Here is a 56340-nt window from a genome sequence, read left to right on the forward strand (position 1 = left end):
GTGAAATCGCGATGAGCGGGACCTCCAGCTCCTTGGCCAGCAGCTTGAGCTGGCGGGAGAACTCGGAGACCTCCTGCTGGCGGGACTCCACCTTCTTGCCCGAGCTCATGAGCTGGAGGTAGTCCAGGACAATGAGGTCCAGGCCGTACTGTTGCTTGATACGCCGGGACTTGGAGCGGATCTCCATCATGGTCATGTTGGGGGAGTCGTCGATGAACAGCGGCGCGTCCTGGATCTGCCCCAGCCGGTCAGTGATCTTCTCCCAATCCGTGGACTCCAGCTTTCCGGCGCGCATGTCCGACAGCTTGACCTCCGTCTCCGCGGAGAGCATACGCATGACGATCTCCGAGGAGCTCATCTCCAGCGAGAAGATCACGGAGGTTTTGCCGTGGGTGATGGAGCACGAGCGGATGAAGTCGAGCGCCAGGGTGGACTTACCGACGCCGGGACGGGCGGCGACGATAATCATCTGGCCGGCCCGCAACCCGTTGATGAGGTTATCGAGATCGATAAACCCGGTGGGCACGCCCGTCTCCAGTCCGCCCTGTTGCAGGGCCACCATCTCGTCGAGGGTGGGGGTGAGCAGGTCTTTGAGCACCCGGTAGTCTTCGGCGCTGCGGTCGTCGCCGATGGCGAAGACTTCCTGCTGGGCGCGGTCGATGAGCGACTCGATCTCCTCGTCGCCGTCGCCACCCTCATAGCCCATGCTCGCCACGCGGGTGCCGGCGTCGACGAGGCGTCGCAACACCGCCTTCTCGGCGACAATCTTGGCGTAGTAGCGCGCGTTCGCCGCCGTCGGCACGGAAGACATGAGCGTGTGCAGGTACGACGCGCCGCCGGCGCGCTCTAGCTCATTGCGGCGGTCCAGGCGGCCGGAGACGATGAGGGGGTCGATGTCCGTGCCGTCGGAGTAGAGCGCGAGCATCGCCTCGTAAATGAGCTGATGTGCCGGGAAGTAGAAATCTCCGGGGGAGAGCCCATCGATGACCTCCAGCACCGTGTGGGGGCTGAGCAGCATCGCGCCGAGCACGCCCATTTCAGCGTCGCGGTCGTGGGGCGGCTGGCGGAAGTCGTCATAACGAGGCCGGGCCGGCCCGTTGCCGTAGAAGCGACCCCCACGGTCGGATTCGTCCACATCCGCCGGCGGTTCCGGCGGCGCGACGAAGGCGGCGTAGTCGTCGTCAAAGCTATGAGCTTCCGACTCCGTAGAGCTCATGGGTCCTCCTTGTTCCAACCGGGTAACTGGTGCCACCGAAAGTCTAGAGCACGCCGCGACGCCCGCCGAGGACCGCGTTTCGGTGGAGGAAAAATCGACGTTTCCACAGCCTGGCTGTGGATAACTTTCGTTGTGGCAGCGTAACGGGCCTAAAGGGCTTCCGTGCTATCAGCACGGGCTGTGGAGAAGCGCGGGAGATTTATGCCGCAGCTGATTATAATTCCAGCTCAGAAGCACTTTCGAGACTGTGGACAACCGTGGAGAATCCGTGGAGAAGGCGTTTGTGCAGGTCGCTTCTCAGGTGGCAGCGCCGTCACCTGGGGTTATCCTCATGCAACGCTTAGGTGTATCACAGGTTACCAACCCGGGAGTTATCCACAGCCCTGCCCGTGCCCCGATTCCGTACATAAGACGCGGCCCCGCGAGTCTTCCGCAAGGGAAGCGCGGGGCCGCGTCGGTGCTGTTGTCGTTGGGCTTTCGCCGAGAGGACGAAAGCCGCCGTGGTGAGCCTAGGAAACTAGGCGGCCACGACCGAGAAGTTAACCTTGCCGAGAACCTCGGGGTGCAGCTTAACCATGACCTGGTAGTTACCGGTCTTCTTGATCATCGCCTTCGGCAGGTCGATGGAGCGCTTGTCGATGACCGGGCCGCCAGCGGCACGGATGCCATCGGCGATGTCGCCGACGGTCACGGAGCCGAAGAGCTTGCCGGTATCCGAGGTGCGAACCTTAACCTCGACCTTCTCCAGGGAGTCAAGCTTCTGACGAAGCTCGTGGGCGTGCTCGACGTCGCGCACGGCGCGGGCGTCCTGGGCACGCTTAATTTCGTGAATCTGCTTCTCAGCGGCGCGGGTGGCAACGATGGCCAGACCACGGGGAAGCAGGTAGTTACGTCCGTAACCGTCCTTCACCTCGACGATGTCGCCGGGGACACCGAGGTTGGAAACGGCAGCGGTGAGGATCAGCTTCATGATCCCTGCCTTTCGTTGGTCAGTTGATGTGTGGGAACCAGGTAAGAGTGGTGTCTAGAACGGCGGGTTATCGATGCCGTCAGGCGCGCTGCCGGCCTCGGGGGCGGAGTTCCACGGGTCCTGCGGCGGCTGGTGGGACTGCTGCCCACCCTGGAATTGGTTGCCGCCGAATCCGCCGTAGTTGTTTCCGCCGCCGGAGTTACCCCCGCCGAAATTGTTCTGGTAGCCGCCGGAGTTACCCCCGCCGTAGTTGTTTCCGCCGCCGGAGTTGCCGCCACCATAGTTGCCACCGCCGTAGTTACCGCTACCGCCCTCACGCGGGTTGCGGTTGACCTGGGCGGAGGCGAACTTCAGGGACGGGCCCACCTCGTCGACCTCAACCTCGAAGACCGTGCGCTTGTTGCCGTCGCGATCGTCCCAGCTGCGCTGGCGCAGCTTACCGGTCACGATGACGCGCATGCCCTTCTTCAGCGACTCAGCGACGTTTTCGGCCGCCTGCCGCCACACATTGCAGGTGAGAAACAGCGCCTCGCCGTCCTCCCACTGGTTCGTCTGGGAGTTGAAGCGACGCGGGGTAGAGGCGACGCGGAAATTAGCGACCGCCGCACCCCCTTGGGTGAAACGAAGTTCCGGATCAGCAACCACATTGCCGACGATGGTGATCGGAGTGTCGCCCTGTGCCATGGCGTGTTCCCTTCCTACTGGAGAGCCGGTTTGTTAGCTACCAGTATCCACTCAATTACTTATCGGTGCGGAGGACCTTGGTGCGCAGAACGGTCTCGCTCAGGTTCAGAACGCGGTCGAGCTCCAGGGCGCTGTGGGACTCACAGGTGAGATCCACGACGACGTAGATGCCTTCCTCGTTCTTGTTGATCGGGTAGGCAAGACGACGCTTGCCCCACACATCAACCTTGTCCACCGAGCCGCCATCCTTGCGGATGGTGTCCAGGTACTTATCCAGGGACGGGGCTGCGGTGCGCTCATCCTGGCTGGGGTGCAGGATAATCATTACTTCGTAGTGACGCACGGACCTCATCACCTCCTATGGTCTAGTTCGAGTTGTTCGGCCATACCCCGAGTGGGTATGACAGGAGGGTCGTTGCGTCAAGCAACTTAGCCAGGGTACCGTACTTTGACCTCGGGGAGAAATCACTTTTCGCACGCCAGGGCCCGAAGCCGCCTCGACGCGGCCGAGAAACAAAGCCGACGCGACCCCGGCGGCGTGCCAGGTGCGCCGTGCTCCGTGCCCCCGTACTAGGTTCCGTTGGTCTGCGCCGCCCAGAACACCGCCAAGGTGACGGGGATGAGGGTGAGGCAGAGCAAACCAATGAGGCCGAACGTCCACGCCCGGCGGGCCGGCTTCTTCTTCATGACGCTGAGATAGGACATCGCGAAGGAAAACAGCCCAATGGCGATCGAAACGATGCCGATAGTGGTGACGATCATGACCTCTAAGGGTAGCGCTCCCGACGCCGCCACACCCAGCCATCGCGCTGCCCGAACGGGCCGGCCAGGGGGTCGAGCCCGTGGTGGGCGTCGCGGACCGGATCCCGTCGCCGGCCCACCATCTGCGCCAGGATGAGCACGCCGATGGCGACGATGCAGCCGTCGCGCCCGGCGATAGCCACGTCGAGTAGCCAACCCGGCGCGCCGTGGTTGTCTGCGCCCATCATGTGCCACATGAGGATCGGCCACAGACACATGTCCGCAACTCCCCACCAGATAATGAGCCGCCAGTGGGGAAGCGCCAGCACCGCCGGCACCAGAAGCCACAGCGAATACTGCGGCGACCACACCTTATTAACAAGCAGGAAGGCGATAATAATGAGCGCCACCAGCTCGGCGACCCGGGGGCGTCGGCGCGCCCGCATCCCCAGCACCGCGATGGCGAGACAGGCGGCTGCGAACAGTGAGAAGGTCACGGCGTTGAGAATCTCGGGCACCGCCCCGGGGGCGTCGAAGCCCGCCCAGCCCAGGCGTCGGCTGAGCACCGCCCAGATCGTGGTCCACTCCCAGCCGCGCTCGGAGTTGAGCCGGGTGAACTCGGCCCACGCCCGGGGGTAGGCGACGATGATGGGCAGGTTGACGATCACCCAGGAGGCCACCGCCGTCGCGAGCATCCGCAGCCACGGCTGCCAGTGGCGCGAGCGGGCAGCCAGGACGAGGTAGGCCCCTAGCAAAAACAGCGGCCACAGTTTGAACGCCGTGCCCAAGCCGATGAGGACCCCGGCCAGTCCGGGCCGACGGTGCGCCACCGCCGCCATCGCCCCCACCGCGAAGGCCACGGCAGGGATGTCCCAGTTGGTGAAGGCGTGGACGATGAAGAGGGGACTGGCGGCCACCAGGACGGTGTCCCACACGCGGTTTCCGGTCAACTCCGCCACCAGCCGAACGACGACGAGCCACAGCACTCCCATGACCGCGGCGGTGACGGTGAAGTACCACGAGGAGGCGGGAAGTACGGCGACGACGGCCCGGGCCAGCGGGTAGGTGGCATTGGCGATGAGCCCCATTAATCCTTGAAAGAGGCCCGCCAGCACCGGGTACTCCATGTACCGAGTCTGGCCGTTATCCCGCCAGGAGTAGGCGTAGGGGAAGGCGTTGCGGGACATCCCGCGGCCGTCGTAGAGCGGGATGAGGTCGCTGTAGCAGGCGGCGGTGTACTGCCGGTTGCCCGCCCAATTCAGGCCCACGGTGCCGTCACTGCCGACGACGCCTCCCAGGCACGCGGCTTTCTGCGCGTAGGCGAGGGACAGGAAAATGAGGGCGAGGAGGATGAGTACCCGCAGCGGGGTCCACCAGCGGGCGCGTCCGACGAGGCCATGGCGCCCGATGGGGCCGCCAATGGCGTCGATGACCCCGCGCACCGCCGGTTCCGACAGTGCGGGGGAAACCCGCTGCGAAGGGTGCCGATGAGACAGCATCGTCGCCCTGAGGCGTTAGAACGTCTCGGCTAAGGCGGCCTCGGGTGCCGGCGCGGGGTCCGGAGCCGGGGCGGGCGCGGGTGCAGGTGCAGGCGCCGGGGCGGGCGCGGGAGCAGGCGGGGCGGGGACGTTGCCGCCGGTGTTCGACGGCGGGGTGTCGGGCTGCGGTTCGCTGCCACCCGGGGTGGGCTCGCCGGGGTTCGGGGAGTTCGGATCCGCCGAGGTGCCGGCGCTCGTCGTCGCGGAGGAGGACTCGGACGTCGAGGACTCGGAGGTCGTGGTCTGCTCCGTGGAATTGGGGCTGAACACGTCCCGGCCCCGGGCGTAGGCACGACGCCCGCCGTAGCCACCGTAGGTCACCGGTTCGGCGGGGTGGAACTCCTCAAAGTCCCGGCCCTCCAAGGCGCCGTCGAGGGTCATCTTCCAGATGTCCGCCGGGGTGTTGGCGCCGTACATGTTGCCGCCGTAGGCGTTGAAGATCGGGGTGGTGTTGTCCGCCGTGCCGATCCACACGGACGTCATGAGCTGCGGCGTGCCGCCCACCATCCAGGCGTCCTTGTTGTAGCCGGTGTTGCCCAGCTGGGCGGTGCCGGTCTTGGCGGCCGAGGGCCGCCCGCCGGCCAGGGGGGCGCCGGATCCACCGGCGATCGGCCCCATGGCCTGCATGACGTTGTCGGCGACCTGCGCGGAGACGCGGCGCTCGCCCTGGTTCGGGTTGAACTCGTAGAGCACCTCGCCGTCGGAGGCCTTGACCTCCTCGATGAAGTGGGTGCGGTGCCACACGCCGCGGTTGGCCAGCGTGGCCAGGGCGGCCGACATGTCCACGGCGCGGGTCTGGTACTGGCCCAGGATGATGCCGTCGAAGGGCTGGCCGCCCTGCTCGCGCAGCGTCTCGCCGACGCCGGGCAGCTCGCGGGCCATGCCCAGCGCGTGGGCCATGTCGGCGGTGTCCCAGGTGGTGTTGGCGAGGTCGGACTGCAGCCGGATGAAGGAGGTGTTGTAGGACTGCACCAGCGCCTTCTCGATGGAGCAGGTGCCACACGTGCCGGAGGCGTTGGTGATGGTGGTGCCGCCCGGCAGCGTCACGGGCTCCGAGGAGTAACGCGCCGTGAGCGGGATGCCCTGCTGCAGGGCGGCCGCCAGGCCGAAGATCTTAAACGTCGAGCCGGTCTGCAGGGGCGCGTTGGCGTAGTCCCAGCCGGTGCCGTCGTCGCCGCCGTAGTAGCCGCGGATAGCGCCGGTGGCCGGCTCCACGCTCACCACGGCCGCGCGGGCGTCCTCTTGCAGCCCGGCCAGGTTGGCCTCCACGGCGTTGAGGGTCGCGTTCTGGGTCTGCATGTCGATCGTGGTCGTGATCTGCAGGCCTCGGGTGGTGACGTCCTGCTCGGTGAGGCCGATGCTCTCCAGCTCCGCGATAACGCGGTCCTTGATGTGCCCGTTCGGGCCCGTCGCCTCGGTGTATGCGGAGTATTCCGCCGGGTCCCGGGTCTCCGGGAAGCGAGCGTCGGCCCGCTGCGCGGCGTCGATGACCCCCATCTCCACCATGCCGTCGAGCACGTAGTTCCAGCGCGCCTCGGATCCCTGGCGGTCGTTCCACGGATCCAACTGGCTGGGCAGCTGGATGAGCGACGCGAGAAGCGCGCCCTCTTCGACGGTGAGCTCGCTGACCGGCTTGTCGAAGTAGGCCTGGGAGGCGGAGTGGATACCGTAGGCGTTGCGCCCGAAGTACACGGTGTTGAGGTAGGCCTGGAGGATGGTCTCCTTGTCCCACTGATTGGTCATTTTGATCGAATACGCCAGCTCCTTGAGCTTGCGCTCGACGGAGCGTTCGTTGCCCACCAGGACGTTCTTCACGTACTGCTGAGTGATCGTCGAACCGCCGCCGGCGGACGAGTTACCGGTGATGACGCCCAACCCGGCGCGCAAGAAGCCGGAGAGGGAGAAGCCGCTGTTCGTCCAGAATTCGCGGTCTTCGGCGGCCAGGACTGCGTCCTGGACGTGCGCAGGGACCTCGTCGAGGGAGATCTGCTTGCGGTTTCCGTCCGGCGGCACGATCCTGGCCAGCTCCGTCTCGCCGTCGCTGGCATAGATGTAGGCCACCTGGGCAGTGGCGACCTCGTTGGGTTCGGGCACCTCAATTCGGGCGTAGTAGATGCCGAACGCAACGAACGGCAACGCGATGATGACCACGAGGGCGAGCAGGAACAGCTTCCACCACGACCGGGTGCGGGGCGATTCCTGGTCCACGCTCTCGCCGTCGAGAGAAGAACTTGATGAAGATGACACCGTTGTAGCTCCCACTTTTCCAAGCGACGGACGGGTATACCTCTACGACCTTAGTGGTTTGACCACCACCCGGAAAACGATCAGCGGTCGTTTACATAGGCCTCAGACGTAACAAGCAGGTGATTCCACCGGCAATCGGGGCAGACCTCAACCTCGTGCACGGCGACCACCCCGTCCTTGCCCCGGGGAATGGCTACACCGGCCAGCTCGGTGAGGATGAGTTCGATTTCCTCCTCCCGACGCGCGGTGCCATTGCGGCGGCCGAGGGTATCGCCGTAGATCCACCGGACGACGCGCAAGCCGTCGCCCTCGCACACGGGGCAGGGGCGGCCGGCGGAATCGCCGTGGAAGGTGGCGGCGGACACGAGAACCGCATCGGCGTCGCAGACGTCGCGACGGTGGATGACGCCGGCGGCCAGGTGGCGCAGGCGCACGGCACGGGCGAGCTGATGCGAGACGTGATTTCGGTAGTGGAGCATGGTAGCCAGCCATCTTAGAGTCTGGTGCGTGATACTTTCGGCTCAACCTTGGCGGTCTCGCTCCATTTTCCCGAGAAAACTGTCCTAAGATAGTGACATGACCAGTTCCACCCCTGAGGACATCTCCCATCGGATCCGCCCAGCCATGACGAAGCTCTACGTCATGTACTTCCGCAACGCTGAGCAGTCGGACCTGACCGGACCCCAGCTGTCCATCATGTCGCGACTCGCCGAGAAAGGAGCGATGCGCATCAGCCAGATCGCGCAGGAGGAGGCCATTCGCATGCCGACGGCGTCGAACGCCCTCCACCAGCTGGAGCGGCGCGAGCTGGTTCGCCGGGTGCGTGACGAGAAGGACCGCCGCGGGGTGCGAGTGGAGCTGACGGAGCTCGGCGAGCGGGAACTCACCCGGGTCGGAAACGAACGCGAACGCTACCTGGCGGAAATGCTCGCCTCGCTCAACGAGGAGGATCGGAAGAAGGCCGCGGACTTCGCCGACGTCATCAATCGCCTCGCCGATAATTACGGGGCGCTGCCCAACTAGGCGTGAGAACCCGGTGGGTGGCGAACCCTTCCCACCGGGCTGGGGAATCCCACCTGTCCTTCCTGGCACATTTCGGCGACGGGAAAGTAAAGTAGACATGAACGGCAGCTCCTGCTGGCCTGTGTGTTGAGTCTGTGTCCCGTCTACCAGCCGAAAGCCCTATGAACGAACAGGTTTCCCGGGCGTCGACCGTCGCCGAAGAGACGCCCGCCCCCTTCGGGTCCGCACCCTTACGCGTGCTCATTGCCTGGCAGTCCGGGCAGTTTGGTGATGAACCCATCAACACCGCCGCCTGGCTCGCCCGGAGTCTGCCGCTGCGGGTCCGGGCGGCGTCGACGATGCTGCGCCTGTGGCCGACGACCTCGCTGTCGAAGCTGGGACGACGCTACAAGCAGTGGTTAGCATCCGAGACCACGAGCTACGCCAAGTCCGTGCGCCGCGCCTTCACCGAGGCGGGGCTTGCCAAAAACTCATGGGATAAGAAGGTCGGGGTGGTCCTCGACGGGCCCAGCGAGTCCACCCTGCTCACCGAGGCGGCCGAGGAGTTCGACGCCGATCTGGTCATCGTCGGCTCCCACGCCGCCGCCCCTAAAGGCCGCTTCCTCTCCGGGACGACGACGGACTCGCTACTTCACTCCTCACCCATCCCGCTGGCGTTGGCCCCGAGCCGGATCAAGCTCTCCAAGCGCGGGGTGACCCGCGTCAATGTGGCACTGCTCGACAGCCAAGATGAGGACAATGACCAGGTGCTCTTCTTCGCCGGCGCCCTCGCGCACCACCTCAGGGTGCCGTTGCGGCTCGCGGCGTTCTCCCCGACCGGGTTGACCGAGCCCCGCCTCGACGAGCGCATCGACTTCTCCACCGAACTCTCCGCGGTGTGGCACGAGCACGCGCTCGCGATGCTCGACCGGGTGCGGGACCGGCTCCTCGACCACCTGCCCGACCTGGAGATTGACACCGTCTTGGGCTCCGGCATCGGGTGGGCGGGCGCCGTCGACGCCCTCAAGTGGAAGAAGGGGGACCTTCTGTGCATGGGCTCAACCCCCAGCGGGCCCATCGAGCGGGTCTTTTTGGGCTCCACCGCCGCCCAGTTCCTCCCCCATGTGCCGGTGCCGGTCATCATCCACCCGGCGCGCAACCGTTAGCCCCGGCTCGCGCGGCATCGTTACCCTGAAGGTCATGCACCCGGAAAACGACCTTGAGGACGACGCCGACTACGCCAACCTCTACCGCCCCGCACCCCGCGACGCCGACGAGCTCGCCGACAGCGAAGACCCCCTGACGCACCGCGACCGCAACCGCGCCTCCACCCGGCAGGCGGTCACCTACGCGATCGTTGCCGTCGCCACGACGCTGCTCTTCGGTCTCCTGCTCGGTGTCGTGTTCCGCTTCCTCGCCGGGCCCGAGCAGTGTGAGGCCTTCGGCGGCCGGCTGCTGTGCACCCCGCGGCTGCAGACGCTGTGGGCGGTGGTGGTCTCGCTGCCGCCCATCGGGTTCCTCATTGGCGCGATGGTCATCATGGTGCGCAAACTTAGGGCCTACCTGCGGTGGCGGCCGTGGATGGGCGCGTTTTGGGTGTTGCTGCCGTTTACCATGTGGGTGCTTACCGTCACCGTGCAGGTGGGCCTTGCGCAGCGCGGCGCGCTGTAGGGTCCCTTAAGCACTCGTAGCCCTTAGGCCTGGCAGCCCGGGCACCAAAAGAGGTTGCGGCCCTGGAGGACCTGGGTCTTCACGGTAGCGCCGCAGACGTAGCAGCTCTGACCGGCGCGGCGGTAGACGTAGACCTCACCGCCGTGGTCGTCCTGGCGGGGTTCGCGGCCCATGACGTGCGGCAGGTGGGCGTCGCGGACGGTGTCGATGCGGCCCCGTTCAACCCCCACGTGCATGAGGAACACGAGGTCCGCCCACAGGGCGTCGAACTGCGCCCGGGAGAGGTCCCGGCCGGCAAGGAAGGGGGAGAGGCCCTGGCGGAAGAGGACCTCCGCGCGGTAAATGTTGCCCACGCCGGCGAAGAGCTTCTGATCCATGAGCAGCGCGGCGACCGTCCGCGACGTGCGCTGGATCCGCGGCCACAGGGCGGCCGGGTGGGCGTCGTCACGCAGCGGGTCCTCGCCGGTCCGGGCGCGGATGGCGTGGTATTCCGCGGCGTCGATGCGGCGACAGAACTGCGGTCCGCGCAGGTGAGCGGCCATGTCTCCGGCGACGAGCCGCAGCCGGATCTCGCCGACGATGTCCACCGCGGGTTCGAAGCGCAACGAACCGATGAGGCCGAGGTGGATGTAGACGATGTGGCGGGGGCCGACGGCGTCGTCGAAGACGATGAAGAGGTGCTTGCCGACGGCCTCGGCGGCGACGATGCGGTGACCGTCGAGCGCGGCGGCGTCGGCGGCGAAGCGCCCCTGGGGGCTGGAGACGGCGAGGTCCCGGCCGGCGAAGTCGGCGTCGAGGCGGCGCGCGAGGCGATGGATGACGTGACCTTCGGGCATGGCTAAAGAGCCTAGTACGCTGCAATTTCTATCAATTGCTAGGCGTCGTGTGTTACGCTTAAGGCCCGTGGTTATGAATAAGACGACGCGCCCCTTAGGGTTTGACCGCGAGAAGTACATCACGCTGCAATCGGAACACATCAGCGCCCGTCGCCAGGAGATCGGCGGCAAGCTCTATCTCGAAATGGGCGGAAAGCTCTTCGACGATCACCACGCCTCCCGCGTCCTTCCGGGGTTCACCCCCGACAACAAGATCGCCATGCTGGAGAACATCTCCGACGACGTGGAGATCATCGTCTGCCTCAACGCCCGCGACTTAGAGCGCGGCAAGGTCCGGGCCGACCTGGGCATCACCTACGACGAGGACGTCCTCCGGCTCATCGACGTCTTCCGCGACCGCGGCTTCCTCGTCAACAATGTGGTCATGACCCAGTTCGAGGACGCCAACCAGCGCGCCTGGGAGTTCAAGGCCCGGCTCGAACATCTGGGGCTCAACGTCGCCCGGCACTACATCATCGACGGCTACCCGTCGAATGTGGACAAGATCGTCTCCGCCGAGGGCCTGGGCCGAAACGACTGGGTGAAGACCAGCCGCGACCTCATCATCGTCACCGCGCCCGGGCCGGGCTCCGGCAAGCTGGCGACCTGCCTGTCGCAGGTGTACCAGGACAACCAGCGCGGAATTAAGGCCGGGTACGCGAAGTTTGAGACCTTCCCCGTGTGGAACCTGCCGCTGGAGCACCCGGTCAACCTCGCCTACGAGGCCGCCACCGTGGACCTCAACGACAAGAACGTCATCGACTACTTCCACCTCAAGGCACACGGCGAGCAAACCGTCAACTACAACCGGGACGTCGACGCCTTCCCCCTGCTGAAGTCCATGCTGGAGCGCGTCACCGGCACCCAGCCCTACCAGTCCCCCACGGACATGGGCGTGAACATGGTGGGGATGTGCATCAGCGACGACGAGGTGTGCCGCGAGGCCTCCAACCAGGAGATCATCCGCCGCTACTACAAGGCCCTTGTCGACGAGGCGCGGGCCGACTCGGCCGACTCCACCACCTCTGACCGGGCGGCCGTCGTCATGGCCAAGGCCGGCGTGTCGACGAAGGACCGCCCCGTGGTGGCCCCGGCGCTGGCCATCGCGGAGGCGACCGGCCGGCCGGGTTCGGCGATGCGCCTGCACGACGGCACCATCGTCACCGGCAAGACCACCCCGCTGCTCGGCTGCTCCGCCGGGATGCTGCTCAACGCGCTCAAGCACCTGGCCGGCATCGACCGGGAGACGCACCTTTTGTCGCCGGAATCCATCGAGCCGATCCAGACCCTCAAGACGCAGCACCTCGGATCGCTCAACCCCCGGCTGCACACCGATGAGGTCCTCATCGCGCTGAGCGTCTCCGCCGCTAGCTCCGACCAGGCCCGCGCGGCGCTCGCGGAGCTGAAGAACCTCCAGGGGTGCGACGCCCACACCACCACCATCCTCGGCTCCGTCGACGAAGGCATCTTCCGCAACCTCGGGGTGCTAGTCACCTCCGAGCCGGTGTTCTGGAAGAAGCGTCTCTACCGCAAGCGCTAGGCGGCGTCGGCGGGGCGTGCCTAGGCTGGGATTCATGCTGACCTCCCACGCGTTCACGGCCCCGCAGATCTGCGCCGCTGAGGCGCCGCTGCTTAAGTACCAGGACTTCCTCGATGAGTTGATGCTGTCGGCGGCGTCGGCGGTGACATCGGCGGCCCGCGTCATGCTCGACGCCGCCGACGTGGCCGAGCCAGCGCGCGAGCGTCGGCGCCGCATCCTTGTCTTGGCCGGCTCGGGCGGCAACGGTGGTGACGCCCTCTACGCCGGTTCTCAGCTGGCCCACCAGGGCTACGAGGTCCTCGCGTTGCTCCTCGGCTCGTCCGTCCACGCGCCGGCCCTGGATGCGCTTCGGGCCGCCCACGGTCAGGTGATCGACAGCGCGGCGGAGGTGGGCCCGCTCGATCTCATCATCGACGGGCTCGTGGGCCTCGGCGCGTCCGGGACGGGGCTGCGCGAGGACATGGTGGAGGCCATCTACCCGCTGCGTCGGCCCGACGGCGCCATGGTCGCCCCCGTGCTCGCGGTGGACGTGCCTTCGGGTGTGAACCCGAACACCGGTAGGGCGGTGGGAAGCGTCGTGCCCGCCACCGTGACGGTGAGCTTCGGCGGGTTCCGCCTCGCCCACGCCTTATCGCCGCACTGCGGGGAGGTAGTCATCGCAGAGGCCCGCACACAGGAGGGCGCCCTGTCAGAGCGTCTCCTGGAGAAGATGGTGGACGACGGCATCCTGCGGTCAGTGTGGCGGGCGGTGGCACCAACCGCCTACGAATGGCCCCGAGGATTTAAGCGACTGTCTTCGATCCTTCCGCCGCCGGCGGAACCCGGCCCGGCCGACGATAAGTACAGCGGGGGAGTGGTGGGCATCGCCGCCGGCTCGCCTCGCTACCCCGGGGCCGCGGTACTGGCCACCACCGCGGCGGTGCGGACCACGCCGTCGATGGTCCGTTACGCCGGCCCGCAGGCACAGGAGGTGGTCCGCGCCCTGCCGGAGGTGGTGGTGACGGATACCGTCGGCGAGGCGGGACGGGTCCAAGCCTGGGTGTATGGCCCCGGCTCGGGAACGACGCCCGCCGACGATCTGCTCACGGTGCTGGCCTCCGACGTGCCGGTGCTCATCGACGCCGACGGCCTCAGCCTGGCAGCGGCGCACCCCGAGGTGCGCGAGGCGATCCGGGGGCGTTCGGCGGCGACGGTGCTCACCCCGCACGACGGCGAGTTCGACCGCCTGGCCCGCGCGCTGGGTCTGGCTCGACGCGATCGGGTGACGGACGCGTTAGCGCTGGCCGGCGCGTTGGACGCAGCGGTGGTGCTCAAGGGCCGGGCGAGCGTCATCGCCTACGACAACACCGCGATGGTGGTCGATGCGGGTTCGTCCTGGGCGGCGACCCCGGGCTCGGGAGACGTCCTCGCCGGCGTCCTCGGCGCGCTCATGGCCCGTGCCGAGGCGACGCTCGGGCCGTCGACCAGCGAGCATCACCCGCCTTACTGGTGCCTCGTGGACGGGGTGGTGGTCCACGCCCGCGCCGCGTGGCTATCCGCGCAGACCCGCTTCGGCCCGGCGCCGACGTCCGCCTCCCACATCGCCGAGCACCTCCGGGAGGCGCTGGCGTGGGATGGAGTGGTGACGCGGCCTTAGGCCACGAGCTCCTTCTCCTTCTTCTCCAGGCCCTCCTCCGGGGTCAGCTCGCCACGCGCAAGCTTGACGATCTTGTCTGCCGCCTGGAAGACCCGGCAGATACTCATCGCCCCGGGCAAGTAGAGCTGGTCGCCGGCGACCGTGACGGGTGTGTCCTTGAGTACCTCGTCATAGTGTCCCCTCAAATATTTTGCACTTTGAGTCGTGATGTTAAACATTTCGCACACGAGGTACGCCACGGCCTCGGCTTCGAGCTCGGCAATCGCCTCGGACACCGCGTAGCGCTGCCGGTCCTTCTTCTTCCACTTGGACTCCGGGGTGTCCTTCAGCGGGCCGACGTGGCCAAGCAGGATGTGCCCAAACTCGTGCGCGAGGGTGTGGAAGGTGGTCGCGTAGTCAGCACCGGAGTTGTACTCGACGTGGAAGAGCTGGCGGTAGACCTTCTCGCTGCGCGGGTTCTTCTTCACATAGTCGTCAAGGCCATCCTCTCGCACAACGTGCCCGCCGAGCAGCGATCCCATGGTGGACGGGTTCACCGTGGCCCCAATCTTGTAGGAGTCCCGCAGCATCTGATGGACCAGCCGCTGCGCGTCTGGCTCGAAACCACTCGCCGTGATGGAGAGAATCTTCTCAAGCTCGAACACGCGGCGCGCGTCTTTAGCTGGCGTGGTGTCTTGGTATTCGTAGACCAGGTTGACCGGCCCGTAGGGGAGGAGGATCATCATCGGCTTAGCCAGCGGCTTGACCTGACGGCCGAACTTCTTGTGCCACGCGCTCTTCGTGAAGGACACAGATGCCCCCGGACGCTGGAGCTCGATGAGTTGGGTGTTGAAGATGGACCGGCCGCGGCTGACCCTGACGAGGGTGCGGAGGTGCTTGAGGGCACCGTCGAACGGCTGGGGGGACTTGTCGGCGACGCTCATCATGAGCTCCCGGAACTTTGACTCAATTTCTGCTGTCATGGCTGTGAATCTACGAGCCCGCCCGTACACCAACCTGGGCATTTCGAATCCTCGTCCACGCCCAGACCCACCTCCCGCCGGCCGACGACCGCCCGGAGCTGCACAAATATCCAGGCTCCGGCAATTTCCGTTCGCTACCCGGGAGAGCGCGATTCCAGAATTAGAACATAGTATCGCCCGATTTTTCCGGCGTCTCTTCCCAGGAAACTCTGAACGGTGGCAATAGTGATTGGGCACCGAACCCGGCAGTAGTGCTTCGTCCCTTATTTCGGCCTCCTGAAGCCGTTGACACTACCCCCAAATACCCCCACTGGGAACGAACCATGGAGGTCGCTAAAACCCGCCAGTTAGGGGTGGCACTGGAGGCTACGCGAGGGTGTGGGTCAGCGTCGCCGGGCGCGTGTACGTGTTGACCACCGGGGACCAGGTGATGGCGTCGTCAAGGATCTGCTGCAAGGTGTCGCGGTCGGCGTCGCCGTCGATGTCGGCAACCACTCGAACGTCGGAGACTCCCGGTCGCTTGTGCTCGCCAATGTCGCCCACACCCCACGTCGGGGAGATGTCGATGTCGCTCTCGATGTCGATGGCGATCTTGGTAAGCGTGACCCCACGCTTGGTGGCGATGGCCTGGATCCCCACCGAAATGCAGGCAGCGAGCCCGGCCTGCGCGATCTCGGTGGGATTGGCCGCAGTGTTGTCGCCGAGCAACACCGGCGGTTCCGCCACAAGCACGGGCTTTAGGTCGCGGATCTGCGTCACGTTACGGAAGCGGCCGTCGGCCTCTGTGTGAGTAACGATCGTCTTGCGACCGTTGCTCGGATCCTCGATGTTCTTCTGCGCCAGCGCGTCGAGGCGCTGGGCGTTGATCGGCTGCAGTGGATGGCCGTCGACGTGATTCGGGGTGAGATCGGACATGGGATCCTCCTTGTGCTCGCGACGTTCGCCGCCGCATCGGTTTTTTCGTAACGAACCCCACCATACAGGAGCGCATCACCCGTGGCCAGACCGCTTGGTATTTATATTTAGTCAGAGCAGTACGGATTATATTTAACCACGTCAGACGACCTAGGCGGCACCAATACCAGCACTAAAACCTTGACTCGCTAACTGATCAATCCCTATCATCAACCAAGTTCATAGACCAGTCAGTCTGTAAGGGTAATCACGTGAGCTTTCCCCGTCGCACGTTCTTGCGCCATCTGGCGCACGCCGGTATGACCCTCGGCGCCGGAGGCGCGATGGCCGGTTGTGCCTCCCCGTCGCCGCCTCTCCAGACGCACCCACCCGGCCACACCCGGCGCGTCGTCGTGGGCTTCGTGCCCATCGCCTGCGCGGCACCCCTGCTCATCGCGCACGCCCACGGTCACTTCCAGGCGCACGGCCTGGAAGTGGAGCTGCGTAAGTACTCCGGGTGGGCGGAACTGTGGACGGCGTACGCAACTGGCGCCATCGATGTCGCCCACATGCTCACCCCCATGACCGTCGCGCTCAACTCCGGGCTCACCTCCGCCGCCCGCCCCACCGAGCTTGCCTTCACCCAGAACACCAATGGGCAGGCGCTGACTCTGGCCGAACGCCACGTGGGCCACGTGAAATCTGCGGCAGACCTCAAGGGTTCGGTCATCGGGATCCCCTTCGAGTTTTCCATCCACAGCCTCCTGCTCCGGGACTACCTCGTGGCCAACGGGGTGGACCCAGACCGAGACGTCGAGCTGCGCCTGCTGCGCCCGGCGGACATGGTCGCCCAGCTGATGGTGGGGAGCATTGATGGATTTGTCGGCCCGGAACCCTTCAACCAGCGCGCGCTCACCACTGGGGCGGGCCGGGTGTTCGTGCCCACCAAGCACATGTGGGACAGACACCCGTGCTGCTGCGTGGCCGTGGCGCGCGACGTCGATCCGCAGCTGCGCGACGCACTCGTCGCTGGCCTGAGCGCGGGCGCGCAGTGGGTCAACGCCCCCACCCATGCCGGCGAGGCCGGGGGAGTGTTGAGCCACGAGAAGTACCTCAACCAACCGGCGCCCGTCATCCGGGCGGCGCTGGAGGGCAGCTACCGCACGTGGGAGGGCCAGGAGATCCTCGACCCGACGATGCTGCGCTTCGGCGACCACACCCAGGCCAGCGCCATTGTGTGGATGACCGCGCAGTTGGCGCGCTGGCAACTAGGGCGTTCACCCATTGCCGCTACGGATGCTGCGATCGTCTCTGCGGCTCAGGGCGTGCTGCCTCCGGAGGCTCAGCGCGATGTGCGACCCCTGTCGATCAATGGCCTCTCGTTTAGCCCTCTTCGTCCCACGAGTGCGCTTGGGTGTGGTGCCTCCGCAAAGTGTGAAAGTGATAGTGCGAAATGACCCCTCATATTAAAAGTCTCTGGTGGCAACCCACAGCCCTAGGGTCGGCCCTGTTCGCGACCTTCCTCGCGCTGTGGCAAGTGGCCGTCACCGCCGGCTGGGTTTCGGGACTGGCCCCCACCCCGGCGCGCACCTTCCAACGCGGCGTGGAGATTCTCTCGAACCCCTTCTACCGGGACGGTGCATCATCCGTGGGTATCTTCTGGCACATCGCCGCGTCGCTGCGCCGCGTGCTGATCGGATTCGGCATCGCCACGGCCATTGCTATCCCTCTGGGGGTGTGGCTGGGCAGTTCGCCGCTCCTGCGGCGGTCGGTGGAGCCCTTCGTGCAGATTCTGCGTCCCATTTCCCCGCTGGCCTGGTTGCCGCTGGGGCTGGCACTGCTGCGCAACGCAGAGGCCACCGCGGTCTTTGTCATCATCGTGTCCTCCGCGTGGCCCACGCTGCTCAACACCGTCGAAGCCGTCCGTGGCATCCACCCGACCTATCGCAACCTGGCCTCCACGGTGGGGGCGAACTGGTGGCAGCGCGTCGTTTTCGTCACGGCCCCGGCCGCCATTCCCGGCATTGTGACGGGTATGCGCCAGTCTCTGTCGACGGCGTGGTTGGTCATCATCGCCGCGGAGATGCTCGTCGGCGGGCGCGGCGTGGGGTTCTTTGTGTGGAACATGTGGAACCGGCTCGACGTCGACGCCATCGTCGTCGCTCTGCTGCTCATTGGGCTCGTCGGCCTGGCAATGGACGTGACCGTCGCCTCTATTCAGAAAGTAGTTCGTTATGCCTAGCCACATCGAGCTGGAATCCATCACTAAGTCCTTCGGCAGCACCCACGTCATCGGCGAGACCTCGGTGACTATTCCCAAGGGCCAGTTCGTCTCTATCCTCGGCCCTTCCGGCTCGGGCAAGTCCACGATCCTCAACATGATTGCGGGGCTGGATTCGCCGTCGACTGGCGTCGCCCGTGCCCGCGGGGAGGCCATCACCCGGCCGGGACCCGACCGGGGTGTGGTCTTTCAGCAGCACGCCTTGCTGCCGTGGCTATCCGCGCGCGGCAACATCGAGTTCGGGTTGCGGTGCGCCCGCCCGGACCTCGGCTCCCGGCAGCGCCGGCAGCGTGCCAACCACTACCTTGAGCGGGTGGGGCTTACTCATGCGGCACATCGACGCCCGGCTCAGCTGTCGGGTGGGATGCAGCAACGCGTCGGCATTGCTCGGGCTTTCGCGATGGGCTCGGATATTTTGCTCCTCGATGAGCCTTTTGGCGCCCTCGATGCCCTGACTCGTCGACAGTTGCAGACCCTCCTGCTTGAGGTGTGGGAGAGCAGCGGGCGCACTGTCGTTATGGTGACCCACGACGTCGACGAGGCCATCGCCCTGTCGGATCGGATCCTGGTGATGTCGGCCGGGCCGGAGGCCACCGTCGCCGAGGATGTGCTCATCGATTCTGCTCGGCCGCGTCCCGATAAGGTGGCGGCACCGCTGCGCGCGCATCTGTTGCAGCTGCTGGACCAGGCCTAGGCGGCCGAGCTCTCAGGGGCCAGGGTCCCAGCAGCCTAGGCGGCTAGCCTTAGGCGCGGAGCCGGGAGACCACCTCGATGGCGCTTACCGCGGCCTTGTCGGTTTCCTGAAGCAGCCACGCGTCCGTGCCCGGGATGGGTGGAGCCAGGGCCGTGTCGGGGTACTGCGTGTGGGCCGGCAGGCCGACGAGGTGCAAGCGGGGATCCTGTTCGCCGCTGGGGGTGATCGTCCGCCGGCTGTGAGGGTCTTGCTCCGGCGAGCAGGTGGCCCACCGCTCGCCGGCGCTGGTGACCTCGGTGAAGGGGCGGAGGCGGCCCGACTCGGTGAGGCTGCGGGCCAGCGGGTCGGCCTGTTCGCGCCGATAGTCGGGCTTGGCTACCCAGGCGTCGAGCAGCGCTGTACCCACGTGCGCCGTCTCGCCCGACGACGGCGAGCTCAGCGCCCACCGCCCATCGTCGACGCTGAGCTGCGGGTTGCGGCCCACGAAGCGGACGATGCCGGCGTCGACGAGGGCGAGCAGTTGGCGCGTGCGATGCAGCGGCGGGCCCGACGCGACGAGCGCGCCGAGGTTGATGGCGTCGGTGAACACGCCGCGGCGAGACTCCGCGGTGTAGCGGCCTTCCGCCCCGAGCACTTGGGTGGGTTTCCACGCCGAGCCCAGGGCCCAGAGCGCGGCACGCACGGGCGACTCCGGGCCTTTCTCGGACTCGGTGAGGTCCTCGATCATGCGTCCGACGAGGTAGTGGGTGAGTTCCTCGCTGGAGTCGAAACTGACGTCGAGCGGGCGCAGCCAGCGCAGCAGGGAGAACTGGGTTGTGGTGAGGCGGGTGATGACGGCGTCGACGGCCGAGATGCCGTAGTCGGGCTGGTGTGGGTCGATCGTGGCGTCGTCGAGCGCGTCGATGATGCCCTCGATAGGCGTGCGCAGTGCCTCCGGTGCTTCCCGGGCGAGGGTGGTGACGTAGGCCTGGTAGACGTCGCGTAGGACGGCCGGCCACACCTCGGTGGAGTAGTCGATGCTGGCCTTGGCTGTTCGCTTCGAGAGCTCGGCGATGGCGGCGTCGAGCCGCGGAAGCGAGGCCGGCGTTGGCAGCCCGCCGTCGTCGGACTGCGGGAGGAAGGGGTAGCCGCGCCGCGAGGAGGCAAGGAAGCGCGGCTCCCGGCCGCTGGCCTCGTAATGCAGCCCCCAGGCGTGGGTGGGGTCGTCGACGAAGCACCCGCCGCGTTCCTCGGTGGTGAGGATGAGTGAGTCGATGAAACTCATCCCCAACCCCCGGGAGAGGACAGTCTCGCCCGGGCTGAGGGAGCGGACGTCTTGTTCGATGGGGTTGTCCGGGCGTAGCCAAGTCAGTTGCGGGTGTTCGCGGAGCTGGGCGGTGATCCACCGCTGTTCTTCGTTGTCGGCCTGGTGGTACCAGCCGGGAACGATGATGGTGGCATCGGCGTGGATCTCGGTGGAATCGTCGAGGGTGATGAGGTCGCGCTCGCCGGCGTCGGCGATCGCCGTGGCGCGGGCGTAGTGCTCGGTCACGTGAACCCACTCTGGCAGCGAGTCCACCGCGGAGTGAAAGAACCACCGCACGTAGTGTCCGTAGAGCGCCCTGGGGAGGTAGGAAGCCGGCTGTATCGCCGCGAGGTCCTCAGCAGGAAAGGAATTAAAGACAGATCGGTCTACCGGGTGGCGGCGGAGGTAGTCACGCTTGGCGTCACTGAGCTGTTCGACGTCCCCGAGCAGCGCCCGGATCCATTCGTAGACGGTCGGGCCTTCGACGACGGGCGCACCCACCGTGGAGCCGGGCTCGGTGAACAGGGTCATGCCGTGGGCGAAGGTGTTCATGCACAGGCTTTGCGGCTGGTCAACGTCCCAGATTCGCCCGCCTCCGTGCTGTGCGTCGTCGATGAGGTGGAGCTTAAGGCGCGCGGGGTGGCCGGCGGCGGCATTGAGTTGAGCAGAAAGGCGCTCGACTGTGGATGCTCCGCGCGGCCCGAGGCCGATGACAGCGATCGCGGGGGTGGTGGGCATGGGATCGTCTCCAGACTGAACAGTAACTTATTACATACCTATCGGTCTAGATGAGACTACTTAAAGTATACCGAACTGTCTATAATTCTATTCGGCCGCTACAACCCCGGCCACTCCCGCTCCAGGCCGGCGATGATGAACTCGACCTTGTCCGGCAGGTTTCCCCGGTCCCGGTACTCCGGACGGAAGGAGAACATCGCCCCCTCGGCGGCGCTTTCGGCGGCTGCGGCGTCGTCGAGACGGCGGTAGGCGACCACGCCCATGTGGGTGTTGATTGTGATGTCGCCGAGGAAGTCCAGGGCGAAGGCCGCCTGCGGCCGGGTCACCCCGAACGCGGCCAGCCGGTCGGCGAGCTGGTCGAAGGCGTCGTTACTGCGGCGCTGGACCGCAGGGTTAAGCAGGATCACCTGCGCCAACCCGGGGTAGTTGTCGAACATCCCCCAGATCGTGTCCACGTAGGTGCGCAGGAAGTCCTGCCACGTGGCGGCGTCGATGTTCGCTAAGCCGCTGGCTGTCAGCGCGTGGTCGGCGCACGCGGCGAGCAGCTGCTCCCGGGACTGCACCACCCGGTAGATCGCCGAGGTGGCCATCCCTAGCCGGGAGGCCACCTTCGCCATGGTCAGCTCGGCGAGGTCCAGCTCTAGCGCCGCGGTGACCACGTCCTGCGACGCGAAGCGCGGCTTCGGGCCGGTCTTTAAGGGTGTCATGCACCCAACGCTATACCAGCGACCACCCGGCGGCCGCCTCGCGGGCGCGCCAGAAGGCCTGGTACCGCGGGCACCGTTCGATGAGCTCGGCGTGCGAGCCTGCGTCGTCGATGCGCCCATCGGCGGTGAACATGTAGATGCGGTCAGCGTTGGCGATGGTGTCCAGCTTGTGGGCGATAACGACCACCGTCGATGTGCGGCGGAGTTGGTCCACCGCGGCCATGATGTGCTCCTCGTTGGCGGCGTCGAGGCTGCTCGTGGCCTCGTCGAACAAGACGATGGGGGACTTCTTCAGCAGCGCCCGGGCGATGGAGACGCGCTGGCGTTCCCCGCCGGATAGTTTCGCGCCCGCCTCCCCGACTGCGGTCTCCCAGCCGTCGGGCAGGCGCGAAACGATCTCACCCACGCCGGCCAGCTTCCCGGCGGCGCGGATCTCGTCCGTCGACGCCGCCGGGTTGCCGACGGCAATATTCGCCTCCAGGGTGTCATCGAAGAGGTACACGTCCTGGAACACCAGCGACAGCTGCTCCATGAGCTGACGGGTGGTGTGCTGGCGGACGTCGACGCCGCCAACGCTCACCACGCCGGAGTCCACGTCGTAGAAGCGGCTCATGAGCATGGCGGTGGTGGTCTTGCCGCAGCCCGACGGGCCGACCAGGGCCACCATCTCGCCGGGGTGGGCGTCGATGGAGACGTCTTGAAGGACCGGGGCGTCGTCGTAGGCGAAGCTGACGCGGTCTAGCCGCAGCGAACCGGGGGCGGACAGCTGCGCGGGGGCCTCCGGTTCGGCCAGCGGATCGAGAGTGAGGACGTCCGCCACCGCGTCGAGGTCCTCCTTCGCCGACTCGATGGCGATGGCGGAGCTGCCGATGAGGCTGAGCACGTCCATCGCCCGCAAGGCGGCGATGATGAGCCCCAACGCCGAACCGACGCTGATGACCCCGGCCGCGGCGAAGGACACGGCCGCCAGAACCAGGGCGACGACGGTGGTCTGCGCCGCCGCCCCGGAACACATCAGCCCCAGGGACTCCAGCCACAGGCACCGCCGACGGGTGCGCAACCAGCGATCCTGGGCGGTGGTCAGTTCGTCGAAGCTCTCCGAGCGCCCCGACGAGCGCAGCTCCGGCTGGCAGGTGGCGAACTCCACGAGGCGGCCGGTGAGCTCCACCTCTACCGGGGTGGTTCGTTGGAAGGCGTGACGGGCGATCCGCGAGCCCAGCGCCGTGAGCGCCCAGCACAGCAGCAGCCCGCCGGTGAGCGTCGCCCCGACGCGGACGTCCCACAGCCAGCAGCCCACCAACAACGTGAGCATGGAGGCGGAGGCCGCGTGCAGCGGTGCCAGGCCGTGGGCCACGATCTGGCCGGTTTGCATGAGCTGCGAGGACACCAGCCGGGATAGGGTGGCCGCGCGGGCGGCGGTGAACCAGCCCAGGGGAGCGGTCGCTACCTTCAGCCCGATGCGTTCGTGGATCCGGTCGAGGAACCCCAGCGCCATCGCATAGGAGGTTTCCGCCCGGCAGAATTGCGCGACGGCGCCGATGACCGCCAACGCCACCAGTGCCCACACCAGCCCGGCGCTGGTGCGGCCCGCCGCCAGGGCGTCGGCGGCCGGGACCAGCAGGAACAGTCCCAGGCCCTCGGTGACGCCGATGAACAACGCCAACCACAAGGTGCGCGCGAGGAGGGGATCGTCGCCGGAGACCGCGCGGATTCCCGCGGGGACGGTGGTCCGAAATAGTGCATTCATGACAAAAGCGTCCTTAGCCCGCGAGCGCGGCGTAGTAGGGATTGACGGCGGCCACCTCGGCCGGCGTGCCGGAGGCGACGAGCCGGCCGGATTCTAAGACGACGACCTGGTCCACGCCCCGGATCGCTTCCGGGCGATGGCCGATGACGAGCACGGTCCGCCCCCGCGCGAGGGTGGACAGCGCCTGCTGGATAAGGGCCTCGTTCTCCGGGTCTGCGTAGGCGGTGGCCTCGTCGAGGACCAGCACGGGGGCGTCGATGAGCAGGGCGCGGGCGATGGCCACCCGTTGCGCCTGCCCGCCGGAGAGGAAGATCTCCTCGCCGTAGACGGAGTCGTAGCCGTCGGGCAGCGCCAGGATGTCGTCGTGGATGCGGGCGGCCTTCGCCGCGGCCTCGACGTCGGCGCGGGTGGCGTCGGGCCGACCGAGGGCGATGTTGTCATGCAGCGACGCCCGGATGAGCTTGGGGTTTTGCAGCACGAAGGACACCGTGCGGTAGAGCTGCTCGGCGGAGAGGGAGGCGACGTCCACGCCGCCGATGGTGACCGCGCCCGACGTCGGATCGAAGAAGCGCGCGAGCAGGCAGGCGCACGTGGACTTGCCGGAACCGCTCGGGCCGATGAGGGCGGTGACCGTGCCCTCGGGCAGGGCGAAGGAGACGTGGTCGATTGCCGTGTCCGACGTGTCGTCGCTGCGGTAGGAGAAGGAGACGTCGTCGAAGCGGACGTCGTAGGTGCTCGGCAGGTGGGGAGCCGTCGCCGCTGGTAGTTGCTCGGTGTGCAGTAGGGTGACGATGCGATGCGCCGCCGCGCCGGCGAGCTGATACGACCAGCCCGCGGTGGCGAAGGTGGTGATGCACGCCGGCAGGGTCAGCGCGATGAGCGTGGTGGTGAGCACCTCGGCGAAGCTCACCCAGCCGGCCTGGACCATGAGCGTGCCGACGCCGATGTTGATGGCCAGCAGCAACGGCACCGCGACGATCGCTTCGCCGATCGCGGAAAGCCTAAGCAGGGGCCCACACCAGCCCCGGTAGAACACCGAAAAGTCCTTCGTGGCCCGACGGTACGCACCGTGCGCCTGGCCGGTGACGCCGAACGCCTTGACCACGGTGATGCCGCGGGCGAACTCCAGCATGGTGGCGGAGACGTCGCCCAACCGGTGGTCCATCTCCATCGTCTTGTCTCCCATGCCCCGAAGCTGCACCATCATGGTCAGTGCGTAGACGATAATCGCGGAGATGGCCAGCAACCCCAGGCGGTAATCCACGAAGAACGCGAAGACCAGCGTCACCACCGGCTGCACGACGGCGATGGTCATGTCCACCGGCGCGTGCGCGACCAGCTGGTGGATCTGGGCAATGTCATCGTGGAGGCTCTTGCGGAAACGCCCCGAATTGGTGTCTGTGAACCACCCCAGTGGCGCTGAGGCCAGCCGGTTAATCATGCGTTGGCGCAGCACAAAGCCCAGTTTGATGTCCCCGAAGTGGGTAATCGTGAGGCCGATGAAGTAGATGAGCAGCCGCAGGCAGAACGCGGAAATCAGCCACATTCCCACTGTCATCATGCGGTCCCGGTCGGCGCCCTCGGCGGCCAGGCGGGCCAGTTCTAAGAAGGCGACGTAGGGCGCGATGGCGAGTACTGAGGCGATGACGGCCAACACCCGGGCGAGGAGGATGTGCCCTTGGATAGGGCCGAGCACCTCCTTTAATGCCTTCTGCCCGCTGCGCGGGCTGGTTGGGGTTTTCTCCGTCATGGGGTGTCCTTTCGGGTGTCAGTGAGGTCGATGCGGGCGTCGGCGCACGCGTGAAGGAACTCGGTGTCGTGGCTGATCGCAATGACCACGTGGCCGCGTTCGGCGAGCACGCGCAGCTGGGTGGCGATGCCGCGCAGGTGGCGCAGATCCACCCCGGAGGTGGGTTCGTCGAAGATGATGACGTCGCGGTGTTGCTCCAGCGCCGTGGCCACGACGAGGCGCTGCTGCTGTCCGCCGGATAACGACAACGGGTGGCGGTCGGCGACCTCGGCCAGTCCCAGGGGAGCGAGGTAGTCCGGGTGGGCCTCCTTGTCCACCCGGTCGGCGAAGAGCTGGTGGCGGACGTCCTGCATGACCAAAAAGCAGTCCGACGCGCGCAGCGCCCGGCCGTTGAGCGTCATCCGGGCGGCCCGGTTGGAGCGCAAGAAGCCGCAGAGGACGTTGGCCAGGGTGGTCTTTCCGCACCCGTTGGCGCCGGTCACGGCGGTGACCGCCCCGGCGGGGAAGACCATATCTGGGTAGGTGAGCTCCGGGGCGCGGCGACGGGTGATGCGTAAGCCTGTCACGTGCAGTCCGGTGACGCTCGGGTCCGTCGGCGCGGGGACGGTGAGGGGTTCGTCGGTGAGGCTGCGCAGCCCGAGGCGCTCGCGTTCGTCGTTGCTCAGGGCGAAGAACTCGGCACCGCTGAAGCGGTGCTGAATTCGACCCTGGTCGATGTATAGAGCCTGGTCGATGAGCCCGCGGAGGTAGTGCAGGCGATGCTCGGTGACCAGAAGCGTCGTCCCGGCGCGGCGCAGCCGGTCGATGAGGGACGCCACCGCCGCGATGCCCACCCCGTCGAGGTTGGAGGTGGGTTCGTCGCAGACGATGACGTCCGTCTGTTGCGCCAGCGCCTGGGCGAAGGCGACGCGTTGGATCTGCCCGCCGGACAGCGAGCCGAGGCGGCGATCGAGCAGGCCGTCCACGCCCGTCGCGGCCGCGGCGTCGCGCACCGCGGCGCGGATGACCTCGGCAGACAGGCCGTGGTTGGCCGGGGCGAAGCTGAGCTCGGAGCCGACCTCGGTGGTGAAGAATTGCTGGCGAGGGTGCTGCATGACGCTCGCGCAGCACGCGCCGGAGGAGGTGAGGTCCGCCTCGGCGATGGAGATGCCGTCGACGGCGACGGTGCCGCCAAGCCGCCCCGGGTAGAAGTGGGGGACCAGGCCGGTGATGAGCCGGACGACCGTCGACTTGCCACTTCCCGAGGGCCCGCACAGCAGCGTCACCGAGCCGCGGGGCAGTTGCAGGTTAAGGTCATCGACTCCCGTGCCGGTGCCGTCGTAGCGGAAGGAGGCGTCGGTGAGCGACACGATGTTAGCCACGCAGGATCACCACCCACGCCAAGGCGCACAGGGCGAGGACGGCCGCGTCTACTGGGCGAAACCGCAGGTCGGACAAGGCCGTGGGCCGGGTGGCGGTTCCCATGCCGCGCAGCAGCGCCGACGCTGCTAAGGCGTCCGACGTCCGGGCCGCGGCGGCGAGGGTGGGCACGGCCACGCGTTCCGCCGAGGCCACCGGGTGCTGCAGCAGCTGCCAGCCGGTGTAGCCGCGCAGGGTCATCGCCCGCCACACCGTCTGGATCTCTACGCAGGCGATCGGCAGGAAGCGGTACAGCACCGCCAGGGGAATGATCGCCGCAGAGGGCAGGCGCAGCTGGTAGAGCGATTCGAGCACGTCGGCGAAGCGAAGGGCCAGCACGAACCAGATGGTCGACGAGCACGCCGCGATCATCCGCGTTGTCCAGTAGCCGACCGCGCCGGCGGCGTGGGTGAGGAGATTCGGCGCCAGGAAGGGAAGGTACGTCAGCACCAGCGCGGCGAACGTCGCACCCAGCAGCCACCGGGCGACCGAGGAGTAGCCGGCCACCGCTAGGCCGACGGCGGCCAGGAGGGGGATGACGGTGGCGGCCCACAGCGGCACGTGGGACATCCACGCCCAGGCGTTCGCGGTGAGGACGACGGCCATACCGGTGCGCGGGTCTATCCGCTGCATACTAGGCCAACCCGGCGCGCCGGAAGTGCTTGGCGAGGATGCGGTTGCCGAGCAGCCCGGAGGCGAAGGCGACGGCGGCCACGATGAACGTCCAGCAGATGATGAACGTGTCCGAGAAGAGCGCGTTCCAGGCGGCGCCGTAGGCCGGGTCGTTCATCGAGGTGGAGACGTAGTCGATGTAGGCCTCCCGGTTCCACAGCATGGACGCGATGGGGGAGACGATCCACATGCTGAACACGCCGTAGCCCAGCGAGTTCCACAGCGGGGAACGGAAATCCCCGATCCGGGAGATGGCCCCACCGGCGACGCCGGCGACGGTGCCGCCGACCACGGTGAGCAGGGAGTGTCCGGTGGCCACCATGAGTAGGCCGATGAGCAGGCCCATGGCGCCGAGCCCCCAGACGCGGGGCGTGCGGGCCTGGAAGAGGGTGACGACGACGGCGTTGGCGACGATGCCGATGAGCCAGCCGACGACCGATCCGACGGGGGAGAACACCCCGAGCATGCCGGTGGCGAAGAGGACGACGAAGTACACGGCGGTGAAAACACCCACGTTGACGAGGTTTCTCACGCCCGTGACTTGGGAGGCGCTGCGGCTCGTCGGGCTGGCGGTAGGCGGTGTGGATGTGGGCGGCGTGGCGGAGGGCGGCGTGGCGGCTGACATGTTCGGCTCCTTGGGAGGATGTTCACTACTGACCTAGCCTCGTCCGGTTAGGCGAGGTTATCCTAACCCTGAATGCCATTCTCGAATAGGGGTTACACGTCAGCCGGCTGAAAATACCCTCAAAGATCCAGGTCAGCCGGGCAGGACAGCCAAGAGCTACACCCGGCGCACCAAGCCGTGGGCGCTGAGTGTTGCCGACGCCTGGGCGTCAGCGTCGGCGCCGAAGCGCTCGGCCACCCACGTCACCCCCGCCCACCCCGTGAGGATGAGACCCGCCAGGCACGGCACATAATACGGCCAGCGGGGAAGCACCGAAATCAGCGACACCCCGCGGGTGGGCCGGGCGATAAAGCCGTAGTTTCCCCCGGTCACCGCGTTAATGACGGACGTGACCGCGAACCAGCCGAGGGTGGTCTGCGTGGCCCGCCGGTAGCCGGCCCACGTCGGCCGGTACCCAAAGGCGAAGACCAAGGTCAGCGGCACGATGAGCGCCGCCCAGTGAAAGAGCCAGTAGGCACCCTCCTGCACCCACCGGGTGGTGACCCACGCGGCGTCGGGGGTGAGCAGGGCCATGGGATTGAGCCACATGCCCCAGAAGAAGCTCATCGTCACGGCGAACTCATTGCCGGTACCGATGGCGATGGGCGTGATAATCCGCAACCAATCGCAGATATGAAAGGGCAGCGTCTCGTCGTACACGACGGCGCTCGGGCGCAGCGTCACGGCCAGGTAGGCGAGAGACATCATCCCCAGCACGACGCCGGCAACCTGGCGGGCACGGGTCTCTATGGGGGTGCCGCGCACGCGACGCGCCGCCACGACGATGACGCCGGCGGTGATGATGCCCACCACGTTCACCAGGAGGTGACGGGCATCGAACTGGGCAATTGTTTCATATGTCCGGCCGGTGTGCCGAGACGTCCACATCTGCTGGGCCATAGTGGCAGTACCCTAGCAACCTTCGCCGCTGCTCGCTCGCTAGTCGGCAGACGCCTTCACATCGACCAGGGTCGAATAGAGCTCGTCGAAGCGCCGACGCAGGCGGGCGTAGTGTTCGGCGGCGTCGGCCCGCGGGCTGAACGGCTCCCCGAAAGGCGGCACCGCCCGGGTTCCACCCGGGTTGATGACCTCCAAGGCGATGAGCGCCGTTCCCCGCAGCGTGGCCCTCTTCATGGCCAGCGGGATGACGGTGGCCCCGGTGACATTCGCCAGCACCTGCAACCATTCGGGGTGTTCGGTGGTGACCCGGCCCGAGGCGATGACGCGTTCGGCGGCCATGCCCGCGTCGGAGAGCTGCTCGAAGATGCGGGCGTAGCTGATGGCGATGGACTCGATCACCCCATGCCACATATCGAGCACGGTCGTTTCTTCGGTGATGTCCGTGATCGTGGCCTTCGCGTCGGCCGCCCAGCCGGTGGCCCGCTCCCCGGTGAAAAACGGCAGCACTGCCGGCACGTCCTCATCCGGCGGGCCGGCGAGCCGCTCGCCCAATTCCGCCGGGTCGACGGGCGCCAGCGTCGTCTCCAGCCAGGAAATCGCCCGCCCCACGTCGTTGAGCGCCCCGCCCAAGATGGCCTGCTGCGCATCCAACCGGTAGCACCACAGGCCCGCCGGGACATTCTCGGGAACCTGCGGCAGGATGACGCGCGCCGCCCCCGACGTCGCCGCCGCGACCGCCACCGTGGAGGCGTCGACGGCCCCCGGGCCTACGTTCGACGGCCACCCGTCGGGAATGGCGTGCAGCCACGGGGTGCCGTTGAGCGCCGGCCACGGGGTGCGTTCCGGGTGCGTCGGCGTCTGCGGGCCAAACACCGGGGCGAACAGGGACGCGCTCACCCCCACCGCGTCGAGGATCTCCTTATCGATCTCGCCGGTATGCACGTTGAGCACACCCGACCAGGCCGCCGTCGACGTCGCCACCCCCACAATGCCCGCAAGCTTGAAGTAAACGTACTCGCCGATGCTCATAATGCGTTTCGTGCGCGCCAACAGCTCCGGGTACTCCGCCGCCAGCCACGCCAGCCGCGCCGGATGGTAGCTGGTGTGCAGCCGAACCCCGGTGCGGGCGTGGTAGGCGGCCTCATCCACCCGCTCCCGCAAGGCGGTGACATAGTCGGCGCAGCGGGAATCCGCGTACGTGATGGCGCGGGTCAAGGCGTTACCGGACGCGTCGACGAGCACGAGCGACGCGGCGAAAGTATCCATCGCCACCGCGTCGATCCGCACATTCTTCTTCGCCGCGAAATCGACGATCGCCGCGATGATCTCCCGGCATTCGGCCACCACCTGGTCAGCATCGATGGCCGACGTGCCGTCGTAATCGCTGACGAAGGCGTGTGATAGCCGCTGCTTCGATCCCTTCACGGGGCACCCCGTGGCATCGTACAAACCGCCGCGCGACGCCGTGGAGCCGATGTCCAGCGCCAACACAAAGGGGCCGGTGGCCTCCTTGAGGGGGATGGACATCGTCGGAACCTTCGTGAGTTCAGCCATAACCACCATTGTATGCACCGGCACCCCCGGCCAGGGAGGCGTTACCCTGGCAACCATGACCGATCTCACCACTGTCCTGCGCACCGACGACGGCGTCGAGCTCGTCGCCACCAGCCCGGAGCACGCCGGCGACGGCGCCCACCGGATCTCCGTGGAGTACTCCAGCCTCAACTACAAAGACGCCATGGCGCTCGCCGGCGATCGAGCAGTGGCGCGCATCCTGCCGCTCGTGCCCGGCATCGACGCCGTCGGCCGGCTCGACGACGGCCAGCTCGTCACCGTCAACGGCGCCGGTCTCGGCGAACGTCGCCACGGCGGCTACACCCCCACCGTCAACGTGGACGCCTTCACCGTGGTGCCTAAGGCCTTCGACGCCTTCACCGCCGCCGCCATCGGCACCGCCGGGTACACCGCCGCCCTCAGCGTCGACGCGCTGCGCGCCGCCGTCGCCCCCAGCGACGGCCCCGTCCTCGTCACCGGTGCCACCGGTGGCGTCGGCTCCATCGCCATCCTGCTGCTGCGCTCCTTGGGCTACGACGTCGCCGCCCTCACCGGCCGCGTCGACGAGCACGGCGAGTGGCTGCGTACCCTCGGCGCCAGCGAGGTGCTTGACCGTGCGGACTTCGCCGCAAAGGGCCGGCCGCTGCAGAAGGCGCGCTTCGCCGGCGCCGTCGACACGGTGGGCTCCCACGTGCTGGTCAACACGCTGGCACAGATCCGCTGGGGCGGGTCCGTCACCGCCTGCGGGCTGGCGCAAGGCGCCGACCTGCCCGGCACCGTGCTGCCGTTTATTCTCCGCGGGGTGAATCTACTGGGCATCAACTCCGTCGATGCCCCTGACGAGCTGCGGGAGAAGGCGTGGGCGTTGCTCGCCGAGCACCTCGACGCCGGCGTGCTCGCCACTTTCACCGAAGCAATCAGCCTGGAGCAGGTGGCCGACGCCGGCGAGCAACTGCTGGCCGGAACCCGGCGCGGGCGCACCGTCGTCGCTGTTAGGTAGGAGTTGGTGCTGGCCGTGGGTGCTCACAGGCGCTCGATGAGCGCGCCAAGCAGCAGCACAAGCTCCGCGCCGCCGACGGTCACCATGCACGCCGTCACCAGCAACACGGCCACCACGTTGGGCTGGACGCGCTCCTTGGCTAACGAGTGGGCTTCCCGCTGGTAGCGGTGGTGTCCGGCCAGCAGCAGCGTCACCGCGAGCAGCGCCAACACCAGGGCGAGAACGACGATGACGCTGGGGTACATGCCCGCCCACCGCAGCAGGGTGGACGCGCACACCAACAGGGCGAGCACGGTACGGCCCCAGGACAGCGCGGTGCGCTCCGGCTGCAGGCCCGGGTCCTCGTGCAGGCGGGTCGACAGTCGGCGGGTCGACGGTCGGCGGGCCATCACACCAGAACGCCGACGAGCAGCACCACGGCGCCGCACACCCCGCCAATGGAGAGCACGGGGATGATGCCCGGCACCGGCAGCGGCCGGTCGTGACGCATCGACCGCTCCACGGCGATCCACCGCAGGCACGAACCGAGAGAAATAAGCAGGCCGACGACAATCATGAACACGGCCGCCACCGCCTGCAAGGTGCCGTCGAGCGCGTCGATGGCGAAAGCCTCCAGGGCGATGCCGCCGGCTAGGAATGCCAGCGACGTCCGGGTCCAGGCTAGGAAGGTGCGCTCGTTGGCGAGGGTGAAACGGGGGTCCGGTTCCTCGCCGTCGGGGAACACCCGCCGGGCCAGCCAGCTGCGTTGCTCAGACATCGTCTTTACTTGCTGTTCTACTTCACTACCAGGTTGACCATCCGGCCCGGCACCACGATCTTCTTGATGACCGTCTTGCCCTCAATGTTGGCGGCGATGCGCTCGTCGGCCAGCGCGGCGGCGACGACGTCGTCCTGCGCGGCGTCGGCGGCGACGGTGATGCGGCCGCGAACCTTGCCGTTGACCTGCACGGGCAGCTCCACCTCGTCGTCCACCAGCCACTTCTGTTCGAAAGTGGGGAAGGCGGCGAAGGTGATGGTGTCCTCGTGGCCCAGGCGAGCCCACAGCTCCTCCGCGATGTGCGGGGCGATGGGGGAGACCATGACGACCAGCGGTTCCACCGCGGCCAGCGGCACCTCGCCCGGGTAGGTCTTCGTGAGGTAGTTGACGTACTCGATGAGCTTGGCCACCACGGTGTTATCCCGCAGGTTGGCGTAGTCATCGCGCACACCCGCGACGGTGCGGTGCAGCTGCTTGAGGTCGGCGTCCGTGAGCGCGGCGTCGGCCTGGGCGTGAACGGCGCCGGTCTCCTCGTCGATGATGAGGCGCCACAGGCGCTGCAGGAACCGATGCGCGCCGACGACGTCCTTCGTCGCCCAGGGCCGCGACGTGTCCAACGGGCCCATCGACATCTCGTACACGCGCAGCGTGTCCGCACCGAAGTCCGCCACCACATCGTCCGGGGCGACGGCGTTCTTCAACGACTTGCCCATCTTGCCGTACTCCTGGAACACCTCCATGTCCCCGATGAAGAACTTGCCGTCGCGCTGTTCCACCTCCGCCGCCGGCTGGTACACGCCACGGGCATCCGTGTACGCGAAGGCCTGGATGTAGCCCTGGTTGAACAGGCGTCGGTACGGCTCCTTCGACGTGACGTGGCCCAGATCGAACAGCACCTTGTGCCAGAAACGGGAGTAGAGCAGGTGCAGCACGGCGTGCTCGACGCCGCCGACGTACAGGTCCACGCCGCCGCAATCCTCAGCCGACTGCGGGCCGGTCCAATAGCGCTCATTCTCCAAGTCGACGAACGCCTGCGAATTCGTGGGATCAATGTAGCGCAGCTGGTACCAGGAGGACCCGGCCCACTGCGGCATGACGTTCGCGTCCCGGTAGTAGGTCTGCACCCCGTCGCCGAGGTCCAGCTCCACCTCAATCCAGTCCGTCACCTTCGCCAGCGGCGGCTGCGGGGCGCTGTCCGCATCATCCGGGTCGAAGGAAACCGGCTTGTAGTCATCCACCTCCGGCAGCTCGACGGGCAGCATCGACTCCGGCAAGGCGTGCGCGTGGCCCTCGGCGTCGTAGACGATGGGGAAAGGCTCACCCCAGTAACGCTGGCGGGCGAACAACCAATCGCGCAGCTTGTACTGGATCTTCTCCACGCCGGCGTCGTGCTCCTCAAGCCAGGCAATGACCGCCGCGATGGCGTCCTCCTTGCCCAGGCCGTTGAGGTCAAGGCCGGCGTCGTTCGCCGAATTGATGTGCGGGGCATCGCCGGTGAAGGCGGCCTCGGACACGTCGCCGTCGAGCACCGGGATGATGTCGATGCCGAAGGCGGAGGCGAACTCGTAGTCACGCTCGTCGTGTGCCGGAACCGCCATGACCGCGCCCGTGCCGTAGCCCGACAGCACATAATCCGCGGCAAACACCGGGACCTTCGCGCCGTTGACCGGGTTCACGGCGTAGGTGCCCAAGAACACGCCGGTCTTGTCCTTGTTCTCCTGGCGTTCAACGTCGCTCTTCGCCGCGATGGCGGCACGGTAGGCGGTGAGCGCCTCCCGCGGCGTGGCCGCACCGCCGGTCCACCGCTCGTCGACGCCCGGCTCGTAGGCGTCGGCCAGCAGCTGATCCGCCAGCTCCGACTCCGGGGCCAGCGCCATGTACGTAGCGCCGAACAGGGTATCCGCGCGGGTGGTGAACACGGTCACCGGCACCGCGGTGCCGTCGGTGACTGTCGCGGTGAAGGTGACCTCCGCGCCGCGGGAACGGCCGATCCAATTGCGCTGCATGGCCTTGACCTTGTCCGGCCAATCAAGCATCTCCAGGTCATCAATGAGGCGATCAGCGTACGCGGTGATCCGCATCATCCACTGCGACAGCTTCTTACGGAAAACCGGGAAATTACCGCGCTCCGAACGGCCGTCCGCCGTGACCTCCTCGTTCGCCAACACCGTGCCCAGACCCGGGCACCAATTGACCATCGAATTAGACCGGTAGACCAGGCGGAACTCGTCGACCGCCTCCTGCTGCTCCTCGCGGGTCAGCTCCGCGTACACGCGGCCGTCCTTCGTGGTGCGCCGGCCGTCCTTAAGCTCCTCAATCAGCTCCGCGATGGGGCGGGCCTTGCGCTGCTGCTCATCGAACCAGGCGTTGTAAATCTGCAGGAAGATCCACTGCGTCCACCGGTAAAACTCCGTATCCGTGGTGGCGACGGAACGACGCGCGTCATGCCCCAACCCCAACGCGCCGAGCTGGCGGCGCATGTTGTCGATATTCTTCATCGTCGTCGTCCGCGGGTGCGTACCCGTCTGGATGGCGTACTGCTCCGCCGGCAAGCCGAAAGCGTCATAGCCCAAGGTGTGCAGGACATTCTTGCCCAGCATCCGGTTGTAGCGGGCAAACACGTCCGTGGCGATATAACCCAGCGGGTGGCCGACGTGCAGGCCGGCGCCCGAGGGGTAGGGGAACATGTCCTGGACGAAAAGCTTGTCCTCCGGCAGCGACTCCCCCTCGCCCGGCGCGAGGTCACCCACCGGGTTCGGGGCGTGGAAGGTGCCATTGTCCAACCAGTAACGCTGCCACTTCGTCTCGATCTCGTTCGCGAGAGCGTTGGTGTAGCGGTGCTGCGGGGTCGCCGATGCCGGCGCGGTGTTCGTCATGCTTAGTCAGTGTAATCAGTAGGGGCGACGACGCTGGCTAGGCCCGGGGTTCGGCCTTTCGGCGCCGACGCGGCGCTGCAGTGACCTCACTCCTGTTCTGTCTGGCACCCTTATGTTTCATCATGTTTAAACTTTGGCGGAAAATCTGGCGTCATTGTTAAAGTTTTGGACGGAACCACCCGACACCCCTAGGGCGTCCTGGGGAGCCCTCGGAAGTCGATCCGGTGGACCGTCTCGTCCGGCAACCTGGGGGAGAGGGCGTGCGCGGGGACGCGGGCTAAGCTGGTCGGTGTCCTCGCGGCCTTTCATTGAGGGACGGGGTTCTACGCCCCGCTACGAATGGCGTCCGAGGGGGTTGCCGTCGCTTCTGGCGACGGCCTTTCATTGAGGGGAGGCCACCTGGAGGCGAACTATCGAGGTGCAAGCGTTGCCGTCGCTTCTGGCGACGGCCTTTCATTGAGGGGAGCACAAGGTAGCCACCAACCCGGCGACGGGGGAAGTTGCCGTCGCTTCTGGCGACGGCCTTTCATTGAGGGGCCCCGGTCCCGGTGTTTTGCCACATGGCGGCCTGGGTTGCCGTCGCTTCTGGCGACGGCCTTTCATTGAGGGCCCGCTACGGCGGGTCAAAAAACACACCATGACCAGGGTTGTCGTCGCTTCTGGCGACGGCCTTTCATTGAGGCTGCTCTCAGCCCCACAAGGCGCGAAGGAGGGTGTGTTGCCGTCGCCTTGAGCAACAGCCTCTACTGCAAGCCGAGCCCCTTCCCGCCGGCCCAGTCAGCCCCCTCAACCCCCAACCGACTAACCCAACCACCCAACCAACCACCCCGAATGTTTCACGTGAAACAAAAACGGCCGGCTCCCATCGGGAACCAGCCGCCTAACCGAGGAGCGCTACACGCACCCGCTCTAACGATTTAGTGAACGTCGATGAACTTCTTGAGCACCCAGCCCTTGAGCGCGATCATGATGAGGCCGATAACGATGGAGCCGATGCCCACCCAGAGGAAGAAGTTGAACTCGGCCGACGGGTCGTTCGGGTTGTACAGCCCGCCGAGGGTGCCGGACAGGGAGGTGCCCATCGACACGGCGAGCAGCCACACCGCCATCGTCTGCGATTGGAACTTCTCCGGGGCCACCTTGGTGGCCAGGGAGTTGCCCACGGGGGAGAGCATGAGCTCACCCATGGTGAAGAGGAAGAGGATCCAGATAACAACGAAGATCGGGGTGCCGTCCTCACCGGTGGTGGTGAAGGGGAGGAAGAAGAACAGGGACACGCCGATGATGATCGAGGCGATGCCGAACTTCACGGCGGTCGACGGCTGGCGCTTGCCAAGCTTGGTCCAGATCGCGGCGAAGACGCCGGCGAACAGCACGATGAACACCGGGTTGAAGGAGGTCACCTGCGAGGGCGCCATCTCCCAACCGAAGAGGTTGAGGTCCAGTCGCTGGTCTGCGTAGACGGCGAGGATGGTGAACTGGGACTGGAAGATGGCGAAGAACGCGACCGCGCCGAGCATCATGGGGATGAAGCCGACGAGGCGGGACTTCTCAGCTTCGGTGGCCTGCGAGGAGGTGAGCATCTGGATCATCATGGCCACCAGCGCCACGAGGGCGATGCCGAGCATGATGTTGGCAAGCCATTCCAGCTTGATGATGCCAGTGGCGACGAGCATCACGAACGTCAGGACGACGACGGCCAGGCCGCCGAGCACCGGAAGCAGGCCCTTCTTCGGCAGCGGGTTGGGGACGTCGTGGCCGGCCGCGCCGATGGTGGTCTTGCGCATGAGTACGTACTGGGTGAGGCCCAGCGCCATGCCGACGGCAGCCGCGCCGAAGCCGACGTGGAAGTTAAAGGCGACGGAAAGCGCGCCGGTAATCATCGGGCCGAAGAAGGCGCCGATGTTGACAGCCATGTAGAAGATGGAGAAGCCGGCGTCGCGTCGCGGGTCTTCCTTGCTATATAGCTGCCCGAGCACCACCGAGGCGGCGGTCTTGACGCCGCCGGAGCCGACCGCGACGCACACCAGGCCCACCGTCAGCCCGAGGAAGCCCGGCAGCACCGCGAGGGCCACGTGGCCGGCCATGACGAGGATGGAGGAATAGAACAGGGTGCGTTCCGAACCAATGAGCCGGTCAGCCACGAAGGAGGCGACGATGGCGTTCATGTAAACGAAGCCGCCGTAGGCACCGACGATGGACAGCGCCGCCGCCTCGGACATCCCGAGGCCGCCTTCGGTCACCGAGTAGTACAGGTAGAAGGCGAGCAGGGACTGCATGCCGTAGAAGCTGAAGCGCTCCCACAGCTCGATGCCGAAGAGGTTGGCCAGCCCCCACGGCTGACCGAAGAATTTCTTTTGCGACGGAGCCGGGAGCGTCTCCGTCGGGTTCGCTGAGCTAGACATGTGAACTAGTGTGCCCCGGCCATTGCGGAAAATACCAATTGAGGTACCGAAACACCGTCGCTCCCGAACGGTGTCACCGGGGTCGCGCCTAGCCGCGCAGAGCCTCGTCGAGGGGCATCGGCTCCTCCCCGAGATGGCCGGCGATGACCGGGTGGACGATCCGCCCGTCGTGGGTGTTGAGTCCGTGGGCGAGGTGCTCGTCGGCGGCGAGGGCGTCGCGCCAGCCGTCGGCGAGCCGCAGCGCGTAGGGGAGGGTGGCGTTGGTCAGGGCGACGGTGGCGGTGTTCGGCACCGAGCCGGGCATGTTGGCCACGCAGTAGAACGTGCACCCGGACACCTCAAAGGTGGGGTCGGTATGGGTGGTGGGGTGGGAATCCTCGAAGCACCCGCCCTGGTCGATGGCCACATCCACCAGCACCGAGCCTTCCCGCATGTCCTCCACCATCTCGTGGGTGACGAGCTTCGGGGCGGCGTCGCCAGGGATGAGGACGGTGCCGATGACGACGTCGGCGTCGCGCAGCTCCTCGGCGAGTTCCACCTGGGTGGACAGGTGCGTGCGCACCCGCGGGCCGAAGCGAGCGACGAGCTCCCGCAGGCGGGGCACGGAGATGTCGAAGACGTGGGTCTCCGCTCCGAGGCCCAGTGCGGCCTCGGCGGCATTCTCTCCGGCGACGCCGCCGCCGACCACCACGACCTTCGCCGGGGCGGTGCCGGTCACCCCACCCATGAGCAGCCCCTTACCGCCCTCCTGGTGCATGAGGTGGTACGCCGCGACCTGGGTGGCCAACTTTCCTGCCACTTCACTCATCGGCGCCAGCAGCGGCAGGCCGTGCTCGGCGGTGACGTTTTCGTAGGCGATAGCAGTCACTCGGTTGTCCTTGAGCGCCTGGGCCACCGACGGCGCGGCGGCGAGGTGGAGGTAGGTGAACAGCACCTGGCCGGGGCGCATGAGGGCGAACTCCGGCGGTTGCGGTTCCTTGACCTTGAGCACCAGATCGGCCGACCAGGCCGTCGCGGCGTCGACGATCCGGGCGCCGACGGCAACGTAGGCGTCGTCGGCGAAGCCGGACCCGAGGCCGGCGGATTCCTCCACGACGACGTCGTGGCCCCGGGCGATGAACTCGGCGGCGCCGGCCGGGGTGAGGGCGACGCGTTTCTCGTGATCCTTGATTTCCTTAGGGCAGCCGATAAGCATGTGAAACCTCCCGGGGTGAGATGGTGAGTCGTTTTCCCCGAGTGTAGGCCCGGACGCGTCGGGCGCTACGCCGTTTCTCGCACAACCAGCTGAGGATTATCTAAGCCTTACCTACCCACCCCTGGGCGGTAGGCTGGTCACCATGCTTAAGCCGCTGCTCATCGTCGTGGGGATGCTCGCTACCGGCCTTGGGGCCGTCGGAGTGGTGCTGCCTGTCCTGCCCACCACGCCGTTTCTCCTGCTAGCGGTCTTCTGCTTCGCGCGCAGCTCTACCAGGTTCAACGACCTTCTCCTACGCAACCGCGTCCTCGGGCCGTACATCACCAACTACTACAACCACTCGATGTCACCGCGGGACAAGGCCGGGACCTTGGCGCTGATGTGGTGCGGCATCCTCCTGTCGTGCGTGTTGATCGGCAAGACGGTGACGTGGGTAATCTTGCCGCTTATCGCGATGGGGGTCACCATTCATATCGTGCGGCTTTCGCCACGGCCGCACGCCGCGCCGGTCCCGCAGCACGACGCCGCTAGCAGCCCGGGTGGCGCCAACCACCCCGCCGGGCCATGATTGACGCATGACTGTCCGCCGAGCGCTTGCCGCGTCCCTCATAACCATTGCCAGCGGTTATGGGCTGTGCGCCTGCACCATCGGCGACACCAGCGCGGGCAGCGGCGGCACCGGCTCCCCGACAGCGGCAGCGACGTCCACGGTCACGAGCACCGTCGCCCGGCCGCGGGAAAGTACGACGAAGACGAGCAGGGAAACGACCACGGCGAGCACGTCTGCCGCGACGACGTCGTCGAGCCGCCGCACTATCCCCGCCACGGCTCAGCCGACGGCGCCTACCTCGGCGAACGACGCACCGCTCGCTGCGACGAGCGGCAGCTGCGCGCTGACTGACATCAAAGCTGATACCCACCCAGAGGCACCTTTCGACACCGTCATTTACTGCGACGGAACGTGGGCAGCCATTGGCCAGGCCCACACCGACTATGGCATTTACCCCTATTGGGACGGCAGCCACTGGACAGAACTGACTCCGGCCGGGGAGACCGTCGAGGGCCTCTACGGGCCCTGCTACGACGCAGACTCGGTGGCAAAGCTGGGCCCGCTACCGGATGCGATCCACTTGGAGATCTGCTCGGCCGACGAGCTCTTTTAGCGCCCCCGCGCATCGCGGCCCCCGCGCATCGCCGCCCCCGCGATGCGCGCTTTTTCGGTCCCCGCGCATCGGCGCCCCGCGCATCGCCCCCGCGCATCTCCGCGCATCGCCTCCGCGATGCGCGCCCCCCGAGCAGCGCAAAGCGCCGCACGTACCAGCTACACGGTCGCGTCTTCGCTGAGCGCGTCGGCAGCGGTAGCGTCGTCGCCGCGGGTGCCGATGTCCTGGGCGTACTTGTTGATAATCATGGCGATGGCGCCGTCGCCGGTGACGTTGGCGGCGGTACCGAAGGAGTCGATGGCGATGTAGGCCGCGATCATGAGGGCGACCATGGATTCGTCGAACCCCAGCATGGACGCGAGCAGGCCGGAGGCCGCCATGATGGCGCCGCCGGGCACGCCCGGGGCGGCGATCATCGTCACGCCGAGCATGAGGATGTAGCCGATGGCCAGGCCGAAGCTGACCTCCATGCCGGACATCATGATGATGGCGAAGGAGAAGAGGACGATCTTAATCATCGAGCCCGACAGGTGAATGGTGGCGCACAGCGGAACGACGAAGCCGCCGATGTCCTTGCGCACGCCGTTGTTCATCGCGCACTTGAGCGTCACCGGGATGGTCGCGGCGGAGGAGGAGGTGCCAAGCGCCGTGAAGTAGGCCGGTGCCATGGCGCGCAGGGCGCTGAGCGGGTTCTTACCCACCATCGCGCCGGCGATGAGGTACTGCACGAGCAGGTAGATGATGGTGAGGACCACGGCCACCAGCAAGACCTGGCTGAAGGTGACAAGGGTGTCAACGAGGTTGCCGTTCTTGCCCAGGGACAGGAACATGCCGAAGATGAACACCGGCAGCAGGGGGATGACGAAGGATTCGATGACCTTCATGATGACACCCTCGAGCTCGCGGGAGGCGACGTAGAGGGAGTCAGACTTGACCACCGTCATGGCCAGCCCGATGGCGAAGGCGAGCATGAGGGCCGTCATGACCTCGAAGGGCGGCGGCATCTCCACGGAGAAGTAGGCCTCCAGGTTGCCCTCGGAGATTTCGGCTACTTCGTTGACGCCGTCGTCGCCGATGAACAGCGGGAAGAGGTTGAGCGCCACCGCGTAGGCGATAAGCCCTGCGATCATGGCCGATCCGTAGGCGATGCCGGTGGTGATGGCGAGCCACTTGCCCGCGCCGCGGCCGAGGCCGGCGATGGCCGGGGTAATGAGGGCGAAGATGAGGACCGGGACGAAGAAGTTGAGGAAGTTGCCGAAGAGGCTATTGAAGGTGACGAAAATCCGGGCCAGCCAGTCCGGGAAGACAAAGCTGGCTGCGATGCCCAGGATGATCGCGATGATGATCTTTCCGAGCAGCGATCGGAAGAATCCAGATATCTTCATAAGTGGGCTTTCTTGATCTAGGGATGACCGGTGCGGAGGCGGATCCCGTCGGCCAAATACCTAGGAGCGGATAGTTACCTGGCTTAAGTTACCTGGCCACCTGTGGTTTTCCTAGTAACCGCCCGTCGTAAGATACGGGACATGAACACCCCTGGTCTCGTGATTGGTTCCCTGCTCGGTGTCCTGGCGCTGATTGTGATGGTCGTCGGGTTGCTGGCGGCCGCCCGGAAGCTTCCGGGCAACAACGTTTTCGGCCTCCGCGTCGCGGAAGTCCGCAAGTCCCGGGAAGTGTGGGAGGCCGCGCACCACATCGCGGGGCTGTTTTGGGTTCTGGGCGGGGTCACGCTGCTCTTCGCCTCTTTGGTGTCTTTCGTGGCGACTGGTTGGCTGTGGCTGCTGCCGGCGGTGATGGTGGTCGTCGCGGTGGGGGCGGTGGGGGCGGGGGCCAACGTCGGCGCCCGGACCGCGGCAGTGCTTGACGCCGCCCGGGAGGCTGAGGACGACGACGCCAGCGTCGAACAGCCGGCTCCGACGGTGGACCTTTCGGCCCTGCGCACCGCAGCCACCCGCGCGGACGGGCAGGCCGACGGGCAGGGGGATGGCCGCGCCGACGCCAGCACCGACGCCAGCACCGACGCACCGCGCATCCCTTAAGCCTTCACCCCAACTCCGCTGTCGTGTTGCCCAAACCACAGTGCGGGATTAAGCTTCATACCGTGAGATTGTCAACGTTGAACCGGAACTGGTGGTGGCGCCCCTAAACGGCGTGCCCACCTCGTACAAGAAGCGTTGTCAGCACAACCCAGCGAATGCAGGCCCGCCGGCTTTACTCCCCACCAGGAGGAAGCACCGCGGGCCTAATTTTTCGCCCGCATCGGGATCACTACCCGGCACAGGTGCTTCGGAACTACACAAGGGGAGGACGGCCCCTAGGCCTTCGTAAGTTCTTAACACCAGACCCAGAAAGGTAGTGAGATGTTCACCACGCAAGCCCCGATGGGTGGGGCCGGATGAGCGAGACTACTGCGACGTTCGCGCCCGTCGTCGCCCGGCGAGACGTGCGCTACCACGCCGACGCCTCCGTTCTCTTCGCCGCGCTCGGCGGGACCCGGCGCCTCGACACGATCCTGTTCGAGTCTGCGGATATTACGACCAAGTCGGGCCTGAATTCGGTGGCGGTGCTGGCGTCGTCGCTGCGCATCACGTGCAATGGCGACACGGTGAGCGTCGAGCCGCTCACGGCCTCGGGGGAGGTCATCGCCCGGCGGTTGCACGAGAAGTTGGAGCGCTACGCGACGGATGCGACGACGTTTGTCTTCCCCATGTCGACGGCCGCGGACGAGCGCGAGCGCCTCGCCGCCACCTCCACCGCGGAGGTGCTGCGTGCCGTGACCCGCGACGCCGGCTACCGGGACCCCGACTCCGAGCTGCCGCTCCTCGCCGGCGGGTTTGCCTTCGATTACCTGGGCACCTTCGAGCAGCTTCCCGAGGTGACCGAGGGGGTCAACACCTACCCGGATTACCAATTCCTCCTCGCGGAGACGGTGTTGTTCATCAACCACCAGCAGGGCAGCGCGCACGTGGTGGGCGTCGACGTGCTCGGGGACCTCGCGGGCCTGGAGGCTCGGCTGGATGAGCTGGCCGACGCCATCGACGCCGCGCCGGACACAGACACAGACACAGACACGGACGCCACAACCAACGCGGACGCCACCGCGCCAAAGCCGGCGGGGGAGGGGAGCACCCGGCTCAAGGTGACGGCTGATATCCCGGACGAGTGCTTCCGGGATCAGGTCAACGCCCTGAAAGGCAACATCCACGCCGGGGACATCTACCAGGTGGTGCCGGCCCGGACGTTCACGGTGGAGTGCCGGGATGCGTTCGCCGCGTACCGGCAGCTGCGGGCGTCGAACCCCAGCCCTTACATGTTTTATGCCCGCGGCATGGACCGCGCCGGCACCGTGTACGAGCTGTTCGGGGCGTCGCCGGAGTCCAACCTCAAGGTGGACCCGCGCAGCCGCCAGATCGAGCTATACCCCATCGCCGGTACCCGGCCGCGAGGGATGAACCCGGACGGCAGCATCAACGACGAGCTCGACATCCGCATGGAGCTGGAGTTGCGCACCGACGCCAAGGAGATTGCCGAGCACACGATGCTCGTGGATCTCGCCCGCAACGACCTGGCCCGGGTGGCCACGCCGGGCACTCGGCGCGTGGCGACCCTGCTGCAGGTGGACCGCTATTCCCGCGTCATGCACCTGGTGTCGCGGGTGACCGCGGAGCTGGCGGAGGACTTGGACGCCCTTGACGCTTACCGGGCGTGTATGAACATGGGCACGCTCACCGGCGCCCCGAAGCTCAAGGCCGTGGAGTTGCTGCGCGGGGTGGAGGGCACCCGGCGCGGTTCCTACGGCGGCGCGATCGGCTACCTGCGCGGCGACGGCACCATGGACAACTGCATTGTTATTCGTTCGGCGTTTGTCACTAACGGGGTGGCCGCGGTGCAGGCCGGCGCCGGCGTGGTGCGGGATTCGCACCCCCAGGGCGAGGCCGACGAAACCCTACACAAGGCCTACGCGGTGCTTCAGGCCATCGCCGCGGCCGCCGACGCTGACCTGGAGGTGGTGCGCTAATGGCTCGCATCGTGCTCATCGACAATCGCGATAGCTTCGTCTATAACCTCGTCGACGCCGCCGGGGCAACCGGGCATGAGCTCATCGTCTACCGCAACACCGTCGACGTGCCGACGGTGCTCGCCGCCGCCCCGGACCTCATCATCTTGTCGCCGGGCCCGTCGCACCCGCGGGACGCCGGGACGATGATGGAGCTCGTCGACGCCGCGCTCGGGCGGATTCCGATCCTGGGGATCTGCCTCGGTTTCCAGGCGCTGCTCGATCATTTCGGCGGCGCGGTGGTGCCCTGCGGCCCGGAGCACGGCACGTCGGTGCCCATGCGGTTGACGGACGCCGGCACCCGCCATCCCGTGTTTGCGGGGTTGGCGGTGGACTCGGATCCCACGGACCCGTCGACGCCGGGCCGGGCGGTGCCGGTGGCCCGCTATCACTCGCTGGGGTGCAATGAGACGCCGGAGGGGCTCGTGGCGTTGGCGACGACGCCGACGTTGATCGGCGACGTGGTCATGGCCGCGCACACCCCGGACAATATGGCCCTCGGCCTGCAGTTCCACCCCGAATCCATCTTGACCCCAGCCGGCCCGACGATGCTGCTGCGGTGCATCGATGGGCTGCTTCACGCCCAGACCGCTTCTTCCGAAAGGTAATTCACGACATGACTAGCACTGATTCACTGCGTATCCTCACCAACTTCATCGACAACAAGGCCCCCACCGTCGCCGAGTGCATCGAGGCGTTCACTCCGCTCACCGTCGGCGATTACGACGAGGTTCACATCGCCGCGCTGCTCACCGCGGTGAAGACCCGCGGGGAGACGGCGGCCGATCTCCTCGGCGCGGCCCGGGCCTTCCTTAAGGCGGGCCGGCCGTTCCCCATCACCGGCGCCGGCCTCATGGATACCGCCGGCACCGGCGGCGACGGGAAGAACACGATCAACATCACCACCGGCGCCTCCCTCGTGGCCGCGGCGGGCGGGGTCCGGATGGTCAAGTGCGGCAACCGGTCCGTGTCCTCCAAGGCGGGGTCGGCGGACGTGTTGGAGGCCATGAAGATTCCGTTGGATCTGGACCCGGAGCGCGCGGTGCGCCAGTTCGAGGCATCTAACTTCACCTTCCTCTTCGCCCCGGCGTACAACCCGGCGGTGGGGTATGTGCAGCCGGTGCGTCGAGCGCTGAAGTTCCCGACGCTGTTTAACACCCTCGGGCCGATCCTCGCCCCGGGCCGCCCGGAGTTTCAGATCATGGGCATCGCCAACCCGAAGCAGGGGCCGATCATCGCGGAGGTGTTCAAGGAGCTGGGCCGTGGGCGCGCCCTCGTGGTCCACGGCGACGGCTCCGACGAGGTGTCTGTGACGGGGCCGACTCTGGTGTGGGATCTTCAAGACGGCGAGATTTCTCACTACACCCTCACCCCGGATGACTTCGGCGTGGGCACGTATAGCTTCGAGGACCTCCTCGGCGGCGACGCGGAGTTCAACGCCCAGGCCCTGTATGCGGTGTTCGCCGGCGAGGGTGCGCCCGCCCACCGGGACGCCATCATCGCCACGTCGGGCGCGATGTTCCACCTCTATGGGATCGCGGATTCCTACAAGGCCGGCGCAGATCACGCCCGGACGCTCATCGACGACGGCACGGTCAACGCCTGGCTCACGAAGCACGAGGAGACCAACTATGCCCAGTAATGCGTTGCCGACGGTCCTCGAGGGGATCGTCGAGGCCCGGCGGGCCCGGCTGCCCGAGATCCGGGCGCGCATCGCCCACGTGGACCCGGCGGCGCTGCCGGCGTCAACGCGCTCGCTATATGACTCGCTCGGCGGCGGGCAGGGGAGGGGACTCAACCGCTTCATCATGGAGTGCAAGTCCTCCTCGCCGTCGCTGGGGCTCATCCGCGAGCACTACGAGCCCGGCGCGATCGCGGCGGTGTATTCGCGCTACGCCGCGGGGATTTCGGTGCTGTGCGAGCCGGATCGTTTCGGCGGTGACTACGACCACCTCGCCACGGTGGCGTCCACGACGCACCTGCCCGTGCTGTGTAAGGACTTCATCGTCGACGTCGCCCAGGTGCACGCGGCTCGCTATTTCGGCGCCGATGCCATCTTGCTCATGCTGTCGGTGCTCGACGACGCCGAGTACCGCGCCTTGTCCGACGAGGCCCAGCGCCTGGGCATGGACGTGCTCACCGAGGCGATCACCCACGAGGAGGTCGAGCGGGCGCTGCGCCTGGGAGCACGGATCCTCGGCATCAATCACCGCAACCTCCACGACCTCAGCATCGACCTCACTCGCTCACGGACGCTGACCGAGGGGGTGCCGGCCGACGTGGTGGTGGTCTCCGAGTCAGGGATCCGGGATGTCCACACCGTCCGCGAGCTGAGCGGGCACTCCAACGGCTTCCTCGTGGGTTCGCAGTTGACCTCCCAGGCGGACGTCGACCGCGCGGCCCGGGAGCTGGTCTTCGGCCCGAACAAGGTGTGCGGGCTGACCTCGCCGTCGGCGGCTCAGGCCGCCCGCGCCGCCGGGGCGGTCTACGGCGGGCTCATCTTCGAGGAGGCCTCGCCGCGCAATGTTTCACGTGAAACGGCGGAAAAAATCATCAACCACGAGCCCGGACTCGACTATGTGGCCGTCTCCCGGCGTACCGAAGGCTTCGCCGAGCTACTGCTCGACGGCGTCACTGTCGTCCAGCTCCACGCCCCCTTCCAAGGATCCCTGGAGGCCGAAGCGGCGCTCATCGCCACCGCCCGAGCCGAGCTCACCGAGGCAACCACGGCGGCTGGCACCGGCGACGCGCCCGTCGAACTGTGGCGGGCGGTCTCCATGACCAACCCCGACGCCGCGGCCCTCGCCGAAGACATCCTCGCCCTGCCGGGCATCACCCGCCTCGTGCTCGATTCCGGTTCCGGCGGCACCGGCACCCCCTTCGACTGGTCCCGCATCCCGGCCTCAGTCGCCCGCGCGAGCCTGCTCGCCGGCGGGATCAGCGCGGACAACGCCCGTGACGCCCTCGCCGTCGGATGCCTCGGCCTCGACCTCAACTCCGGCATCGAGTACGGCCCCGACGCCGGCGCGTGGGCCGGCGCCAAGGACAGCGGCGCTCTGCGACGCGCCTTCGCCACCATCCGTTCCTTCTCTTATAACTAAGGACAGCGACACACCATGAACCCCACCCCCTCTCAGCCCACGGGCGATGGCATCGGCGGCCGCACCCTGCTGCCCGCCTACTTCGGGGAATTCGGCGGCCAGTACGTCCCCGAATCCCTCCTGCCGGCCCTCGACGAACTTGAGCGCGCCTTCGTCGACGCCTGGAATGACGACGACTTCATGGCCGAGTACCGCCGCCTCCTGCGCGACTACCTCGGCCGCCCCACCCCCGTCACCGAGGTCCGCAACGCGGTGCCCGGAACCCACGCCCGCATCTTCCTCAAGCGCGAGGACCTCGTCCACGGCGGCGCCCACAAGACCAACCAGGTCATCGGCCAGGCGCTGCTGGCGAAGAAGATGGGCAAGACCCGCATCATCGCCGAGACCGGCGCCGGCCAGCACGGCACCGCCACCGCGCTCGTCTGCGCGCTGCTCGGCCTGGAGTGCGTCATCTACATGGGCGCCAAGGACGTCGCGCGGCAGCAGCCCAACGTCTACCGGATGCAGCTGCACGGCGCCAAGGTCGTGTCCGTCGACGCCGGGTCCGGCACCCTCAAGGACGCCGTCAACGAGGCCCTGCGCGACTGGACCGCCACCTTCCACGAGTCCCACTACCTGCTCGGCACGGCCGCCGGCCCGCACCCCTTCCCGACGATCGTCCGCGAATTCCACCGCGTCATCGCCGAGGAATCCAAGGCGCAGATGCTGGAGCACACCGGCCGGCTGCCCGACGTCGTCGTCGCCTCCGTCGGCGGCGGCTCCAACGCCATCGGCATCTTCTCCGACTTCATCGACGATGAGTCCGTGGAACTCGTCGGCACCGAACCCGGTGGGGAAGGGGTGGCCACCGGCCGCCACGGCGCCGCCATCGCCGAGGGCAAGGTGGGCATCCTCCACGGCACGAAGAGCTACCTCATGCGCAACGACGACGGCCAGGTCACCGAGTCCCACTCGATCTCCGCCGGGCTCGACTACCCGGCCGTCGGCCCGCAGCACGCCTACCTGGCCCAGACCGGACGCGCCCACTACGTCCCCGTCACCGACCGCGAGGCCCTCGCCGCGTTCCAGATCCTGTCCCGTTCCGAGGGCATCATTCCAGCCCTGGAGTCCTCTCACGCCTTCGCCTACGCGCTTGCCCGGGCGAAGGAAGCGGAAGCCGCCGGCGAGGACCTCACCATCCTCGTGTGCCTATCCGGACGCGGCGACAAGGACGTCGATCACGTTCGTCGCACCCTCGACGAGAATCCCGATTGGGTCCTCGGCGCCGAGCCGACCCCCACGACTGAGGAGGCCTAGACCATGTCCGACCGTTACCGCCGCCTCTTCGCCCGGCTCGACGCCGCCGGCGAGGGCGCCTTCGTCCCCTTCGTCATGCTCGCCGACCCGAGCGTGGAGGAGTCCTTCGAGATCATCTCCACCATCGTCGACGCCGGGGCCGACGCCCTGGAGCTCGGCGTGCCTTTTAGCGACCCCATCGCCGACGGCCCCACCATCCAGCGTTCCCACATCCGGGCCCTTGACGGCGGCGCGACGGTGAGCGCCTGCCTGGAACTCATCTCCCGGATCCGTCAGGCCTACCCGGATCTGCCCATCGGGATGCTCATCTACTCCAACGTGGCCTACGTCCGCGGGGTGGAGAAGTTCTACCGGGAGTTCGCCGAGGCCGGCGCGGACTCCATCCTCCTGCCCGACGTCCCGGTCCGCGAGGGCCAGGTCTACGCCGAGGCCGCCGAGGCCGCCGGCATCGATCCCATCTTCATCGCCCCGGCACAGGCCGGCGAGGACACGCTGCGCGGCGTGGCGACGCGCTCTCGTGGCTACATCTACGCCATCTCCCGCGACGGGGTGACCGGCACCGAACGCTCCTCGCAGACCACGGGCCTGTCCGAGGTGGTAGCCAACGTCACCCGCTTCGACGGCGCTCCGGTGCTGCTCGGCTTCGGCATCTCCGCCCCGGAGCACGTGCGTGACGCGATCGACGCCGGCGCGGCCGGCGCCATCACCGGCTCGGCGATCACCGCCATCATCTCCGCGCACACGGAAGGCGAGCACCCGAACCCCGGACGGGTCACGGACATGGCGGCGCTCAAGGCTCAGCTGCGCGCCTTCGTAGCAGACATGAAGGCCGCGACCATCCGCTAGGTCCACACCCCGCGGTAGCCGTGACAGGGAGCCGCCCCGAGGGAGCCGTGACGGGAGCCGGCCCCCAGCCGGACGCCGCCAGCCGGACACCCCCAGCCGGCGCCCGCCAGCCGGCCCGGGGGACTGGCTGCTCAGGCATACTCATAGGCATGACCATTGAGATGCCCACCTGTTCCCGCCGCCTCTTCCTGCTCGGCTCCGCCACCACGGTGGCGGGGGCCTTTCTCGCCGCCTGTGGTGAGGCACCCACGGCGGAGGTCGCGGCGGCCGAGGTTCCCGTCGGCTCCGCCATCTTCGTCGACGACTTCATCATCGCCCAGCCCACCGCCGGCACCTTCGTCGCCTACTCGCGCACGTGCCCGCATCAGAACGCGCAGATCGACGGCATCAACGGCGATACCGTGTCGTGTTCCAATCACGACTCGGTCTTTGCCCTCGCCGACGGCGCCGTCCTGGAGGGCCTCGCCCGGGATCCGTTGACCCCCGCGGAGACCACCGTGACAGGCGACGTCGTCACCGCCACGCTATAGGCGTTGCTAGTGGGGGTCGAACCACGCCCCTCGCACGTAGGAACCGGGGTAGTCGATCTTTCGCCTTCCTAGTCCCAGCTCGTGCGCGGCTCGCAGCGGCCAGTGTGGATCCCTCAGCGCCTCCCGGCCGATGAGGATGGCGTCGGCCCGACCCTCGACGAGGATGGCCTCCGCCTGCTGCGGGGAGGTGATAAACCCGGCCGCGGAGGTGGGTACTCCGGCCTGCCGACGAACGGCGTCGGCGAAGCCCACCTGGTAGTTCGGCCCCGCGGGTACCTCGGCCGGCACTAGACCGCCACTGGAGACGGAGATGAGGTCGGCGCCGGCGTCTCGCACGAGCCGGGCGAGCGCGATCGTCTGGTCGAGATCCCACGACGGACGGTCATCCACCCAGTCCGTGGCCGACAGGCGCACGAGGACGGGAATGTCTTCACCGACGGCGGCGCGGACAGCCGTGACCACGAGCCGGATGAGTCGCGTGCGATTGTCGAAGGACCCACCCCAGGAGTCGGTGCGGGTGTTCGACAGCGGGGAGAGGAATTGGTGCAGCAGGTACCCGTGGGCGGCGTGGATTTCCACCGCGTCGAACCCGGCCTCGACGGCGCGCCGGGCGGCCGCCGCGAAGTGGTCGGGTAGGGCCCGGATCTCGTCGCGGTTGAGCTCCCGGGGTTCGTCGTATCCTTCCGCGGCGATGGGGGAGGGTGCGACGGTGGCCCACCCACCGGCGTCGACGGGGACGGTGGAGCTGTCGTAGCGCGGCTCGCCCGGAAGGGCCGGGACTGAGGAGGCCTTGCGCCCGGCGTGGTTGAGCTGGATGCTTATCCGGCTGCCCTGGGAGTGCGCGAAGTCGACGATTTCGGCGAGCGCGTCCCGCTGTGTGTCATTCCACAGGCCGAGGCACGCGGGGGAGATCCGGCCCTCGGGGACGACGCCGGTCGACTCGACGGTGATGAGCCCGAAGCGCCCGATGGCCCGGGCACCGTAGTGGACCCGGTGCCACGCCTCGGCGACGCCGTCGGCGGCCCGGCAGTGGTACTGGCACATCGGCGCCAGCCAGATCCGATTAGGCGCGGTCATGCCGCGTAGGGTGTAGGCCTCGTGCAGCTTGCTCATAACACCGACGTTAGCGACGTCGCCTGGGCCAAGCCAGTGTTTCACGTGAAACATCGGCCGGAGCGTACCCCCGAACGGCCGGGAATAGACTGTGGTTCATGCTCGCACGACGCAGGAAGATTGACCCACTCATAGTGCTCATTATTGCGGCCGTCATCGTGGCGGTTATCGCGCCGGCACGAGGCTGGTTCGCCGACGCCTTCGCCGTCGCCACGAACCTCGCCATCGCGGCGCTGTTCTTTCTCTACGGCGCCCGACTCTCCACCAAGGAGGCCATCAGCGGCCTCACGCACTGGCGGCTCCACCTCACGATCCTCGCCTTTACCTTTGCCGCCTACCCGCTCATCGTCCTCGGGCTTCGACCACTAATCACCGCGATACTTAGCGACGAGCTCTATCGGGGAGTTCTCTTCCTCGCCCTCGTCCCTTCGACGGTGCAGTCCTCGGTCGCCTTTACCTCCATCGCGAAGGGGAACGTCGCCGGCGCCATCGTCGCCGCGTCGGCGTCCTCCCTCGTCGGCGTAGTGGCCACACCCTTGCTCGTCCTTGCCCTGATGTCCACCGGCGGCGGGGTGGCCATCGACGCCTCCGTCTTCGGCGACATCGCCCTGCTCCTTCTCCTTCCGTTCGTCCTCGGGCAACTGCTACGCCGGTGGGTAAAGGACTTCGCCGCCAACAAGGCGACGAAGGTCGTCGACCGCGGATCCATCACCATGGTGGTGTATTCGGCGTTCTCGGCGGGCGTCGTCGACGGCGTGTGGTCCCGGGTGAGCATCGGGGAGATCCTCACGCTCACCGTCGTGTCGACGGTGCTCGTCATCTTCATGCTGTGGCTGACTCGGTGGACTGCACAGCGCCTGGGCTTCAACCGAGAGGACACCGTGGCCATCGAGTTCTGCGGCTCCAAGAAATCTCTCGCCACCGGGTTACCCATGGCGACGGTGATCTTCGGCGGCGCCTCCCTCGGCCTCCTCATTCTCCCGCTCATGGTGTACCACCAGATTCAGCTCATGATCTGCGCGTGGCTGGCGGCCCGCTACGGCCAGTCGGCCGCGGCCTAGCGGCAGGCCCAGGCCAGACGACCCGCCCCGGCCACGCGCCTCCGGCCCGGCCACCCGACCCGCCCCGGCCACGCATTCCCAGTTCGGCCGCTTGCCTCCAACCCCGGGCCACTTGCCTGATCCCGGCGCGTGGGTGACGATGTTTCACGTGAAACTCTTCGTTAAGACGACCCTGACCATCCCGGGCGCCGGCGCCGCCACCCACGTCGCCGAGTTGATCGAACGCGATGCCAGCAGCTGCACGATGCACCGCCTCCTGGAGCTCACCCCCGACGGAACCATCGTCGGCGCCTTCACCCAAGGCCGGACCGCGGGGGAGACCATCGTCCCGGTCGACGTCGTCCCGCACCCGGACACCTACGACTCCTTCCCCGGCATGGCGGCCGAACGCGTCACCGAGGATCAGTTCGACGCCCTGTGGGAGCAGGCCCTCGCCCTGTATCCCGAACTGGCTTAGGCGAAAACGGCGTTGACGAGGACCATGTACGTCAGCGTCCCGACCAGAATGGACACGGCCGCCCGACGCGCCCACAGGTGCACCCCCACGGTGACGGCCGCCGCAAGCAGGCCCGGCACGAGGCCGCCAGGGGAGTCCACCGCCCCGGCCAGGGTGTAGACCACGAGCACCGTCATCACGCCCACCGGCATCCAGCGCCCTAGTTGCGCGAAGAACCCGGAGGCGCCAAGCCGGCCGCGTAGCTCAAAAGGCACGGCGCGCAGCACGACGGTCACCACGCAGATAGGCAGCAGTACGGCGGCGACCATCCCCAGGGTTACTCCCTCTGGCAGGCCCATCTAGCGGCCACCTCCCAGCGGCGTGGTCAGCCAGGCGTCGAACCGCGGGCTGAGGAAGCGGAGAACGTGAATCCCAAAGTAGGCACTTAACGCAACGATGAGCAGATGCCCGGGCGCCACGACGGCGGCGAAGAGCCCGCATCCGAGGGCGATCACGGGAAGCGACAGGTCCCTCGAACTGAGGAAGGCGTCCAGTGCCAGGACCACGAACAGCGCCGTGAGCGCGAATTCTAACCCCGCCCACGGGATGTCCGCGAGCGAGCCTCCCAGCGCCCCGAGGATCCCGGAGCTCACCCATAGCGCCTGCGCCACGGCGGTGATGGTGAGCAGGCGCATGGAGCTGACGGGGAGGCCGTCGTCGTCGAGGCCGTCAGCGCCGAAGCGGGCGGTGACCGCGTACACCTCGTCCGTGATGGCGTACGTGGCGTAGGCGCGCGCCCAGCGTCGCCGGATCCGGTGCCGCGGGTACGTCAGGCCGTAGAACACGTGGCGGAAGTTGACGAGCAGCCCGGTGACTGCCGCCGTCACCCACGACGCGCCACCGGTGACCAGCCCCAGCGCCAGGTACTCCATGGATCCGGCGTAGATGATGATGGAGAAGATCGGCGCCCACCACCACGCGAACCCCATCTGCACGACGAGTAGGCCGAAGGCCACGCCCAAGGGGATCAGTCCCAGTCCCACCGCCCACACGTCCCGCACTCCGCGGGCGGCCTCGCGCAGCGTGGTCGACGTCGCGCCCGCCACTAATTGAGCGAAGGGTCGACGGGATAGGTGGAAAACAGCGGCAGCGGCATGGGTTGGCGGCGCAGCACATCTCCCCACAGGTCGGCCCGTGCCGGCATGATGACGTCGCCGGGCAGGGCCGGGACGACGAACCAATCGCCGTTGTCGATCTCTGCGTCGAGCTGCCCGGGTGCCCATTCGCAGTAGCCGGCGAAGAGCCGGATCCCGTCCATGATCTCGGAGATGTGGGCGGAGTCGGCCCGCATGTCGATGTGCGCGAGGCGGTTAGCGAGCCGGTTGAGTACTGGCTCTTTAGCCATGTCCACCCCCAGCTTGGTGCGACCAACGCCCACGACGGCCTGCTGGTTGACGGGGCCGCCGATGTATAACGCCTGCGGCTTGGCGACGGCGGGCAGCCACTCCGGCATGATGTTATAGATCGCGAGCTCGCTGCGCTGAGTGAGGTTCACGCCCACCGTCATTGCCTCGTTGTGCTCGATGATGAGCACCACGGCACGGGCAAAACGGTCATCGGGAATGTCCGGCGCGGCCACGAGGAGCTGGCCGGGTTCGGGTTCACCACGTTCTAGCGCCTTGAACAACCGATCGGCGAAGTAGTTGTGCACGTTTCCCTGACTCCTTCCGCTGAGCTTATGTTCACCTTAGGGGCGATGAGTGAGCTTCGCCATTCCACCACCGCGTCAGTTCCTCGATGGCTTCGTCACGTTCCAGCGGGCCGCGTTGCAGGCGCAGCTCCTTGAGGTAGGCCCACGCCCGCCCGACCTCTGGGCCGGGGGAGAGCCCGAGGATCTCCATGATCTCGTTGCCATCCAGGTCCGGGCGGACCCGCTGGAGGTCCTCCTTCGCGGCGATCTCGGCGATGCGCTCGTCGAGGTGATCGCAGGCGCGCTGCAGGCGTCGGGCCTTGCGCTGGTTGCGGGTGGTGCAGTCGGCCCGCACCAGTTTGCCCAGCCGCGGCAGCAGGTCTCCCGCGTCGGTGACGTAGCGTCGCACCGCGGAATCCGTCCATTGGCCTTCGCCGAAGCCGTAGAAGCGCATGTGCAGGTAGACCAGCTGGGAGACATCGCGGATGACGTTCTTCGGGTACTTCAGCGCCCGCAGGCGCCGGCGCACCTTCTTCGCGCCCACCACCTCGTGGTGGTGGAAGCTCACGCCCCCGTCGGGCTTGATCGCCTTGGTGTCCGGCTTGCCGCAGTCGTGGAGCAGGGCCGCCCAGCGCAGGATGAGGTCCGGGGAGTTGTCCTCGTCTTCCTGGTCGATGGCCTGCTGCAGCACGGTGAGGGAGTGGCGGTAGACGTCCTTGTGCTGCTGGTGTTCGTCTTCGGCCATCCGCATCGCCCCGACCTCGGGGAGGATATAGGTATCGAGGCCGGTGTCGACAAGGACCTCCACCCCCTTGACCGCGAAGCGGCCGCCGATGAGCTTGTCGAGCTCCGCCTGCACCCGCTCTGCGGTGATGCGCGTGATCTCCTCGGCCATGGCCACCATGGCGTCGCGGACACGGGGGGCGAGCTCGAAGCCGAGCTGGGAGACGAAGCGCGCCGCGCGCAGCATCCGCAGCGGGTCGTCGTGGAAGGACTTCTCCGGGGCGGCGGGGGTATCGAGCACGCCCGCCATGAGGTCCTCGAAGCCGCCGACGAGGTCGCAGAACTGCGTCGTCATGGAGCCGTCGGCGACGCCGAGGCGCACCGCCATGGCGTTGACGGTGAAGTCGCGGCGCTCCACGTCCCCGGCGAGCGTGTCGCCGTAGGTGACGTCGGGGTTGCGGCTATCGCCGTCGTACTGATCGGCCCGGAAGGTGGTGATCTCGACCTGCTGGCCGTGGCGCTGTCCGGAGACGGTGCCGAAGGCGATGCCGGTGTCCCACACCACCTCGGCCCAGTCGTTGAGGATGCGCAGCACCACGTCGGGGCGGGCGGAGGTGGTGAAGTCGAGGTCGTGACCCAGCCTGCCCAGCAGGGCGTCGCGCACGGAGCCACCCACGAGGTACAGCTCCTCCCCGGCGTCGTCGAACGCCCGCACTAGGTCGATGAGTATCGACTCCAGTGACTTAAGGGTGCGCTCGGCGCGCAGTAGTTGGGAGACCGCCTGCTCGTTGTGGGTATACACCCGGCATATCTTAGCGGGTAGGGGCGCGGCAGAATGGTCAGCATGGTGCGGTAGCGGATACCATTTAAGGAATGACTGACAAGGAAGGCCAGGCCCCCCGCGAGGGCACAGGTTCGCCACGCCGGCGTCGACGTCGGCGCTCGCGTCGGCGTGCCCGGCCGGAGTCCTCCGGGGCGGCCTCAACGAACAGCGCCTCGAGGCACAGCGCCCCGGGCAGCTCGACGCCGACGGCCCAGGCCGGCGCCAGCGATCAGGCGGGCACGGGCGGCGGCACCGAACGCTCCGACGGTCGCAGTACCCACCAGGGGGCTTCCCGCTCGGGCAGGCGACGGTCCCGCTCGGGGGCTCGTCGGCGCGGCAGCCGGCGGGCGCCGAGCGCGGCTAAGCCCACCACGACCTCCCGGCGGTCGGCGCCTTCGGCGCCGCGGATGCCGACGAGTATCGAGACGTCGGCGGGTGGCCTCGTCGTCTCCGGGTTGCCCGAGGCTGTTCGGCCCGACGGCTCCGTGGACATGAGCCGCATCTACGTCGCCCTCATCGGGCGGCTCGACCGGCGTGGCCGGCTGCTGTGGTCCATGCCGAAGGGCCACGTGGAGCCCGGCGAGGACCGGCGCTGCACCGCCGAGCGCGAGGTGTGGGAGGAGACCGGCGTTCACGGCGAGGTCATCGATGACCTGGGGGTGATTGATTATTGGTTCGTTTCCGACGGGGTGCGCATCCACAAGACGGTCCATCACCACCTGCTGCGGTATGTCGACGGGATATTCAACGACGAGGACCCCGAGGTCACCGAGGTCGCGTGGATTCCCGTGAGTTCGCTCATCGAGCACCTGGCCTACGCCGACGAGCGGAAGCTGGCGCGGAAGGCGCACGATCGGCTGCCGGATTTGGCCCGGAAGGAAAAGGCCGAGGGGAGGGCCACC

54 protein-coding genes (2 of these 54 running past the window's edge) are annotated in these 56340 nt (G+C 67.3%); 23 read left to right on the forward strand and 31 right to left on the reverse strand.

Going from position 1 to position 56340, the window contains the following annotated elements:
* The 8 genes from dnaB to CUTER_RS10645 form a co-directional block, all read right to left on the reverse strand.
* Positions 1–1216: the 5' portion of a replicative DNA helicase gene (gene dnaB / locus CUTER_RS10610; RefSeq protein WP_047260393.1), read on the reverse strand. The gene continues 251 nt to the left of window position 1, outside the view; only the first 1216 of its 1467 coding nucleotides appear in the window; it begins with the start codon at positions 1214–1216; the stop codon falls past the left edge of the window.
* A 517-nt stretch (positions 1217–1733) separates the two neighbouring features.
* On the reverse strand, positions 1734–2186 hold the full coding sequence (gene rplI / locus CUTER_RS10615) for a 50S ribosomal protein L9 (RefSeq protein ID WP_047260394.1): 453 nt from the start codon (positions 2184–2186) through the stop codon (positions 1734–1736).
* Positions 2187–2240: 54 nt separating this feature from the next.
* Positions 2241–2870 carry a single-stranded DNA-binding protein gene (locus CUTER_RS10620; protein WP_047260395.1) on the reverse strand — a complete coding sequence of 210 codons (630 nt, stop codon included), beginning with the start codon at positions 2868–2870 and terminating at the stop codon, positions 2241–2243.
* Positions 2871–2925: 55 nt separating this feature from the next.
* The gene (gene rpsF, locus CUTER_RS10625; protein ID WP_201775041.1) at positions 2926–3213 is read right to left on the reverse strand and encodes a 30S ribosomal protein S6; all 288 of its coding nucleotides are present in this window, start codon (positions 3211–3213) and stop codon (positions 2926–2928) included.
* Between the two features lie 227 nt (positions 3214–3440).
* Positions 3441–3632, reverse strand: coding sequence for a hypothetical protein (locus CUTER_RS10630; RefSeq protein ID WP_047260397.1), 192 nt, complete (start codon positions 3630–3632; stop codon positions 3441–3443).
* A gap of 5 nt (positions 3633–3637) precedes the next feature.
* Entirely contained in the window at positions 3638–5110 is a 1473-nt protein-coding gene (locus CUTER_RS10635; RefSeq protein WP_047260398.1) for a glycosyltransferase family 87 protein, read from the reverse strand.
* A 15-nt stretch (positions 5111–5125) separates the two neighbouring features.
* Positions 5126–7396: a transglycosylase domain-containing protein gene (locus CUTER_RS10640; protein ID WP_144412321.1), complete on the reverse strand. Its 2271-nt coding sequence runs from the start codon at positions 7394–7396 to the stop codon at positions 5126–5128.
* Between the two features lie 80 nt (positions 7397–7476).
* Positions 7477–7875 (reverse strand): DUF5318 family protein, encoded by a 399-nt coding sequence (locus CUTER_RS10645; RefSeq protein ID WP_047260400.1) that lies wholly within the window; start codon positions 7873–7875, stop codon positions 7477–7479.
* Positions 7876–7972: 97 nt separating this feature from the next.
* Between CUTER_RS10645 and CUTER_RS10650 the strand changes: the two genes are divergently transcribed.
* The 3 genes from CUTER_RS10650 (at position 7973) to CUTER_RS10660 (ending at position 10069) form a co-directional block, all read left to right on the forward strand.
* Complete coding sequence (locus CUTER_RS10650) at positions 7973–8419, forward strand: MarR family winged helix-turn-helix transcriptional regulator (protein ID WP_047260401.1); 447 nt, start codon at positions 7973–7975, stop codon at positions 8417–8419.
* Positions 8420–8580: 161 nt separating this feature from the next.
* Complete coding sequence (locus CUTER_RS10655) at positions 8581–9564, forward strand: universal stress protein (RefSeq protein ID WP_047260402.1); 984 nt, start codon at positions 8581–8583, stop codon at positions 9562–9564.
* 34 nt (positions 9565–9598) lie between these two features.
* A complete protein-coding gene (locus tag CUTER_RS10660) occupies positions 9599–10069 on the forward strand; it encodes a hypothetical protein (RefSeq protein ID WP_047260403.1) in 471 nt (156 codons plus the stop codon).
* A gap of 23 nt (positions 10070–10092) precedes the next feature.
* On the opposite strand, the gene CUTER_RS10665 is transcribed toward CUTER_RS10660, so the two are convergent.
* Positions 10093–10905, reverse strand: coding sequence for an Fpg/Nei family DNA glycosylase (locus CUTER_RS10665; protein ID WP_047260404.1), 813 nt, complete (start codon positions 10903–10905; stop codon positions 10093–10095).
* Between the two features lie 73 nt (positions 10906–10978).
* Between CUTER_RS10665 and CUTER_RS10670 the strand changes: the two genes are divergently transcribed.
* Entirely contained in the window at positions 10979–12484 is a 1506-nt protein-coding gene (locus tag CUTER_RS10670; protein WP_047260405.1) for a DUF1846 domain-containing protein, read from the forward strand.
* A 34-nt stretch (positions 12485–12518) separates the two neighbouring features.
* Complete coding sequence (locus CUTER_RS10675) at positions 12519–14120, forward strand: bifunctional ADP-dependent NAD(P)H-hydrate dehydratase/NAD(P)H-hydrate epimerase (RefSeq protein WP_047260406.1); 1602 nt, start codon at positions 12519–12521, stop codon at positions 14118–14120.
* Here CUTER_RS10675 and CUTER_RS10680 read toward each other — a convergent pair.
* Positions 14117–15082, reverse strand: a complete 966-nt coding sequence (locus CUTER_RS10680; protein WP_047260407.1) for a hypothetical protein — start codon at positions 15080–15082, stop codon at positions 14117–14119. The two genes, CUTER_RS10675 and CUTER_RS10680, sit on opposite strands and share 4 nt — an antisense overlap.
* A gap of 366 nt (positions 15083–15448) precedes the next feature.
* Positions 15449–15997 carry an OsmC family protein gene (locus tag CUTER_RS10685; protein ID WP_047260408.1) on the reverse strand — a complete coding sequence of 183 codons (549 nt, stop codon included), beginning with the start codon at positions 15995–15997 and terminating at the stop codon, positions 15449–15451.
* A gap of 251 nt (positions 15998–16248) precedes the next feature.
* Here CUTER_RS10685 and CUTER_RS10690 point away from each other — a divergent pair, with 251 nt between their 5' ends.
* Genes CUTER_RS10690 through CUTER_RS10700 form a run of 3 tightly spaced genes read left to right on the forward strand, consistent with a single transcriptional unit; the run spans position 16249 to position 18951 of the window.
* On the forward strand, positions 16249–17433 hold the full coding sequence (locus tag CUTER_RS10690) for an ABC transporter substrate-binding protein (RefSeq protein WP_236684723.1): 1185 nt from the start codon (positions 16249–16251) through the stop codon (positions 17431–17433).
* Complete coding sequence (locus CUTER_RS10695; RefSeq protein WP_047260409.1) at positions 17430–18218, forward strand: ABC transporter permease; 789 nt, start codon at positions 17430–17432, stop codon at positions 18216–18218. The genes CUTER_RS10690 and CUTER_RS10695 overlap by 4 nt, the downstream gene beginning before the upstream one ends.
* The gene (locus CUTER_RS10700) at positions 18211–18951 is read left to right on the forward strand and encodes an ABC transporter ATP-binding protein (RefSeq protein ID WP_047260410.1); all 741 of its coding nucleotides are present in this window, start codon (positions 18211–18213) and stop codon (positions 18949–18951) included. The genes CUTER_RS10695 and CUTER_RS10700 overlap by 8 nt, the downstream gene beginning before the upstream one ends.
* 49 nt (positions 18952–19000) lie before the next feature.
* Here the strand turns inward: CUTER_RS10700 and CUTER_RS10705 are convergent, their stop codons facing one another.
* From CUTER_RS10705 to CUTER_RS10735, 7 genes are all read right to left on the reverse strand, one after another.
* Entirely contained in the window at positions 19001–20974 is a 1974-nt protein-coding gene (locus CUTER_RS10705; protein WP_047260411.1) for an FAD/NAD(P)-binding protein, read from the reverse strand.
* Positions 20975–21072: 98 nt separating this feature from the next.
* Entirely contained in the window at positions 21073–21681 is a 609-nt protein-coding gene (locus tag CUTER_RS10710) for a TetR/AcrR family transcriptional regulator (RefSeq protein ID WP_047260412.1), read from the reverse strand.
* Between the two features lie 10 nt (positions 21682–21691).
* Entirely contained in the window at positions 21692–23428 is a 1737-nt protein-coding gene (locus CUTER_RS10715) for an ABC transporter ATP-binding protein (protein WP_047260413.1), read from the reverse strand.
* Between the two features lie 13 nt (positions 23429–23441).
* The gene (locus tag CUTER_RS10720) at positions 23442–25178 is read right to left on the reverse strand and encodes an ABC transporter ATP-binding protein (RefSeq protein ID WP_047260414.1); all 1737 of its coding nucleotides are present in this window, start codon (positions 25176–25178) and stop codon (positions 23442–23444) included.
* Complete coding sequence (locus CUTER_RS10725; protein WP_052844127.1) at positions 25175–26539, reverse strand: ABC transporter ATP-binding protein; 1365 nt, start codon at positions 26537–26539, stop codon at positions 25175–25177. The genes CUTER_RS10720 and CUTER_RS10725 overlap by 4 nt, the downstream gene beginning before the upstream one ends.
* Complete coding sequence (locus tag CUTER_RS10730) at positions 26532–27209, reverse strand: energy-coupling factor transporter transmembrane component T (protein WP_082121368.1); 678 nt, start codon at positions 27207–27209, stop codon at positions 26532–26534. Before CUTER_RS10730 ends, CUTER_RS10725 begins: the two co-directional genes overlap by 8 nt.
* A 1-nt stretch (position 27210) precedes the next feature.
* Positions 27211–27780, reverse strand: coding sequence for an MptD family putative ECF transporter S component (locus tag CUTER_RS10735; RefSeq protein ID WP_047260790.1), 570 nt, complete (start codon positions 27778–27780; stop codon positions 27211–27213).
* A 4-nt stretch (positions 27781–27784) separates the two neighbouring features.
* Here CUTER_RS10735 and CUTER_RS11990 point away from each other — a divergent pair, with 4 nt between their 5' ends.
* Positions 27785–27910 carry a hypothetical protein gene (locus CUTER_RS11990; RefSeq protein ID WP_269079415.1) on the forward strand — a complete coding sequence of 42 codons (126 nt, stop codon included), beginning with the start codon at positions 27785–27787 and terminating at the stop codon, positions 27908–27910.
* A 119-nt stretch (positions 27911–28029) separates the two neighbouring features.
* On the opposite strand, the gene CUTER_RS10740 is transcribed toward CUTER_RS11990, so the two are convergent.
* On the reverse strand, positions 28030–28812 hold the full coding sequence (locus CUTER_RS10740) for a YwaF family protein (protein WP_052844130.1): 783 nt from the start codon (positions 28810–28812) through the stop codon (positions 28030–28032).
* Positions 28813–28851: 39 nt separating this feature from the next.
* Positions 28852–30366: a gluconokinase gene (locus CUTER_RS10745; protein ID WP_047260415.1), complete on the reverse strand. Its 1515-nt coding sequence runs from the start codon at positions 30364–30366 to the stop codon at positions 28852–28854.
* 55 nt (positions 30367–30421) lie between these two features.
* Here CUTER_RS10745 and CUTER_RS10750 point away from each other — a divergent pair, with 55 nt between their 5' ends.
* The gene (locus tag CUTER_RS10750) at positions 30422–31366 is read left to right on the forward strand and encodes an acrylyl-CoA reductase family protein (RefSeq protein WP_047260792.1); all 945 of its coding nucleotides are present in this window, start codon (positions 30422–30424) and stop codon (positions 31364–31366) included.
* A 23-nt stretch (positions 31367–31389) separates the two neighbouring features.
* Here CUTER_RS10750 and CUTER_RS10755 read toward each other — a convergent pair whose 3' ends face one another.
* The 5 genes from CUTER_RS10755 to ald form a co-directional block, all read right to left on the reverse strand.
* Positions 31390–31755, reverse strand: coding sequence for a DUF202 domain-containing protein (locus CUTER_RS10755; protein WP_047260416.1), 366 nt, complete (start codon positions 31753–31755; stop codon positions 31390–31392).
* Entirely contained in the window at positions 31755–32123 is a 369-nt protein-coding gene (locus tag CUTER_RS10760) for a YidH family protein (RefSeq protein WP_047260417.1), read from the reverse strand. Before CUTER_RS10760 ends, CUTER_RS10755 begins: the two co-directional genes overlap by 1 nt.
* A gap of 17 nt (positions 32124–32140) precedes the next feature.
* A complete protein-coding gene (gene leuS, locus CUTER_RS10765) occupies positions 32141–34999 on the reverse strand; it encodes a leucine--tRNA ligase (protein ID WP_047260418.1) in 2859 nt (952 codons plus the stop codon).
* A gap of 917 nt (positions 35000–35916) precedes the next feature.
* On the reverse strand, positions 35917–37404 hold the full coding sequence (locus CUTER_RS10770) for a peptide MFS transporter (RefSeq protein WP_047260419.1): 1488 nt from the start codon (positions 37402–37404) through the stop codon (positions 35917–35919).
* Positions 37405–37492: 88 nt separating this feature from the next.
* A complete protein-coding gene (gene ald, locus CUTER_RS10775; protein ID WP_047260420.1) occupies positions 37493–38599 on the reverse strand; it encodes an alanine dehydrogenase in 1107 nt (368 codons plus the stop codon).
* 142 nt (positions 38600–38741) lie between these two features.
* Here ald and CUTER_RS10780 point away from each other — a divergent pair, with 142 nt between their 5' ends.
* Both CUTER_RS10780 and CUTER_RS11775 read left to right on the forward strand, forming a co-directional pair.
* Positions 38742–39167 (forward strand): YbaN family protein, encoded by a 426-nt coding sequence (locus CUTER_RS10780; RefSeq protein ID WP_047260421.1) that lies wholly within the window; start codon positions 38742–38744, stop codon positions 39165–39167.
* 7 nt (positions 39168–39174) lie between these two features.
* The gene (locus CUTER_RS11775) at positions 39175–39762 is read left to right on the forward strand and encodes a hypothetical protein (protein ID WP_047260422.1); all 588 of its coding nucleotides are present in this window, start codon (positions 39175–39177) and stop codon (positions 39760–39762) included.
* A gap of 158 nt (positions 39763–39920) precedes the next feature.
* On the opposite strand, the gene CUTER_RS10790 is transcribed toward CUTER_RS11775, so the two are convergent.
* Positions 39921–41147: a dicarboxylate/amino acid:cation symporter gene (locus tag CUTER_RS10790; RefSeq protein ID WP_047260423.1), complete on the reverse strand. Its 1227-nt coding sequence runs from the start codon at positions 41145–41147 to the stop codon at positions 39921–39923.
* A 141-nt stretch (positions 41148–41288) separates the two neighbouring features.
* On the opposite strand from CUTER_RS10790, the gene CUTER_RS10795 reads away from it, so the two are divergent.
* The 8 genes from CUTER_RS10795 to CUTER_RS10830 all read left to right on the forward strand — a co-directional run bounded on the left by CUTER_RS10795 (position 41289) and on the right by CUTER_RS10830 (position 49592).
* Positions 41289–41801 (forward strand): SdpI family protein, encoded by a 513-nt coding sequence (locus CUTER_RS10795; RefSeq protein WP_082121369.1) that lies wholly within the window; start codon positions 41289–41291, stop codon positions 41799–41801.
* A 356-nt stretch (positions 41802–42157) separates the two neighbouring features.
* Positions 42158–43780, forward strand: coding sequence for an anthranilate synthase component 1 (locus CUTER_RS10800; RefSeq protein WP_047260424.1), 1623 nt, complete (start codon positions 42158–42160; stop codon positions 43778–43780).
* Positions 43780–44427, forward strand: coding sequence for a glutamine amidotransferase-related protein (locus CUTER_RS10805; protein WP_047260425.1), 648 nt, complete (start codon positions 43780–43782; stop codon positions 44425–44427). Before CUTER_RS10800 ends, CUTER_RS10805 begins: the two co-directional genes overlap by 1 nt.
* 8 nt (positions 44428–44435) lie before the next feature.
* Complete coding sequence (gene trpD, locus CUTER_RS10810) at positions 44436–45461, forward strand: anthranilate phosphoribosyltransferase (RefSeq protein ID WP_047260426.1); 1026 nt, start codon at positions 44436–44438, stop codon at positions 45459–45461.
* Positions 45451–46920: a bifunctional indole-3-glycerol-phosphate synthase TrpC/phosphoribosylanthranilate isomerase TrpF gene (trpCF, locus tag CUTER_RS10815; protein WP_047260427.1), complete on the forward strand. Its 1470-nt coding sequence runs from the start codon at positions 45451–45453 to the stop codon at positions 46918–46920. The genes trpD and trpCF overlap by 11 nt, the downstream gene beginning before the upstream one ends.
* Before the next feature lie 15 nt (positions 46921–46935).
* On the forward strand, positions 46936–48216 hold the full coding sequence (gene trpB, locus CUTER_RS10820; protein WP_047260428.1) for a tryptophan synthase subunit beta: 1281 nt from the start codon (positions 46936–46938) through the stop codon (positions 48214–48216).
* Between the two features lie 3 nt (positions 48217–48219).
* The gene (gene trpA / locus CUTER_RS10825; RefSeq protein WP_047260429.1) at positions 48220–49062 is read left to right on the forward strand and encodes a tryptophan synthase subunit alpha; all 843 of its coding nucleotides are present in this window, start codon (positions 48220–48222) and stop codon (positions 49060–49062) included.
* Positions 49063–49211: 149 nt separating this feature from the next.
* Positions 49212–49592: a Rieske (2Fe-2S) protein gene (locus tag CUTER_RS10830; protein WP_047260430.1), complete on the forward strand. Its 381-nt coding sequence runs from the start codon at positions 49212–49214 to the stop codon at positions 49590–49592.
* A gap of 6 nt (positions 49593–49598) precedes the next feature.
* Here the strand turns inward: CUTER_RS10830 and CUTER_RS10835 are convergent, their stop codons facing one another.
* Positions 49599–50705, reverse strand: a complete 1107-nt coding sequence (locus CUTER_RS10835; protein ID WP_047260431.1) for an NADH:flavin oxidoreductase/NADH oxidase — start codon at positions 50703–50705, stop codon at positions 49599–49601.
* Positions 50706–50803: 98 nt separating this feature from the next.
* On the opposite strand from CUTER_RS10835, the gene CUTER_RS10840 reads away from it, so the two are divergent.
* Complete coding sequence (locus CUTER_RS10840) at positions 50804–51766, forward strand: bile acid:sodium symporter family protein (RefSeq protein WP_047260432.1); 963 nt, start codon at positions 50804–50806, stop codon at positions 51764–51766.
* 139 nt (positions 51767–51905) lie between these two features.
* On the forward strand, positions 51906–52223 hold the full coding sequence (locus tag CUTER_RS10845) for a hypothetical protein (RefSeq protein ID WP_047260433.1): 318 nt from the start codon (positions 51906–51908) through the stop codon (positions 52221–52223).
* On the opposite strand, the gene CUTER_RS10850 is transcribed toward CUTER_RS10845, so the two are convergent.
* From CUTER_RS10850 to CUTER_RS10865, 4 genes are read right to left on the reverse strand one after another with little or no spacing between them, the layout of a single operon-like run.
* Complete coding sequence (locus CUTER_RS10850) at positions 52220–52561, reverse strand: branched-chain amino acid transporter permease (RefSeq protein WP_047260434.1); 342 nt, start codon at positions 52559–52561, stop codon at positions 52220–52222. The genes CUTER_RS10845 and CUTER_RS10850 overlap by 4 nt on opposite strands.
* A complete protein-coding gene (locus CUTER_RS10855; protein WP_236684725.1) occupies positions 52562–53308 on the reverse strand; it encodes an AzlC family ABC transporter permease in 747 nt (248 codons plus the stop codon).
* Positions 53308–53913, reverse strand: coding sequence for a YqgE/AlgH family protein (locus tag CUTER_RS10860; RefSeq protein ID WP_047260435.1), 606 nt, complete (start codon positions 53911–53913; stop codon positions 53308–53310). The genes CUTER_RS10855 and CUTER_RS10860 overlap by 1 nt, the downstream gene beginning before the upstream one ends.
* A gap of 31 nt (positions 53914–53944) precedes the next feature.
* Positions 53945–55426, reverse strand: a complete 1482-nt coding sequence (locus tag CUTER_RS10865; protein WP_047260795.1) for a CCA tRNA nucleotidyltransferase — start codon at positions 55424–55426, stop codon at positions 53945–53947.
* 62 nt (positions 55427–55488) lie between these two features.
* On the opposite strand from CUTER_RS10865, the gene CUTER_RS11470 reads away from it, so the two are divergent.
* Positions 55489–56340 carry the 5' portion of an NUDIX hydrolase gene (locus tag CUTER_RS11470; RefSeq protein ID WP_082121371.1) on the forward strand. The gene runs 9 nt beyond the window's last position, so the window shows 852 of its 861 coding nt (coding positions 1–852); it begins with the start codon at positions 55489–55491; its stop codon lies beyond the right edge, outside the window.

Source organism: Corynebacterium uterequi (assembly GCF_001021065.1).
GTDB lineage: Bacteria > Actinomycetota > Actinomycetes > Mycobacteriales > Mycobacteriaceae > Corynebacterium > Corynebacterium uterequi.

Bases quoted from the DNA above. Each gene is read 5' to 3' on its own strand.
- rplI (WP_047260394.1), bottom strand. From the start codon at position 2,186: ATGAAGCTGATCCTCACCGCTGCCGTTTCCAACCTCGGTGTCCCCGGC.
- CUTER_RS10620 (WP_047260395.1), bottom strand. From the start codon at position 2,870: ATGGCACAGGGCGACACTCCGATCACCATCGTCGGCAATGTGGTTGCT.
- CUTER_RS10630 (WP_047260397.1), bottom strand. From the start codon at position 3,632: ATGATCGTCACCACTATCGGCATCGTTTCGATCGCCATTGGGCTGTTT.
- CUTER_RS10635 (WP_047260398.1), bottom strand. From the start codon at position 5,110: ATGCTGTCTCATCGGCACCCTTCGCAGCGGGTTTCCCCCGCACTGTCG.
- CUTER_RS10645 (WP_047260400.1), bottom strand. From the start codon at position 7,875: ATGCTCCACTACCGAAATCACGTCTCGCATCAGCTCGCCCGTGCCGTG.
- CUTER_RS10650 (WP_047260401.1), top strand. From the start codon at position 7,973: ATGACCAGTTCCACCCCTGAGGACATCTCCCATCGGATCCGCCCAGCC.
- CUTER_RS10655 (WP_047260402.1), top strand. From the start codon at position 8,581: ATGAACGAACAGGTTTCCCGGGCGTCGACCGTCGCCGAAGAGACGCCC.
- CUTER_RS10660 (WP_047260403.1), top strand. From the start codon at position 9,599: ATGCACCCGGAAAACGACCTTGAGGACGACGCCGACTACGCCAACCTC.
- CUTER_RS10665 (WP_047260404.1), bottom strand. From the start codon at position 10,905: ATGCCCGAAGGTCACGTCATCCATCGCCTCGCGCGCCGCCTCGACGCC.
- CUTER_RS10670 (WP_047260405.1), top strand. From the start codon at position 10,979: ATGAATAAGACGACGCGCCCCTTAGGGTTTGACCGCGAGAAGTACATC.
- CUTER_RS10675 (WP_047260406.1), top strand. From the start codon at position 12,519: ATGCTGACCTCCCACGCGTTCACGGCCCCGCAGATCTGCGCCGCTGAG.
- CUTER_RS10680 (WP_047260407.1), bottom strand. From the start codon at position 15,082: ATGACAGCAGAAATTGAGTCAAAGTTCCGGGAGCTCATGATGAGCGTC.
- CUTER_RS10685 (WP_047260408.1), bottom strand. From the start codon at position 15,997: ATGTCCGATCTCACCCCGAATCACGTCGACGGCCATCCACTGCAGCCG.
- CUTER_RS10695 (WP_047260409.1), top strand. From the start codon at position 17,430: ATGACCCCTCATATTAAAAGTCTCTGGTGGCAACCCACAGCCCTAGGG.
- CUTER_RS10700 (WP_047260410.1), top strand. From the start codon at position 18,211: ATGCCTAGCCACATCGAGCTGGAATCCATCACTAAGTCCTTCGGCAGC.
- CUTER_RS10705 (WP_047260411.1), bottom strand. From the start codon at position 20,974: ATGCCCACCACCCCCGCGATCGCTGTCATCGGCCTCGGGCCGCGCGGA.
- CUTER_RS10710 (WP_047260412.1), bottom strand. From the start codon at position 21,681: ATGACACCCTTAAAGACCGGCCCGAAGCCGCGCTTCGCGTCGCAGGAC.
- CUTER_RS10715 (WP_047260413.1), bottom strand. From the start codon at position 23,428: ATGAATGCACTATTTCGGACCACCGTCCCCGCGGGAATCCGCGCGGTC.
- CUTER_RS10720 (WP_047260414.1), bottom strand. From the start codon at position 25,178: ATGACGGAGAAAACCCCAACCAGCCCGCGCAGCGGGCAGAAGGCATTA.
- CUTER_RS10730 (WP_082121368.1), bottom strand. From the start codon at position 27,209: ATGCAGCGGATAGACCCGCGCACCGGTATGGCCGTCGTCCTCACCGCG.
- CUTER_RS10740 (WP_052844130.1), bottom strand. From the start codon at position 28,812: ATGGCCCAGCAGATGTGGACGTCTCGGCACACCGGCCGGACATATGAA.
- CUTER_RS10745 (WP_047260415.1), bottom strand. From the start codon at position 30,366: ATGGCTGAACTCACGAAGGTTCCGACGATGTCCATCCCCCTCAAGGAG.
- CUTER_RS10750 (WP_047260792.1), top strand. From the start codon at position 30,422: ATGACCGATCTCACCACTGTCCTGCGCACCGACGACGGCGTCGAGCTC.
- CUTER_RS10755 (WP_047260416.1), bottom strand. From the start codon at position 31,755: ATGGCCCGCCGACCGTCGACCCGCCGACTGTCGACCCGCCTGCACGAG.
- CUTER_RS10760 (WP_047260417.1), bottom strand. From the start codon at position 32,123: ATGTCTGAGCAACGCAGCTGGCTGGCCCGGCGGGTGTTCCCCGACGGC.
- leuS (WP_047260418.1), bottom strand. From the start codon at position 34,999: ATGACGAACACCGCGCCGGCATCGGCGACCCCGCAGCACCGCTACACC.
- CUTER_RS10770 (WP_047260419.1), bottom strand. From the start codon at position 37,404: ATGTCTAGCTCAGCGAACCCGACGGAGACGCTCCCGGCTCCGTCGCAA.
- ald (WP_047260420.1), bottom strand. From the start codon at position 38,599: ATGCTTATCGGCTGCCCTAAGGAAATCAAGGATCACGAGAAACGCGTC.
- CUTER_RS10780 (WP_047260421.1), top strand. From the start codon at position 38,742: ATGCTTAAGCCGCTGCTCATCGTCGTGGGGATGCTCGCTACCGGCCTT.
- CUTER_RS11775 (WP_047260422.1), top strand. From the start codon at position 39,175: ATGACTGTCCGCCGAGCGCTTGCCGCGTCCCTCATAACCATTGCCAGC.
- CUTER_RS10790 (WP_047260423.1), bottom strand. From the start codon at position 41,147: ATGAAGATATCTGGATTCTTCCGATCGCTGCTCGGAAAGATCATCATC.
- CUTER_RS10795 (WP_082121369.1), top strand. From the start codon at position 41,289: ATGAACACCCCTGGTCTCGTGATTGGTTCCCTGCTCGGTGTCCTGGCG.
- CUTER_RS10800 (WP_047260424.1), top strand. From the start codon at position 42,158: ATGAGCGAGACTACTGCGACGTTCGCGCCCGTCGTCGCCCGGCGAGAC.
- CUTER_RS10805 (WP_047260425.1), top strand. From the start codon at position 43,780: ATGGCTCGCATCGTGCTCATCGACAATCGCGATAGCTTCGTCTATAAC.
- trpD (WP_047260426.1), top strand. From the start codon at position 44,436: ATGACTAGCACTGATTCACTGCGTATCCTCACCAACTTCATCGACAAC.
- trpCF (WP_047260427.1), top strand. From the start codon at position 45,451: ATGCCCAGTAATGCGTTGCCGACGGTCCTCGAGGGGATCGTCGAGGCC.
- trpB (WP_047260428.1), top strand. From the start codon at position 46,936: ATGAACCCCACCCCCTCTCAGCCCACGGGCGATGGCATCGGCGGCCGC.
- trpA (WP_047260429.1), top strand. From the start codon at position 48,220: ATGTCCGACCGTTACCGCCGCCTCTTCGCCCGGCTCGACGCCGCCGGC.
- CUTER_RS10830 (WP_047260430.1), top strand. From the start codon at position 49,212: ATGACCATTGAGATGCCCACCTGTTCCCGCCGCCTCTTCCTGCTCGGC.
- CUTER_RS10835 (WP_047260431.1), bottom strand. From the start codon at position 50,705: ATGAGCAAGCTGCACGAGGCCTACACCCTACGCGGCATGACCGCGCCT.
- CUTER_RS10840 (WP_047260432.1), top strand. From the start codon at position 50,804: ATGCTCGCACGACGCAGGAAGATTGACCCACTCATAGTGCTCATTATT.
- CUTER_RS10845 (WP_047260433.1), top strand. From the start codon at position 51,906: ATGTTTCACGTGAAACTCTTCGTTAAGACGACCCTGACCATCCCGGGC.
- CUTER_RS10850 (WP_047260434.1), bottom strand. From the start codon at position 52,561: ATGGGCCTGCCAGAGGGAGTAACCCTGGGGATGGTCGCCGCCGTACTG.